57 protein-coding genes and 1 pseudogene (2 of these 58 cut by a window edge) are annotated in these 55,863 nt (G+C 72.4%); 23 read left to right on the plus strand and 35 right to left on the minus strand.

Annotated features, from left to right (window positions below; all coding sequences use genetic code 11):
• Positions 1–692: the 5' portion of a PHP domain-containing protein gene (locus tag OG867_RS09475; RefSeq protein WP_328902186.1), read on the minus strand. It extends 175 nt beyond the left edge of the window; only the first 692 of its 867 coding nucleotides appear in the window; its start codon is at positions 690–692; its stop codon lies beyond the left edge, outside the window.
• A 76-nt stretch (positions 693–768) separates the two neighbouring features.
• Positions 769–1,413, minus strand: coding sequence for a DUF6758 family protein (locus tag OG867_RS09480; protein WP_328902185.1), 645 nt, complete (start codon positions 1,411–1,413; stop codon positions 769–771).
• A 205-nt stretch (positions 1,414–1,618) separates the two neighbouring features.
• Between OG867_RS09480 and OG867_RS09485 the strand changes: the two genes are divergently transcribed.
• Complete coding sequence (locus tag OG867_RS09485; protein WP_406284256.1) at positions 1,619–2,866, plus strand: MFS transporter; 1,248 nt, start codon at positions 1,619–1,621, stop codon at positions 2,864–2,866.
• A gap of 5 nt (positions 2,867–2,871) precedes the next feature.
• On the opposite strand, the gene OG867_RS09490 is transcribed toward OG867_RS09485, so the two are convergent.
• Positions 2,872–3,456 (minus strand): suppressor of fused domain protein, encoded by a 585-nt coding sequence (locus OG867_RS09490; RefSeq protein WP_406284258.1) that lies wholly within the window; start codon positions 3,454–3,456, stop codon positions 2,872–2,874.
• A gap of 404 nt (positions 3,457–3,860) precedes the next feature.
• Here OG867_RS09490 and OG867_RS09495 point away from each other — a divergent pair, with 404 nt between their 5' ends.
• Together OG867_RS09495 and OG867_RS09500 are read left to right on the plus strand one after the other, a co-directional pair.
• Complete coding sequence (locus OG867_RS09495; RefSeq protein ID WP_328902182.1) at positions 3,861–4,982, plus strand: magnesium and cobalt transport protein CorA; 1,122 nt, start codon at positions 3,861–3,863, stop codon at positions 4,980–4,982.
• Between the two features lie 36 nt (positions 4,983–5,018).
• Positions 5,019–5,534: a hypothetical protein gene (locus tag OG867_RS09500; RefSeq protein WP_328902181.1), complete on the plus strand. Its 516-nt coding sequence runs from the start codon at positions 5,019–5,021 to the stop codon at positions 5,532–5,534.
• Positions 5,535–5,539: 5 nt separating this feature from the next.
• Here OG867_RS09500 and OG867_RS09505 read toward each other — a convergent pair whose 3' ends face one another.
• Positions 5,540–6,310: a hypothetical protein gene (locus tag OG867_RS09505; RefSeq protein WP_406284260.1), complete on the minus strand. Its 771-nt coding sequence runs from the start codon at positions 6,308–6,310 to the stop codon at positions 5,540–5,542.
• A gap of 205 nt (positions 6,311–6,515) precedes the next feature.
• On the opposite strand from OG867_RS09505, the gene OG867_RS09510 reads away from it, so the two are divergent.
• The 3 genes from OG867_RS09510 to OG867_RS09520 all read left to right on the plus strand — a co-directional run bounded on the left by OG867_RS09510 (position 6,516) and on the right by OG867_RS09520 (position 9,565).
• Positions 6,516–7,790 (plus strand): magnesium transporter MgtE N-terminal domain-containing protein, encoded by a 1,275-nt coding sequence (locus OG867_RS09510; protein WP_406284262.1) that lies wholly within the window; start codon positions 6,516–6,518, stop codon positions 7,788–7,790.
• Entirely contained in the window at positions 7,780–8,334 is a 555-nt protein-coding gene (locus OG867_RS09515) for a DUF1003 domain-containing protein (protein WP_406284264.1), read from the plus strand. Before OG867_RS09510 ends, OG867_RS09515 begins: the two co-directional genes overlap by 11 nt.
• A 97-nt stretch (positions 8,335–8,431) precedes the next feature.
• A complete protein-coding gene (locus OG867_RS09520; protein ID WP_328902177.1) occupies positions 8,432–9,565 on the plus strand; it encodes an Mrp/NBP35 family ATP-binding protein in 1,134 nt (377 codons plus the stop codon).
• 64 nt (positions 9,566–9,629) lie between these two features.
• Here OG867_RS09520 and OG867_RS09525 read toward each other — a convergent pair whose 3' ends face one another.
• The 5 genes from OG867_RS09525 to sigE form a co-directional block, all read right to left on the minus strand.
• A complete protein-coding gene (locus tag OG867_RS09525; RefSeq protein WP_328902176.1) occupies positions 9,630–10,286 on the minus strand; it encodes a hypothetical protein in 657 nt (218 codons plus the stop codon).
• Positions 10,287–10,402: 116 nt separating this feature from the next.
• Complete coding sequence (locus tag OG867_RS09530; RefSeq protein WP_406284266.1) at positions 10,403–10,879, minus strand: sec-independent translocase; 477 nt, start codon at positions 10,877–10,879, stop codon at positions 10,403–10,405.
• Between the two features lie 99 nt (positions 10,880–10,978).
• Positions 10,979–12,661, minus strand: a complete 1,683-nt coding sequence (locus OG867_RS09535) for a trypsin-like peptidase domain-containing protein (protein WP_406284268.1) — start codon at positions 12,659–12,661, stop codon at positions 10,979–10,981.
• Positions 12,662–12,784: 123 nt separating this feature from the next.
• On the minus strand, positions 12,785–13,768 hold the full coding sequence (locus tag OG867_RS09540; RefSeq protein WP_406284270.1) for an anti-sigma factor family protein: 984 nt from the start codon (positions 13,766–13,768) through the stop codon (positions 12,785–12,787).
• A complete protein-coding gene (gene sigE, locus OG867_RS09545) occupies positions 13,765–14,532 on the minus strand; it encodes an RNA polymerase sigma factor SigE (protein WP_198956988.1) in 768 nt (255 codons plus the stop codon). The genes OG867_RS09540 and sigE overlap by 4 nt, the downstream gene beginning before the upstream one ends.
• Positions 14,533–14,709: 177 nt before the next feature.
• Here sigE and OG867_RS09550 point away from each other — a divergent pair, with 177 nt between their 5' ends.
• Positions 14,710–15,375: an O-methyltransferase gene (locus tag OG867_RS09550; RefSeq protein WP_328902172.1), complete on the plus strand. Its 666-nt coding sequence runs from the start codon at positions 14,710–14,712 to the stop codon at positions 15,373–15,375.
• Between the two features lie 106 nt (positions 15,376–15,481).
• Here the strand turns inward: OG867_RS09550 and OG867_RS09555 are convergent, their stop codons facing one another.
• The gene (locus tag OG867_RS09555) at positions 15,482–15,649 is read right to left on the minus strand and encodes a DUF3117 domain-containing protein (RefSeq protein WP_018105485.1); all 168 of its coding nucleotides are present in this window, start codon (positions 15,647–15,649) and stop codon (positions 15,482–15,484) included.
• Positions 15,650–15,964: 315 nt separating this feature from the next.
• Between OG867_RS09555 and OG867_RS09560 the strand changes: the two genes are divergently transcribed.
• Positions 15,965–16,777: an enoyl-CoA hydratase-related protein gene (locus tag OG867_RS09560; RefSeq protein WP_328902171.1), complete on the plus strand. Its 813-nt coding sequence runs from the start codon at positions 15,965–15,967 to the stop codon at positions 16,775–16,777.
• A gap of 3 nt (positions 16,778–16,780) precedes the next feature.
• Here the strand turns inward: OG867_RS09560 and OG867_RS09565 are convergent, their stop codons facing one another.
• Both OG867_RS09565 and OG867_RS09570 read right to left on the minus strand, forming a co-directional pair.
• Complete coding sequence (locus OG867_RS09565; RefSeq protein ID WP_328902170.1) at positions 16,781–17,368, minus strand: DNA-3-methyladenine glycosylase I; 588 nt, start codon at positions 17,366–17,368, stop codon at positions 16,781–16,783.
• On the minus strand, positions 17,365–17,790 hold the full coding sequence (locus OG867_RS09570; protein WP_328902169.1) for a DivIVA domain-containing protein: 426 nt from the start codon (positions 17,788–17,790) through the stop codon (positions 17,365–17,367). Before OG867_RS09570 ends, OG867_RS09565 begins: the two co-directional genes overlap by 4 nt.
• 132 nt (positions 17,791–17,922) lie before the next feature.
• Between OG867_RS09570 and folP the strand changes: the two genes are divergently transcribed.
• A complete protein-coding gene (gene folP, locus OG867_RS09575) occupies positions 17,923–18,783 on the plus strand; it encodes a dihydropteroate synthase (RefSeq protein ID WP_406290860.1) in 861 nt (286 codons plus the stop codon).
• Between the two features lie 133 nt (positions 18,784–18,916).
• Here folP and OG867_RS09580 read toward each other — a convergent pair whose 3' ends face one another.
• Positions 18,917–19,702 carry a TIGR00730 family Rossman fold protein gene (locus OG867_RS09580; RefSeq protein ID WP_328902168.1) on the minus strand — a complete coding sequence of 262 codons (786 nt, stop codon included), beginning with the start codon at positions 19,700–19,702 and terminating at the stop codon, positions 18,917–18,919.
• A 109-nt stretch (positions 19,703–19,811) separates the two neighbouring features.
• The gene (gene dapE / locus OG867_RS09585) at positions 19,812–20,891 is read right to left on the minus strand and encodes a succinyl-diaminopimelate desuccinylase (RefSeq protein ID WP_406284274.1); all 1,080 of its coding nucleotides are present in this window, start codon (positions 20,889–20,891) and stop codon (positions 19,812–19,814) included.
• A 95-nt stretch (positions 20,892–20,986) separates the two neighbouring features.
• On the opposite strand from dapE, the gene OG867_RS09590 reads away from it, so the two are divergent.
• Positions 20,987–21,850: a hypothetical protein gene (locus tag OG867_RS09590; RefSeq protein WP_406290862.1), complete on the plus strand. Its 864-nt coding sequence runs from the start codon at positions 20,987–20,989 to the stop codon at positions 21,848–21,850.
• A 314-nt stretch (positions 21,851–22,164) separates the two neighbouring features.
• A complete protein-coding gene (locus OG867_RS09595; RefSeq protein ID WP_328902166.1) occupies positions 22,165–22,596 on the plus strand; it encodes an ATP-binding protein in 432 nt (143 codons plus the stop codon).
• A gap of 66 nt (positions 22,597–22,662) precedes the next feature.
• Here the strand turns inward: OG867_RS09595 and dapC are convergent, their stop codons facing one another.
• Both dapC and fdxA read right to left on the minus strand, forming a co-directional pair.
• A complete protein-coding gene (dapC, locus tag OG867_RS09600; RefSeq protein WP_328902165.1) occupies positions 22,663–23,757 on the minus strand; it encodes a succinyldiaminopimelate transaminase in 1,095 nt (364 codons plus the stop codon).
• Between the two features lie 117 nt (positions 23,758–23,874).
• The gene (gene fdxA / locus OG867_RS09605; protein WP_018105475.1) at positions 23,875–24,195 is read right to left on the minus strand and encodes a ferredoxin; all 321 of its coding nucleotides are present in this window, start codon (positions 24,193–24,195) and stop codon (positions 23,875–23,877) included.
• Between the two features lie 117 nt (positions 24,196–24,312).
• Between fdxA and OG867_RS09610 the strand changes: the two genes are divergently transcribed.
• From OG867_RS09610 to thrS, 5 genes and pseudogenes are all read left to right on the plus strand, one after another.
• Positions 24,313–25,311 carry a GNAT family N-acetyltransferase gene (locus tag OG867_RS09610; RefSeq protein ID WP_406284277.1) on the plus strand — a complete coding sequence of 333 codons (999 nt, stop codon included), beginning with the start codon at positions 24,313–24,315 and terminating at the stop codon, positions 25,309–25,311.
• A gap of 3 nt (positions 25,312–25,314) precedes the next feature.
• Positions 25,315–26,154, plus strand: coding sequence for a transglutaminase-like domain-containing protein (locus tag OG867_RS09615; protein ID WP_328902163.1), 840 nt, complete (start codon positions 25,315–25,317; stop codon positions 26,152–26,154).
• A 231-nt stretch (positions 26,155–26,385) separates the two neighbouring features.
• Positions 26,386–27,168, plus strand: coding sequence for a hypothetical protein (locus OG867_RS09620; protein ID WP_406284279.1), 783 nt, complete (start codon positions 26,386–26,388; stop codon positions 27,166–27,168).
• A 121-nt stretch (positions 27,169–27,289) separates the two neighbouring features.
• Positions 27,290–27,985, plus strand: a complete 696-nt coding sequence (locus OG867_RS09625; RefSeq protein WP_328902161.1) for a class F sortase — start codon at positions 27,290–27,292, stop codon at positions 27,983–27,985.
• A 208-nt stretch (positions 27,986–28,193) separates the two neighbouring features.
• A pseudogene (thrS, locus tag OG867_RS09630) lies at positions 28,194–29,426 on the plus strand (threonine--tRNA ligase); the annotation flags it as partial.
• A gap of 10 nt (positions 29,427–29,436) precedes the next feature.
• Here the strand turns inward: thrS and OG867_RS09635 are convergent.
• Entirely contained in the window at positions 29,437–30,672 is a 1,236-nt protein-coding gene (locus OG867_RS09635) for an MFS transporter (RefSeq protein WP_406290864.1), read from the minus strand.
• 96 nt (positions 30,673–30,768) lie between these two features.
• Here OG867_RS09635 and OG867_RS09640 point away from each other — a divergent pair, with 96 nt between their 5' ends.
• Positions 30,769–31,347, plus strand: coding sequence for a sugar O-acetyltransferase (locus OG867_RS09640; RefSeq protein WP_406284282.1), 579 nt, complete (start codon positions 30,769–30,771; stop codon positions 31,345–31,347).
• A gap of 14 nt (positions 31,348–31,361) precedes the next feature.
• The gene (locus tag OG867_RS09645; protein WP_328902158.1) at positions 31,362–31,904 is read left to right on the plus strand and encodes a TetR family transcriptional regulator; all 543 of its coding nucleotides are present in this window, start codon (positions 31,362–31,364) and stop codon (positions 31,902–31,904) included.
• Between the two features lie 60 nt (positions 31,905–31,964).
• Here the strand turns inward: OG867_RS09645 and OG867_RS09650 are convergent, their stop codons facing one another.
• Positions 31,965–32,597, minus strand: a complete 633-nt coding sequence (locus tag OG867_RS09650; protein WP_406284285.1) for a class I SAM-dependent DNA methyltransferase — start codon at positions 32,595–32,597, stop codon at positions 31,965–31,967.
• Positions 32,598–32,895: 298 nt separating this feature from the next.
• Between OG867_RS09650 and OG867_RS09655 the strand changes: the two genes are divergently transcribed.
• Positions 32,896–34,710, plus strand: a complete 1,815-nt coding sequence (locus OG867_RS09655) for a coagulation factor 5/8 type domain-containing protein (RefSeq protein WP_406284287.1) — start codon at positions 32,896–32,898, stop codon at positions 34,708–34,710.
• An 87-nt stretch (positions 34,711–34,797) separates the two neighbouring features.
• Here the strand turns inward: OG867_RS09655 and OG867_RS09660 are convergent, their stop codons facing one another.
• Positions 34,798–35,322: a TetR/AcrR family transcriptional regulator gene (locus OG867_RS09660; protein WP_406290866.1), complete on the minus strand. Its 525-nt coding sequence runs from the start codon at positions 35,320–35,322 to the stop codon at positions 34,798–34,800.
• Positions 35,323–35,492: 170 nt separating this feature from the next.
• Between OG867_RS09660 and OG867_RS09665 the strand changes: the two genes are divergently transcribed.
• Entirely contained in the window at positions 35,493–36,422 is a 930-nt protein-coding gene (locus OG867_RS09665; protein ID WP_406284289.1) for an SDR family oxidoreductase, read from the plus strand.
• Between the two features lie 18 nt (positions 36,423–36,440).
• On the opposite strand, the gene OG867_RS09670 is transcribed toward OG867_RS09665, so the two are convergent.
• On the minus strand, positions 36,441–37,289 hold the full coding sequence (locus OG867_RS09670; RefSeq protein WP_328902153.1) for an ABC transporter permease subunit: 849 nt from the start codon (positions 37,287–37,289) through the stop codon (positions 36,441–36,443).
• Positions 37,286–38,194, minus strand: coding sequence for an ABC transporter ATP-binding protein (locus tag OG867_RS09675; protein WP_406284291.1), 909 nt, complete (start codon positions 38,192–38,194; stop codon positions 37,286–37,288). Before OG867_RS09675 ends, OG867_RS09670 begins: the two co-directional genes overlap by 4 nt.
• Before the next feature lie 133 nt (positions 38,195–38,327).
• Here OG867_RS09675 and OG867_RS09680 point away from each other — a divergent pair, with 133 nt between their 5' ends.
• Positions 38,328–39,641 carry a sensor histidine kinase gene (locus OG867_RS09680; RefSeq protein WP_406284293.1) on the plus strand — a complete coding sequence of 438 codons (1,314 nt, stop codon included), beginning with the start codon at positions 38,328–38,330 and terminating at the stop codon, positions 39,639–39,641.
• Positions 39,638–40,405 (plus strand): response regulator transcription factor, encoded by a 768-nt coding sequence (locus OG867_RS09685; RefSeq protein ID WP_328902150.1) that lies wholly within the window; start codon positions 39,638–39,640, stop codon positions 40,403–40,405. Before OG867_RS09680 ends, OG867_RS09685 begins: the two co-directional genes overlap by 4 nt.
• Before the next feature lie 40 nt (positions 40,406–40,445).
• Here the strand turns inward: OG867_RS09685 and OG867_RS09690 are convergent, their stop codons facing one another.
• The 8 genes from OG867_RS09690 to OG867_RS09725 all read right to left on the minus strand — a co-directional run bounded on the left by OG867_RS09690 (position 40,446) and on the right by OG867_RS09725 (position 48,035).
• Positions 40,446–41,057, minus strand: a complete 612-nt coding sequence (locus OG867_RS09690; protein ID WP_406284296.1) for a response regulator transcription factor — start codon at positions 41,055–41,057, stop codon at positions 40,446–40,448.
• Positions 41,054–42,232: a sensor histidine kinase gene (locus tag OG867_RS09695; RefSeq protein ID WP_406284298.1), complete on the minus strand. Its 1,179-nt coding sequence runs from the start codon at positions 42,230–42,232 to the stop codon at positions 41,054–41,056. Before OG867_RS09695 ends, OG867_RS09690 begins: the two co-directional genes overlap by 4 nt.
• Entirely contained in the window at positions 42,229–42,984 is a 756-nt protein-coding gene (locus tag OG867_RS09700; RefSeq protein ID WP_406284300.1) for an ABC transporter permease, read from the minus strand. The genes OG867_RS09695 and OG867_RS09700 overlap by 4 nt, the downstream gene beginning before the upstream one ends.
• A complete protein-coding gene (locus OG867_RS09705; protein WP_406284302.1) occupies positions 42,978–43,916 on the minus strand; it encodes an ABC transporter ATP-binding protein in 939 nt (312 codons plus the stop codon). Before OG867_RS09705 ends, OG867_RS09700 begins: the two co-directional genes overlap by 7 nt.
• Before the next feature lie 206 nt (positions 43,917–44,122).
• Entirely contained in the window at positions 44,123–46,018 is a 1,896-nt protein-coding gene (locus tag OG867_RS09710) for a peptidoglycan binding domain-containing protein (RefSeq protein WP_406290868.1), read from the minus strand.
• Between the two features lie 419 nt (positions 46,019–46,437).
• Entirely contained in the window at positions 46,438–46,893 is a 456-nt protein-coding gene (locus tag OG867_RS09715; RefSeq protein WP_406284304.1) for a DUF6113 family protein, read from the minus strand.
• Entirely contained in the window at positions 46,890–47,789 is a 900-nt protein-coding gene (gene mshB, locus OG867_RS09720) for an N-acetyl-1-D-myo-inositol-2-amino-2-deoxy-alpha-D-glucopyranoside deacetylase (protein WP_328902145.1), read from the minus strand. Before mshB ends, OG867_RS09715 begins: the two co-directional genes overlap by 4 nt.
• A 51-nt stretch (positions 47,790–47,840) precedes the next feature.
• Positions 47,841–48,035, minus strand: coding sequence for a hypothetical protein (locus OG867_RS09725; protein WP_018100847.1), 195 nt, complete (start codon positions 48,033–48,035; stop codon positions 47,841–47,843).
• Between the two features lie 210 nt (positions 48,036–48,245).
• On the opposite strand from OG867_RS09725, the gene OG867_RS09730 reads away from it, so the two are divergent.
• Complete coding sequence (locus tag OG867_RS09730; RefSeq protein WP_406290870.1) at positions 48,246–50,339, plus strand: prolyl oligopeptidase family serine peptidase; 2,094 nt, start codon at positions 48,246–48,248, stop codon at positions 50,337–50,339.
• Between the two features lie 20 nt (positions 50,340–50,359).
• Here the strand turns inward: OG867_RS09730 and OG867_RS09735 are convergent, their stop codons facing one another.
• The 6 genes from OG867_RS09735 to OG867_RS09760 form a co-directional block, all read right to left on the minus strand.
• The gene (locus OG867_RS09735; RefSeq protein ID WP_328902143.1) at positions 50,360–51,412 is read right to left on the minus strand and encodes a hypothetical protein; all 1,053 of its coding nucleotides are present in this window, start codon (positions 51,410–51,412) and stop codon (positions 50,360–50,362) included.
• Positions 51,413–51,593: 181 nt separating this feature from the next.
• Complete coding sequence (locus tag OG867_RS09740) at positions 51,594–52,871, minus strand: ABC transporter ATP-binding protein (RefSeq protein ID WP_406284306.1); 1,278 nt, start codon at positions 52,869–52,871, stop codon at positions 51,594–51,596.
• The gene (locus tag OG867_RS09745) at positions 52,861–53,838 is read right to left on the minus strand and encodes an ABC transporter ATP-binding protein (RefSeq protein WP_328902141.1); all 978 of its coding nucleotides are present in this window, start codon (positions 53,836–53,838) and stop codon (positions 52,861–52,863) included. Before OG867_RS09745 ends, OG867_RS09740 begins: the two co-directional genes overlap by 11 nt.
• Positions 53,839–53,851: 13 nt before the next feature.
• Entirely contained in the window at positions 53,852–54,826 is a 975-nt protein-coding gene (locus tag OG867_RS09750) for an ABC transporter permease (RefSeq protein WP_328902140.1), read from the minus strand.
• Positions 54,819–55,742: an ABC transporter permease gene (locus OG867_RS09755; RefSeq protein WP_328902139.1), complete on the minus strand. Its 924-nt coding sequence runs from the start codon at positions 55,740–55,742 to the stop codon at positions 54,819–54,821. The genes OG867_RS09750 and OG867_RS09755 overlap by 8 nt, the downstream gene beginning before the upstream one ends.
• A 99-nt stretch (positions 55,743–55,841) precedes the next feature.
• Positions 55,842–55,863 carry the 3' portion of an ABC transporter substrate-binding protein gene (locus tag OG867_RS09760; protein ID WP_406284309.1) on the minus strand. 1,610 nt of this gene lie beyond the right edge of the window, so 22 of the gene's 1,632 nt are visible here — the last part of the coding sequence; its start codon lies off the right edge, out of view; its stop codon occupies positions 55,842–55,844.

Raw genomic sequence — 55,863 nt, forward strand, 5'->3', positions numbered from 1 at the left:
CGCAGCCGGGTCCTGGTGGGCTCGTCGTGGTCCATGTGGTCGACCTCGATGCCGTCGAGCCCCGCGGCGGCCAGCTCGGCGATCCGCGCCTCGGGCACCGTACGCCCCCGCTTGACGGCGGCCGGGTGGGCGAAGACGGTGACGCCGCCCGCGGCCTTGACCAGCCGGATCGCGTCGAAGGGGTCCAGCTCGTGCTTCCCCGCGTACGCGCGCCCGCCGTCGCCGAGCCAGGCGGGTGCGAAGGCGTCGGACACCGTCGGGACGACGCCCAGCTCCACGAGGGCGGTGGCGACGTGCGGCCGGCCGACCGAGCCGTCTCCGGCGATCCGGGCGACCTGCTCCCAGGTGACGGGGACGCCCAGCCCCTGGAGCTTGCGGACCATGGCCTGGGCGCGCGGCACCCGGTCGTCGCGGACCAGCTCGCGCTCGCGGGCGAACGCGGGCTCGTCCGGGTCGAAGAGGTACGCCAGCATGTGCAGGCCCACGCCGTCGAGGCGGCAGGACAGCTCGGCGCCCGTGACGAGGGCGAGCCCTTCGGGGAGCGCGGCGACGGCCTCGGCGTGGCCGCGCACGGTGTCGTGGTCGGTGAGGGCGATGACGTCGAGGCCCGCGGCGGCGGCGTTGCGCACCAGCTCGGCGGGGGTGTCCGTGCCGTCCGAAGCGGTGGAGTGGGTGTGCAGATCGATGCGCACGACGCGTACTCCAGTGCTCGCGGCCGGACGGGGGACACCCCAGGATAACCGGCGCGCGCGCTTGGTCCGGCCGTCGTCAGCGGCCCGTCAGCAGGCGGGGGGTGAGGGCGCCGCAGGGCACCAGGTCCACCTCTCCCCCGGCGTCGCGCAGATCGGTGAGCACCAGCTCGTCGTACATGAGCAGCCCGGACTGCTCGGGCCACACGATGGCCCACAGCCACAGTCCGCGCGCCTCGCCCGCGAAGACGGCGCGGTCGGCGGGGGCGTGCCTGACGTGCCAGAGGGGGGTGGGGCGTCCGGCGGCGAGCACCTTGGAGTCCGGGGGGCCGTCCACGCGCAGCAAGGGCCCGGGGTCCGGGCCGTCGATGCCCGCGTACCGCGCGCCGAGCCCGACGCCCAGCTCCTCGGCGACGAGCAGCAGCTCACCCATGCCGCCGAGCGGTCCGGGTCCTGAGCAGGCGACGGCGGTGGCGCGTCCGCCGGTGCGGTCGTCCCCGGCGCAGGCGACGCCGGTGAACAGCCAGCCGACGGGGAGCGGCCAGGGCATCCACACGGGGACCTGAGCGCGGTGCACCACGACGCCGAGCGCCTCGACACTCGGCGGGACGACCGGCTGGAGCGGGTGCACGCCGCCGTGGTCGTCGCACTGCCAGGTGTCGGCGAAGAGCCCGGGCGCCCTGACCCGGCCTCCGCACTTCGGGCAACTTGGTTCGCCCCTCATACCGTCCCACGGTCCTCTCCGGCCCTCGCCGCGTCAAGGACGATCACCCTCGCGCGCCGCGCACCCAGACCCCTCTACCCCGCGCGCCGTCCGGCCACCGGGCGGCCATCGGAGAATTTAGATGTAACTTGCATTCATTAGCTTCTCTAACTTATTCTGTGCATAACGCATCGATCCAGTGGAGCCAGTGGAGAGGAAGAGGCCCATGCCGTCAGAGGCAGTACCGGGAGAGGATCCGTTCAACCAGGAGCCGGTCAGCATCCTGCGCCAGCCGAAGGCCGTCTGGGCCACGGCGGGCGCATCCGTCGTCGCGTTCATGGGCATCGGCCTGGTGGACCCGATCCTGCCGTCCATCGCCAAGGGCCTGGAGGCGACGCCGAGCCAGGTGTCGCTGCTCTTCACCTCGTACTTCCTGATCACCGCCGTCGCGATGCTCGTGACCGGCTTCGTCTCCAGCCGCATCGGCGGCCGCAAGACGCTGCTGGCGGGGCTGGCACTCGTGGTGGTCTTCGCGGCGCTCTCCGGCACCTCGTCGTCCGTCGGCGAGCTGGTCGGCTTCCGGGCCGGCTGGGGCCTGGGCAACGCGCTGTTCGTCTCGACCGCGCTCGCGGTGATCGTCGGCGCGGCGGCCGGTGGCAGCTCGGCGGCGATCCTGCTGTACGAGTCGGCGCTCGGCCTCGGCATGGCGTGCGGGCCGCTGCTCGGCGCCCTGCTCGGGGACGCCAGCTGGCGCTACCCGTTCTTCGGGACGGCCGCGCTGATGGCGATCGGCTTCGTCTGCATCACGGCGTTCCTGAAGGAGCAGCCGAGGCCCGCCCGCAAGACCTCGCTGCTCGACCCGGTCAAGGCGCTCGGCCACGGCGGGCTCGCCTCCGTCGCGGCGTCCGCGTTCTTCTACAACTACGCGTTCTTCACGATCCTGGCGTTCACCCCGTTCGTGCTGAACATGTCGCCGTACAAGTCCGGTGCCGTCTTCTTCGCCTGGGGCCTGCTGCTCGCGGTCTTCTCGGTGCTCGTCGCGCCCCGGCTCCAGCAGCGGTTCGGCTCGCTCAAGGTGCTCGGCGCCTCACTGGTGCTGCTCGCCGCCGACCTGGTGGTCCTCGGTTACGGAAGCCATACCACGGCCGTCGTCTGCACCATCGTGTCCGGCGCCATGATCGGCATGAACAACACCGTGTACACGGAGCTGGCGCTGGGGGTCTCGGACGCGCCGCGCCCGGTGGCCAGCGCGGGCTACAACTTCGTCCGCTGGTTCGCCGCCGCCGCGGCGCCCTACCTGGCCCCGAAGATCGAGGAGTGGAGCAACATCCACATCCCGTTCGTGGTCGCCGCCGTCGCCTCGGTGCTCGGTGCGATCGTGGTCTGGGTACGGCGCTCCGCGCTGACCCACGAGGCGGAGGAGCTGGAGCCGAAGCACGCCACGGAGGACGGGGTCACAGCCTTCGCCAACTGACGCCGTCAGTCCAGGGTGACGGAACGCCGCAGGGGATCGCGCAGGTCGGTCCCCTGCGACAGCCATTTCTCCTGGAGCTCCTGCGCACCCCGGACCCGTTTCCAGGCGGCCTCGTTCTGCGTCATCGGCAGCAACGGCAGAAAGCGCACCGGCTCAAGCGGCCCGCCCAGCTCCAGATCCTCGACCAGCCCCCCGCTCTCCGCGACGAGCACCGAGGTGAACGGCGCGCCCGGCCACAGCGGTTCGCCGACGTCCAGCGAGGCGCCGGGCGCCACGACCAGGCCCTCCACCTGGGGCGCGGCGGCGAGCACCGCGAGCTTGCGCAGCACCTGGTCGGTGTCGGCCAGGCCGCCCCGTACCGACAGGACCAGTTCGGCGCGCGGGCCCTTCAGCGGGTCGGCCACGACCGCCGTCGGGTCGGACATCGGCTGGCCGGACATGCCGAGCGTGGCGTACCGCACGATGTCGCCGTCGATGAACCGGAGCACCTCGATCCGGTCCGTCCCGAGAAACGTCACTGCCGCACGTGCGTCCGGTTCACCCAGGGCCGTCCGCAGACGCGCCTCGACCAGAGCAAGAATTTCTGCCATGCCGCGAGCATAGGTCGCGTATGGAACGGGCAAAGTAAGGGATTGGCCCTCTACCGGCTGCTAGCCTGGGGTGTCGGCCCGGGACAGCACGCTGAAGCGTCGCTCTCAAGTCCCGGCGCTACGTCATCCCCCACGGGGGACCGGCAGGAGGAGGTGGGGTTGCGGTGGATCCGAGTCGATCGTGCAGTACCAACCGCTCTTCCACCGGACGCCCCTCCGTGTGATCTGACACCCGGTCGGGCCCTGGCATGTCGCATGACGGAAGAACACATCTTTTTGCCTGTCTGTAGCGAACGCCGTCATCGTGCCGCCGCGGTGCCGCCCGCTTTGCGGATGTGAGTCCACGTCCCCATTCCGGGCTGTTCCACGCCCCCCGACGACGGCCCTCCGTGAAGGAGCCAGCCATGTCGATGATCCGTGACCTGCGCGCCGTCGTGCGCCCCTCCCTGCGCAAGAGCGCACCCCTGCACAACAGCTACGACGCCACCCGCGACCCCTCCGCGTCCAGCGCGGTGGTCGACTGCGCGGTCTACCGGGACGGCCGCCGGCTCGCCGAGACGGACGGCACCTGCCGCACCGCCCGCGAGGCGATGCTCCGGGTCCGGGAGAAGGGCGGCTTCGCCTGGATCGGGCTGCACGAGCCGACCGAGGCGGAATTCGCGGGCATCGCCCGGGAGTTCGGGCTGCACCCGCTGGCCGTGGAGGACGCGGTCCACGCCCACCAGCGCCCGAAGCTGGAGCGCTACGACGACACGCTGTTCACCGTCTTCAAGACCATCCACTACGTCGAGCACGCCGAACTGACCGCGACCAGCGAGGTCGTGGAGACCGGCGAGGTGATGTGCTTCACCGGCCGGGACTTCGTCATCACCGTCCGGCACGGCGGCCACGGCTCGCTGCGCGCGCTGCGCCACCGCCTGGAGGACGACCCCGAGCTGCTCGCCAAGGGCCCCTCCGCCGTGCTGCACTCCATCGCCGACCATGTGGTCGACGGCTACATCGCGGTGGCGGGCGCCGTGCAGGACGACATCGACGAGGTGGAGATCGAGGTTTTCTCCACCCCGGACAAGGGAAGCGCACGCGGCTCGGACGCCGGACGGATCTACCAGCTCAAGCGCGAGGTACTGGAGTTCAAGCGGGCCGTCTCCCCGCTGCTGCGCCCGATGCAGCTGCTGAGCGAACGGCCCATGCGGCTGATCGACCCCGACATCCAGAAGTACTTCCGGGACGTCGCCGACCACCTGGTGCGGGTCCAGGAAGAGGTCATCGGCTTCGACGAGCTGCTGAACTCCATCCTCCAGGCCAACCTGGCGCAGGCGACCGTCGCGCAGAACGAGGACATGCGCAAGATCACGTCCTGGGCGGCCATCATCGCCGTGCCGACGATGATCTGCGGGGTCTACGGCATGAACTTCGACCACATGCCGGAGCTGCGCTGGACGTACGGCTATCCGATGGTGCTGGGCTTCATCGGCGTGGTCTGCTTCTCCATCCACCGCATGCTCAAGCGCAACGGATGGCTCTGAGCCCTTCCCCGTACGCCGACGTTCTAAGCTCTGCCCATGACTGCTGCTGACACGCTGCTCGGGCCCGCCCTCGTCGAGGAGGCCACGAAGAAGTCGGGCCTCGTCTGGGTGCGCTCCACCGGCGCGGCGCGGGCCCTGTGGCACGTATGGCACGAGGGGGCCGCCCTCCTCGTCGGCGACGGCCCCGGCGAGCAGCCGCTCCCGGCCGGGCTCACCGAGGGCGCCACCGCCGAGGTGACCGTCCGCAGCAAGGACAAGGGCGGCCGCCTCGTCGCCTGGTCCGCCTCGGTCACCGTGCTCGCCCCGCACTCCGAGGAGTGGGAGGCCGCCGTCGCCGAGCTGAAGGGCAAGCGGCTGAACGCGCCGGACGCGGAGCGGATGACGGACCGCTGGGCGCGCGAGTGCCGGGTCGTCCGGCTCACGCCCCTCGACGCACGCACCGAGCTGCCCGAGACCTCCGGGGCGGCGGCGCCGCTGCCGACGACGGCGACGACCCGGCTGCCGGTCCCGGCGGGCCTGCCGCGCCTGCTGAAGCGCTCACTGCGCAAGTAGCGGCGCTACGACGACGTCTTCGGGAGCTGCTTGCCGTAGTCGACGGTCTCGTCCTTCGGCGGGGCCTTCAGCGAGAAGTCCTTGCCCCAGTCGGCGAGCGTGATCACACCCCCGCCGCCGCCCCGGGCGAAGCGCAGCGGATACGGCTTGCCCTCCAGCGACACGTCGAGCGCGCCGCCCGCGCCCGCGCCGCCCATGATCCGCACCGTGCGCACCCCGGCGACCTTGTCGCGGTCGCCCTTGGTGAGCTCGCCGTGCAGCGTGAGCATCCCGTCGAGCAGCACCTTCTTGTCGGTGAAGCCGCTCAGCTGCTTGTACGTGGGGTCGCCCTCGGGGACCTTGACGTACTTGCCCTCCAGCTTGCCGGCCGCCGCCGTGCCGTCCTTGCCGGTGTCCGCCTTGCCCTCCTCGTCGTGGCTCCAGAAGCCGGCGTCGGCCTTGAGGTAGAGCTCGTCACCGATCCGCAGCAGCGTGAAGGTGCTGCTCCTCGAGGTGACGGAGCCCGCGCCGCCCTGGTCCTTGAGCCGCATGTCGATCTTGTACGTGCCGCCCTTGCTGACCAGCGTCCCGGCGAGCCGCACCGCGTCGGCGGAGTCCGTCGCGGTCTGCGCCTTCTTCTCGATCTCCGGCGCGGAGAGCTTGCCGACGCCGTTGGTCCCCTCGTCCGGATCCTCGCTCCCGCAGGCGGTCAGCGCCGCGGTCAGCCCCGCGCAGAGCGCGACGGCGAGGGATGCGTTCCGGCGGCGGGCCCGTACGGCCGGGGCGGAAGAGGTCACAGGCGCACTGCCTCTCGTATCCATGGTGGGGGGTGGCAGACGGCAGCGTACCCGGGTGGCCTACGCCATCGGACCCGGAGCCGTACGGACGGCCAGCCGGGGCGGTCCGCGTGCGCACGGGCTAGCCTGATCACGTCATCACAGCGCGATAACTGTCGGAAGCGGGCGGCCGGGGGCCGTCCGGAGGCGAATGAGGAGGTGCGGGATGACACCGGTGACGCCCCGGGTGTTCGTCTCGCACCTGTCCGGTGTGCCGGTCTTCGACCCCAACGGCGACCAGGTGGGGCGCGTCCGCGACCTGGTCGCGATGCTGCGCGTCGGCGGCCGTCCGCCCCGGCTGCTCGGCATGGTGGTCGAGGTGGTGAGCCGGCGGCGGATCTTCCTGCCGATGACCCGGGTGACGGGCGTGGAGTCGGGGCAGGTGATCACCACGGGCGTGGTCAACATGCGGCGCTTCGAGCAGCGGCCAACCGAACGCCTGGTGCTCGGCGAGTTCCTCGACCGCCGGGTGCGTCTGGTGGAGACGGACGAGGAGGTCACCGTCCTGGACGTGGCCATCCAGCAGCTGCCCGCCCGCCGGGACTGGGAGATCGACAAGTACTTCGTCCGCAAGGGCCGGGGCGGGGCGCTGCGCCGCAAGGGCGAGACGCTGACCGTCGAGTGGTCGGCGGTGAAGGGTTTCTCGCTGGAGGAGCACGGGCAGGGCGCCGAGTCCCTGGTGGCCACCTTCGAGAAGCTGCGCCCCGCCGACGTCGCGAACGCGCTGCACCACCTGACCCCGAAGCGCCGGGCGGAGGTCGCGGCGGCGCTGGACGACGACCGGCTCGCCGACGTCCTGGAGGAGCTGCCCGAGGACGACCAGGTGGAGATCATCGGCAAGCTCCAGGAGGAGCGCGCGGCGGACGTCCTGGAGGCGATGGACCCGGACGACGCGGCCGACCTGCTCTCCGAGCTGCCCGAGGAGGACAAGGAACGGCTGCTGACGCTGATGCGCCCGGGCGACGCGGCCGACGTACGGCGGCTGATGTCGTACGAGGAGCGCACCGCGGGCGGCCTCATGACGACGGAGCCGGTCATCCTGCGCCCGGACGCCACGGTGGCCGACGCGCTCGCCCGCGTACGCCAGGCGGACCTGTCCCCGGCTCTCGCCGCGCAGGTGTACGTGTGCCGGTCGCCGGACGAGACGCCGACGGGCAAGTACCTGGGCACCGTGCACTTCCAGCGGCTGCTGCGGGACCCGCCGTTCACCCTGGTCAGCTCGCTGGTGGACAGCGATCTGGTGCCGCTGACGCCGGACACCCCGCTGCCGGTGGTGACCAGCTATCTGGCGGCGTACAACCTGGTGTCGGTGCCGGTGGTGGACGAGAGCGGTTCGCTGCTGGGCGCGGTGACCGTGGACGACGTGCTGGACCACCTGCTGCCGGAGGACTGGCGGGAGACGGACTTCCTCGGCCGCGAGGGGGTGCTCCGTGACCGGTGACGACCGCGCCCGCGCGTCGAACGGCTCGACGGCGCTGACCCGTACCCCGAGGAACCGCCTCGACCAGCCGAAGGCGCCGCGCCGGCGGCTGCTCCCGGAGTACGACCCCGAGGCGTTCGGCCGGTTCTCGGAGCGCATCGCGCGCTTCCTGGGCACGGGCCGGTTCATCGTCTGGATGACGCTGATCATCATCGTGTGGGTGGCGTGGAACATCTTCGCGCCCGAGCACCTGAAGTTCGACCAGTACCCGTTCATCTTCCTGACCCTGATGCTGTCGCTCCAGGCGTCGTACGCGGCTCCGCTGATCCTGCTCGCGCAGAACAGGCAGGACGACCGGGACCGGGTCACGCACGAGCAGGACCGCAAGCAGAACGAGCGCTCCATCGCCGACACCGAGTACCTGACCAGGGAGATCGCGGCGCTGCGGATGGGCCTCGGCGAGGTCGCCACCCGGGACTGGATCCGGTCCGAGCTGGAGGACCTGGTGAAGGACCTGGACGACCGCCGGGCCCTGCTGTCGGCCGAGAGTGACGAAGACCGCTGACGGGGCTACCCGCGCGTAAGGTACGGCGCCGTACCGCCCTCCCGTCGCCCACCACCACCCTTGCAGGAAGCGCTGCGCGCACCCGTACTATCGATGTATGGCTACGGAAGACGCGGTGCTTGAGGCACTGGCGACAGTGAACGACCCCGAGATCCACCGCCCGATCACCGAGCTGGGCATGGTGAAATCGGTCGACATCGATCCTGACGGTGTGGTCGCTGTCACGGTGTACCTCACCGTCTCCGGCTGTCCGATGCGCGAGACGATCACCCGGAACGTGACCGACGCGGTGGCCCTCGTCGAGGGCGTGTCGCGGGTCGACGTCACCCTCGACGTGATGAGCGACGAGCAGCGCAAGGACCTCGCGACGTCGCTGCGCGGCGGCACGGCGGAGCGCGAGGTGCCGTTCGCGAAGCCCGGCTCGCTGACCCGGGTGTACGCGGTCGCCTCCGGCAAGGGCGGCGTCGGCAAGTCCTCGGTGACGGTGAACCTGGCCGCGGCGATGGCCGCGGACGGGCTCAAGGTCGGTGTCGTGGACGCGGACATCTACGGTCACAGCGTGCCCCGGATGCTCGGCGTGGACGGCCGTCCGACCCAGGTCGAGAACATGATCATGCCGCCGTCCTCGCACGGCGTGAAGGTCATCTCCATCGGCATGTTCACCCCGGGCAACGCCCCGGTGGTCTGGCGCGGCCCGATGCTGCACCGCGCGCTCCAGCAGTTCCTGGCCGACGTCTTCTGGGGCGACCTGGACGTCCTGCTGCTCGACCTGCCGCCGGGCACCGGTGACATCGCGATCTCGGTCGCGCAGCTCGTGCCGAACGCGGAGATCCTGGTCGTCACGACCCCGCAGCAGGCCGCCGCGGAGGTGGCCGAGCGGGCCGGTTCGATCGCCGTGCAGACCCACCAGAAGATCGTCGGCGTCGTGGAGAACATGTCCGGCATGCCGTGCCCGCACTGCGACGAGATGGTCGACGTCTTCGGCTCGGGCGGCGGTGCGAAGGTCGCCGAGGGGCTGACGAAGACGGTCGGCGCCGAGGTGCCGGTGCTGGGCGCGATCCCGATCGACGTACGGCTGCGCGAGGGCGGCGACGAGGGCAAGCCCGTCGTGCTGTCCGACCCCGACTCCCCCGCCGGCAAGGCGCTGCGCACCATCGCCGGCAAGCTGAGCGGCCGTCAGCGCGGCCTGTCCGGCATGTCGCTGGGCATCACCCCGCGCAACAAGTTCTGACCCGCGTACGGACACGGGGAAGGCCGGGACCCGAAAGTCCCGGCCTTCCCCGTTGTCGTATGCGTTACGCGTACGCCTGGATGTCCTTGACCACCGAGAAGCCCAGCCCGTACGCGCTCATCCCGCGCCCGTAGGCGCCGATGTGCACCCCGCCGGGCGCGGAGCCGGCGAGCACCCAGCCGAACTCGGACTCGCGGTAGTGGAACGGGACCGGGACGCCGTCGACCGGCAGGGACAGCGCCGACCAGGCGGGGCCCTCCAGATCATCGGCGAGCTCGAACGCGGTCTCCGTCTGCTGGTCCAGCCAGTCGTCGCGCAGGGTGTGGTCGAGCTGCGGCGGCCAGGTGCAGGACAGCAGCCCGGAACCGGCCAGCCAGGCCGCCGAGGACACCGTGGTCGCCTCCAGGACCCCGGTGCCGTCACCACTGCGCCGTACGGGGCTGCTGGCGACCGTCACCACGACCGCGAACCGCTGCTTGTCGGTGCCCGCGTCGGCCCGGACCAACGGCTCGTCGCCGTGCCCGATGGAGCCGTGCTGCACCTCGCCGTCGGCGGCGGTGCCCAGCGGCAGCAGCCGGCGCGGACCGGTGAACGCCTCGTCCAGCGCGTACCAGGGGAACGGGGCCTTCAGATAGCCGTCGACCACCATGAGCCGGGCCGCCGGGACCGCCTCCACCGTCTCCGGCGCGTCCTGTGCGCCCACCCGACTCGTCGTCTCCATCAGCCCGGCCGCCTCCTCGATCCGTGGGTCCGGAGCGGCCCGCCCCCCGCGGGCGTCTCACAACCGGACAGATGGAGAATAGCCATACCGTCGGGACGACCTGGGATTGGCAGCCCTCAGGTGGCGTCCGCGTCGAACGGCGGTGGGGTGTCCTTCGGCGGCTGCTCGCCCTTCTTGAGCAGGTCCGGAGCGCCCTTCGAGCCGTTCGCGGCCGTGACCGAGGCACCGCCCGACACGCCGGTCTTCGCCTCGACGGACGCGGTGCCGCGCCCGTTCACCACGTCGGTGACGTCGGTGATCTCCTTGCGCAGGTCGAAGCTCTCGCGGATCTCCTTCAGCCCCAGGTCGTCATTGCCGTCCATGAGCTGCTTGCGGACGAACGTCTTGGGGTTGAGGTCCTCGAACTCGAAGTCCTTGAACTCCGGGCCCAGCTCCGTGCGGATGTCCTCCTTGGCGCTCTCCGAGAACTCACGGATCTTGCGGATGAAGCGGGAGGCGTCCTGGATGACCTTGGGCAGCTTCTCCGGACCGAAGACGAGCACGCCGAGAATCGCGAGCGTCAGCAGCTCAAGTGAACCTATGTCGTTGAACACCTTGCGGCTCCTCGTCTTCTCCGCGACCAGCTCGGATGAGGTCCGGACATCGAACACGGTACCCGGCGAATCTGTCCGGACGGTAGCTTCCCGTGGCGGTCACGTGCCGGTTGCCGAGCCCAGCGTCAAAGTTATGGACAGGTCTTTACCGCCACGGGTCACGGTCAGCTTGAGGTCGTCCCCGGGCCGGTGCGAGCGGATCTTGACGATGAGCTCCTCGCCGCTGTGCACCCGCGCCCCGTCCACCTCGGTGATGACGTCGTCCGCCTCGATGCCGGCCTTTTCGGCCGGGCCGCCCGCCGTGACCGGCGAGGAACCCTGCGCGCTCCCGCCGACCTTGGCGCCGTCGCCGGTGTACTTCATGTCGAGGGTGACGCCGATCACCGGGTGGGTCGCCTTGCCGGTGTTGATCAGCTGCTCGGCGACGAGCTTGCCCTGGTTGATCGGGATGGCGAAGCCGAGGCCGATGGAGCCGGCCTGCGCGCCCTCGCCGGCCGAGCCGCTGTCGGCGGCGCGGATGGCGCTGTTGATGCCGATGACATGGGCGTCGGTGTCCACCAGCGGGCCGCCGGAGTTGCCCGGGTTGATCGGGGCGTCGGTCTGGAGCGCGTTGACGTAGCTGACGTCGCTGCCGTCGCCCTTCTCGCCGCCCGCGGTGATCGGGCGGTCCTTGGCGCTGATGATCCCGGAGGTGACGGTGTTGGACAGGTCGAACGGCGCGCCGATGGCCACGACCGGGTCGCCCACGTGGACGTTGTCGGAGTTGCCCAGCGGGAGCGGCTTCAGCCCGGAGACGCCGCTGACCTTCACGACGGCCAGGTCGTAGCCGCTGTCCTTGCCGACGACCTCGGCGGTCGCGGTCTCTCCCCCGCTGAAGGTGACGGTGATCTCGCCGGAAGAACCGGCCGGGGCGACCACGTGGTTGTTGGTGAGGATGTGGCCCCGGTCGTCGAGGACGAAGCCGGTGCCGGTGCCGGACTCGGTGGCGCCGCTGACGTGCAGGGTGACCACGCTGGGCAGGGCACTGGCCGCGATGCCGGCCACGCTGTCGGGGGCGCGGCCGCCACCGTCCCGCTCGTCCTGGGGCAGTTCGACACTGGTGAGACCGCCGTTGCGTTCTATGTACGCGCCTATGCCGCCGCCTATGCCGCCCGCGACCAGGGCGAGGAGCAGCGCGCCGATCAGCATCCCGCCGCGCCGGTTCTTGCGCCGGCCGTCCGGGAGCGGGGGGCCCGGCTGGGTGACGAGCGGCTGCCGGGGCGCGCCCCAGGGGTCGTAGCTCTGCCACTGCGGGGCGGGCGGGTGCGAGTCCTGCGAAGCCGGCGGGGGTGCGACGGAGATCCCCGCGCCGTTCGTCCCCGCGTACGGCGGGGGCACGGGCGTGCCGTGCGCGGGCGTCGGCCGCTGTACCGGGGGAGCGGGCGCCCAGGGACCGGGGCCGCCGTAGGGCGGGGTGCCGTACGGGTCCGGCTCGTGCAGCGGCTGGGGCGCGGGGGTGTCGTGGGGTGCTTCGAGCACCGCGGGCGCCTCGGGGGCGCCGGGCGCCACGGCTGTGTCGTGGGCTTCGGGGGCACTTGGTGTCCCGGCGGACTCGTGGGCCTCGGGTGCCCCGGGCGTTGCCGGGGGCACGCTCGCCGTGGGCGCCTCAGCCGACACGGGCGCCAGGGCCGACCCAGCCGGCTGGGCAGGCGCGGTTTCCGGGGCCTCGCCGGCCGTGGCCGGCCCCGGCGTGGGCCGGCTCCACCACTTCGCCCTGGGCTCGGTCGGCTTCCCGTCGTCCATGTTCTCCCCGCAACTGCCGCAACCGGCCCTCCGCACGCCCCCGAAGGGGCGTCCCTCCCGAAAATCCTGCCGGAATTCAACCAGGTTTGGGCCGGGGCCGCGCATCCCGTACGGGGTGCGGGATCAGCGACGGGGCGAGAGCGGCAGTCCGTGGTCGGCGGAAGCCGGCTTCGCGGCGGCGGAGGTGGACGGCGGGGAGGGCTGCGGGGTGGCGGCGGGCGGGGCCGGGTCGAGCCCGCCGCCCAGGGTGCGGCCCAGCAGCGAGCCGGCCCCGCCGGGGCGTATCGCGGACATGCCGGAGCGGAGGCTCAGCCCGTACGGATTGCCGGAGAGGCGGCCGGTGCCCAGCAGCGTCGGAGTGGCGAACCCGGCCGACACGGTGTTCACCGCGAGGGAGGCCGAGCGGTCCGCCTGGCCGGACAGGGCGCGCGCGCCCTGTCCCGTCCCGTTCCGCCGGGCGGCCAGGATGGAGCCGCCGGTCCGGGCGTCGCCGCCCGCCGGGGTCACGCTGTTGCCCGAGCCGGAGGCGCGGGTCGGCGTCTCGCCGGTGCTCGTCGGGAGGGCCCCGCCGAGCGCGATGGCGGCCAGCGAGACGGCGCTGGCGGCGGCGAAGGCGAACCTGCGGCCCCGCCACGGCGAGCGGTCGCCCTCGCGCCCCACCTCGTGGATACGGAAGCCCGAACCGGCCGAGGGCAGCGCCGTGGCCCCGCCGTGGGCCGCGGGGAGGTAGCCGAAGCCGCCCAGGGGGCCGGGGTCGGTGGTGAGGTCCGCCCGGCCGCCCGGCGGGCGCGTCCCAGGGAAGAGTCCGTCACCGAACCGCCCGGAGGCACCCTCGGGTCTTCCCTGCCGGTCGTCGTCACCCCCGGGCGGTCCGCCCGGAAGCCCTTGGAGGCGGGCCAGGAAGCCTTCGGAGGGCGAGGGCGGGGCGGCCTGCGCGAACACGTTCTTCAGGCGGCGCTGGGCGGACGCCTCGGCCGCGCACCTGGCGCAGGTCGCGAGATGGGCGAGCACCCGGTCGCGGGCATCGTGTTTGAGCTCGCCGTCCACGAGCGCGGCGAGGCGGTCCCCCAGGTGTTGTTCCGCAGGGGTCGGATCCGTTTGGCTCACGCCGTGCCGCCCTCCCCGGTCAGGAGGGCACCGGCGCCCGCGAGGGAGCGCTGCTCGGCGCGCGCCTCGGGCGAGCGGTGGCGCAGCGCCTTGCGCAGGTGGGAGCGCCCACGGTGGATACGACTGCGCACCGTGCCCAGCTTCACGCCGAGCGTCGCCGCGATCTCCTCGTACGAAAGGCCCTCGATGTCGCAGAGGACGACGGCGGCCCTGAATTCGGGCGCGAGGGTGTCCAGCGCCTGCTGGACGTCGGCGTCGAAGTGGGTGTCGTTGAAGACCTGCTGGGGCGAGGGCTCACGGCTGGGCAGCCGCTCGGCGGCGTCGTCCCCGAGGGAGTCGAAGCGGATGCGCTGCTTGCGGCGGACCATGTCCAGGAAGAGGTTGGTCGTGATGCGGTGCAGCCAGCCCTCGAAGGTGCCGGGCGTGTAGGTCGACAGCGAACGGAAGACGCGGACGAAGACCTCCTGCGTGAGGTCTTCCGCGTCGTGCTGGTTTCCCGTCAGCCGGTAGGCGAGGCGGTAGACGCGGCCGCTGTGCGTGCTGACGATCTCTTCCCATGTGGGCGGGGTCCACGCCTGGGATTCCGCATCGGAGGCGAAGGTCGCGGTCGGTGCGGAGTCTTTGGAAGAACGGTCAGCAATGTCGGTCACGGATTTCGGCTCACCCGCCGACCTGAGAAAGCGCCGCAGCACTCCTCCCCGATCCACAGGCGCAGCCGCACCTCCCCTATCGGCTCTGGTGGTGTCCAGTGGAGCCCCTACCATAACCACCTCGCCCGTTAGCTCCGGATAAGCCTTTTTCCAGCTGGGGCCGGGGAAATCCCCGGAAGCTCACCCGTGCCACGGACCCGATCGGCGGGCCTGGTCACCGGGCTTCTCCCCACCTTTGGACAACGCCCGGTCCCATCTGCGGGTTCCCGGGTCCAGCGGATACAGTCACCGTTGCGCCAACTAAGGGGACAGGAGAGGGTCATTACCGCCAACCGGCAGACGAGCTGGGCGTTCGCCGACGCCTTTGTCGCCGAGGACGAAGCACTGCGCTGGGCCCGGGACCGGGCCCGCGATGCAGGGCTCCGCTCGGTCTCGCCAGGCACCGGGGCCGCCCTGCGCCTGCTCGCTGCCACCACGGACGCCAAGGCCGTCGCGGAAATCGGTACCGGCACCGGCGTGTCCGGCATCTATCTGCTGCACGGGATGCGGCCGGACGGGGTGCTGACCACGGTCGACCCGGAGCCCGAGCGCCAGCAGTTCGCCCGGGAGGCGTTCCGGGCGGCGGGCTTCGCGGCCAACCGGTCCCGCTTCATCCCCGGACGCGCCCTCGATGTACTCCCCCGGCTCGCGGACGGCGGCTACGACCTCGTGTTCTGCGACGGCGACCGGATGGAGAGCCTCGACTGTCTCGCTGAATCGTTGCGCCTGCTGCGACCTGGTGGTCTCGTCTGCTTCGAGGGCGTCTTCGCGGACGGCCGTACGGTCGACTCGGCCGCCCAGCCGGCGGAGGTGCTGCGCGTACGGGAGCTGCTGCGGGCGGTCCGCGAGAGCCAGGAGCTGATGGCGACGCTGCTGCCGGTGGGCGACGGTCTGCTCTGCGCGGTCCGGCGCGGCTGAGGCGTACGCGCGGCCGCCCCGCCGTACGAAGTCGCCCGGCTCCGGACGCACCGCTGCCCCGGCACGGAAAGCATGCCGGGGCAGCGGTGAAGTTATGAGCGTCTGCTCAGCCGACGACCTGCTTGAGGGCATCGCCGAGGGCATCGGCCTCGTCCGGCGTCAGCTCCACGACAAGCCGACCGCCGCCTTCGAGCGGAACTCGCATGACGATGCCCCGCCCCTCCTTTGTCACCTCGAGCGGGCCGTCGCCCGTCCGCGGCTTCATGGCCGCCATGCTCGTTCCCCTTCCTGAAACCAGCTCATCGCAACCGGCGGCCCCATGACAGGCGCTGCCTCACCGGCATCGAACACAATGCTTCCACGCCATTATCCCGCATCACAGACCCCGATGACCAACATCGCTCTGCATCTCTTGGGCAACGCGCTCACTCAAAACCACCCAATTCGGGGACCTCACTGGGATACTCCGGCCCCTTGAGCCCCTCCACGGGGCGGAAATGTTTGACGCAGGTCACATGTCCGCCTCCGGCGAAGTCGGCCATGCTTGCCTGGACACGCAGGTCAACGACACTCAAAGGGGACTCCTCTCATGGCCGATCACGACGACGTGGTGCGGTACGACATCAGCGACGGGCTCGCGACGATCACGATCAACCGCCCGGATGCGATGAACGCCATGAACACCGCCGCCAAGGTCGCACTTCGTGACGCGCTGCGGTCCGCCGCCGCCGATACCGGCGTCCGGGCGGTCCTGCTCACGGCGGCCGGGGAGCGCGCCTTCTGTGTCGGGCAGGACCTCAAGGAGCACCTGTCCAAGCTGGCCGAGACCGAGGCGGCGGGCGGGGGCAATCCGCTCAGCACCGTGCAGGAGCACTACAACCCCATCGTGCGGGCGCTCACGGAGATGCCGAAGCCGGTCGTGGCCGGGATCAACGGCTCCGCCGCGGGCGCGGGCTTCGGCTTCGCGCTCGCCTGCGACTACCGGGTGGCCGCCGACACGGCCTCCTTCAACACCTCGTTCGCCGGGGTCGCCCTCACCGCCGACTCGGGCGTCTCCTGGACGCTGCCCCGGCTCATCGGCCAGAGCCGCGCGGCCGACCTGCTGCTCTTCCCGCGCTCCATCTCCGCGCGCGACGCCCATGAGCTGGGCATCGTCAACAGGCTGGTGCCCGCCGCCGAGCTGGCCGCCGAGGCGGCCGCCGTGGCCCGCGCCCTGGCCGACGGGCCGACCGTCGCCTACGCGGCCCTCAAGGAGTCGCTCGCCTTCGGCGCGGGCCACAGCCTGGCCGAGGCCCTGGAGAAGGAGGACGAGCTCCAGACCCGGGCGGGGGTGTCTGAGGACCACGGGATCGCGGTGCGGGCGTTCCTCGCGAAGGAGAAGCCGAAGTATCTGGGGCGGTAGGCGCTACGCCGGGGTGGGGCGGGAGACGCAGTCGGCGAGGTGGTCGTCCACCAGGCCGCACGCCTGCATCAGGGCGTAGGCCGTGGTCGGTCCGATGAACCGCAGCCCCCGCTTCTTCAGCTCCTTGGCCAGGGCCGTGGACTCGGGGGTGACCGCCGGTACGTCCCCGAGGGTCCTCGGGGCCGGGCGGCTCAGCGGGTCGGGGGCGTACGACCAGATCAGCTCGTCCAGCTCACCGGCGCCCCAGCCGGCCAGCACCCGGGCGTTGGCCATGGTCGCGTCGACCTTCGCGCGGTTGCGGATGATCCCCTCGTCGGCCAGCAGCCGCTCCCGGTCCGCCTCGGTGAACTCCGCGACCGCCGGGATGCTGAAGCCCGCGAAGGCGCCGCGGAAGCCCTCGCGGCGGCGCAGGATCGTCAGCCAGGACAGACCCGACTGGAACGCCTCCAGGCACAGCCGCTCGAACAGGGCGTCGTCGCCGTGGACCGGGCGGCCCCACTCCGTGTCGTGGTACCAGAGGTAGTCCTCGGTGGACAGGCCCCAGGGGCAGCGCAGTCCGCCGTCCGCCGCCGCCACGGCTCCGCCGGTCATCGTCCGGGCTCCTCGTCGTCGTGGGCCGGCCGTTCGTCCGCCGGGGCGGCGGTCTCGGGCGACTGCCAGGGGCGGGGCGGCGCGTCGTGCCCCTCCTTGAGCAGGTCGGGGCCGCCCGTCCTGGTCGCCTGCGCACCGGCGAGGGCCGACTCCAGCTCCGCGATCCGCGCGTCCCGCTCGGCGAGCTCGGCGCCGAGCCGGCCCAGCGCGTCGTCCACCTCCGCCATCCGGTAGCCCCGGAGGCCGACGGGGAGCCGCAGCGCCTCGACGTCCGCCCGGCCGACCGGGCGCGAGGCGGGCAGCGGGTCCGTCAGCTGCTCGGGCGCCACGTCCTGGAGGACGGCGCTCCTGCCTCCACCGACCACCGCGAGGGTGACCGCGGCAACCACCACCACCATCGCCAGCAGCAAGAACCAGAACACGCGTATCTCCCCGGGAGCGGAATTCGTCCGGGTCCGATCGTGCCATGCGGCACTGACAGTTAGTGTCGGCTGTTGGCCTCGGCGGATGACGCGGGGCCGGATTCACAGGAAGGGACACGGATGGCAAGCGGTGTGCTCCGGCTGGGGCGGCGTGAATTCGGGGCGCACGAGCAGGTGATCATGGCGATCGTGAACCGCACCCCGGACTCCTTCTACGACCGGGGCGCCACCTTCCGGGACGAGCCGGCGCTCGCCCGGGTCGAGCGGGCCGTGGCCGACGGCGCGGCGATCATCGACATCGGCGGCGTCAAGGCCGGTCCCGGCGACGAGGTCACCGCCGAGGAGGAGGCCCGCCGCACGGTCGGGTTCGTCGCCGAGGTGCGCCGCCGCCACCCGGACGTGGTGATCAGCGTCGACACCTGGCGCCACGAGGTCGGGGAGGCGGTCTGCGAGGCGGGGGCGGATCTGCTGAACGACGCGTGGGGCGGGGTGGACCCGAAGCTCGCGGAGGTCGCCGCGCGGTACGGGGCGGGGCTGGTGTGCACCCACGCGGGCGGGGCGGAGCCCCGGACCCGGCCGCACCGGGTGGGGTACGAGGACGTGATGGCCGACATCCTGCGGGTGACCGTGGGGCTGGCCGAGCGGGCCGTCTCCCTGGGCGTCCGGCCCGACGGGATCATGATCGACCCCGGTCACGACTTCGGGAAGAACACCCGGCACTCGCTGGAAGCGACGCGCCGGCTCCCGGAGATGGCGGAGACGGGGTGGCCGGTGCTGGTCTCGCTCTCCAACAAGGACTTCGTGGGCGAGACGCTGGACCGGCCGGTGAAGGAACGGCTGCTGGGGACGCTGGCGACGACCGCGGTGTCCGCGTGGCTGGGGGCGCGGGTGTACCGGGTGCACGAGGTGGCCGAGACGCGGGATGTCCTCGACATGGTGGCGTCCCTCGCGGGGTGGCGCCCGCCGGCTGTCGCGCGGCGGGGCTTGGCGTAGGGGTGGGGTTTCCGGGGCTCCGCCCCGGACCCCGCGCCTCAAACGCCGGCGGGGCTGGAAGTGGCCGCGCGGCCAGATCAAGCCCCTCCGGCGATTGAGGAGCGGGGGTACGGGGGCAGCGCCCCCGCAACGCTCAGCGGCCGACTTCCTTGGTCACCAGCGCCACCGCCTCGTCCACGTCATCCGTGACGTGGAACAGCAACAGGTCCCGCTCCGACGCCTTGCCCTGGGCCACCACCGTGTCGCGGAGCCAGTCCACCAGGCCGCCCCAGTAGGCCGTGCCGAAGAGGACGATCGGGAAACGGGTGACCTTGCCCGTCTGGACCAGGGTCAGGGCCTCGAAGAGTTCGTCCAGGGTGCCCAGGCCGCCGGGCAGGACGACGAAGCCCTGGGCGTACTTGACGAACATCGTCTTGCGGACGAAGAAGTAGCGGAAGTTGACGCCGATGTCGACGTGCGGGTTCAGCCCGGACTCGAAGGGCAGCTCGATGCCGAGGCCGACCGAGATGCCGCTCGCCTCGCGCGCCCCCCGGTTCGCCGCCTCCATCGCACCCGGGCCGCCCCCGGTGATGACCGCGAAGCCCGCGTCGACCAGCGCCCTGCCGATCCGTACACCCGCCTCGTATTCCGGCGTACCGGCGGGCGTCCGGGCCGAGCCGAAGACGCTGATGGCGCTCGGCAGTTCGGCGAGCGCGCCGAAGCCCTCCACGAACTCCGACTGGATGCGCATCACCCGCCACGGGTCGGTGTGCACCCACTCGGAGTCGTCCTCGGAGTCCAGCAGCCGCTGATCGGTCGTGCCGGGCTGCACCTGGTCCCTGCGGCGCAGTACGGGACCGAGGCGCTGCTCCTCGGGCCGTACCGCGCCCTCGGGAATCTCCGCACCCTCGGGAATGCGCGCGTCCTCGCGGTTGCCCATGACCTGCTCCCTCCGCCGACGTCGGGGGCGCCCTGCGACGCCTCCGTCTCCCGCCAGCGTAGATCGCCACGGGTCACGTACAGGGGAATCCGGGAGGTCAGGTCGCGGGTCAGGCGGTGAGCCAGGAGCGCAGGCGCTCCTCGCAGTGGGTGATGCGCTCCACCTTGACGTGCTCGTCGCGCTTGTGGGCGAGGACCGGATCGCCGGGACCGTAGTTGACCGCGGGGACGCCGAGGGGGCCGAAGCGGGCCACGTCCGTCCAGCCGAACTTGGGACGGGCGACGCCGCCGACCGCGTCCATGAACGCCTTGGCCGCCGGGTGGGAAAGGCCGGGCATCGCCGCGCCGGAGTGGTCGTCCACCGTGAACTCCGCGACGCCGCAGTCCGCGAAGACCTCGCGGACGTGGGCCAGGGCCTCCTCCTGGCCGAGGTCGGGGGCGTAGCGGTAGTTGACGACGACCGTGCAGGCGTCGGGGATGACGTTGTTGGCGACGCCACCCTCGATGCGTACGGCGTTCAGACCCTCGTGGTACTCCAGGCCGTCGATCACCGGCCGCCGGGGCTCGTACGCGGCGAGGCGGGCGAGGACCGGGGCGGCGGCGTGGATGGCGTTGGACCCCATCCAGCTGCGCGCGGAGTGCGCCCGCTCGCCCGCCAGGTGGAGGAAGACGCGCAGGGTGCCCTGGCAGCCGCCCTCGACCTCGCCGTTCGAGCCCTCCAGCAGGATGGCGAAGTCGCCCTTCAGCCAGTCCGGGTGGGCGTCGGCGATGCGGCCGAGGCCGTTGAGGTGGGCGGCGACCTCCTCCTGGTCGTAGAAGACGAAGGTGAGGTCGCGGTTGGGCTCGGGCACGGTGGCGGCGATGCGCAGCTGGACGGCGACGCCGGACTTCATGTCGGAGGTGCCGCAGCCCCAGAGCAGTCCGTCCGCGTCGAGCCGGGAGGGCACGTTGTCGGCGATCGGCACGGTGTCGATGTGCCCGGCCAGGATCACGCGTTCGGAACGGCCGAGATCCGTCCTGGCCACGACGTTGTTCCCGTACCGCTCGACGGTCAGGTGCGGCAGTGCGCGCAGCGCCGATTCGATGGCGTCGGCGAGCTCCTTCTCGTCCCCGCTCACCGAGGGAAAGTCCACGAGCGCGGCGGTGAGGGCGGGCCCGTCAAGGGTGAGGTCAAGCATGCTTTCGGCCATGGCTACGAGCCTAGCGTCTGTCGTACGGTGGCCCCGTGACCAGGACCGATTCCGCTGTTCCCCGGCGTCCCGGCCGCAGTCGTCGACTGCGGATCGTGGCGGCCGTCGGTGTGCTCGCGGCGGTGGCCGGTTATCTGACGGTTCAGTACGTTTCGGGTGGGCGCGGATCCGATCAGTGCACGGTGCGGTCGGCGGACGGTTCGTACCGGCTCACGCCCGAGCAGGCCGCGAACGCCGCGACGATCTCCGCCGTCGGCACCCGGCGCGGGATGCCGGAGCGCGCGGTCACCATCGCGCTGGCCACGGCGTTGCAGGAGTCCGCGCTGCACAACCTCGACCACGGCGACCGGGACTCGCTCGGGCTGTTCCAGCAGCGGCCCTCGCAGGGCTGGGGCACCGAGCGGCAGATCATGGACCCGGTGTACGCGGCCGGGAAGTTCTACGAGCACCTGGCCAAGGTGCCGGGCTATTCGCGGCTGCCGCTGACCGAGGCCGCGCAGCGCGTCCAGCGCAGCGGTTTCCCGCAGGCGTACGCGAAGCACGAGCCGGACGCGGCGCTGCTGGCCGCCGCGCTGACCGGCCGCACACCGGCCGCGCTGGACTGCGAACCGCCGCGGACCACCGCCGGGACGGGCGACGCGACAAAGGTGCGGGCGGCCCTGGTGAGCGCGTTCGGCAAGGGCGTCCTTCCCACCGGCACCGGCACGTCGGGCCCCTCGGCCTCGGGCGCGCTCACGGTCCCGGTGCGGGCGGACCGCCGCGCCGACCGGGACGGCGTACCGCAGCGGGGCTGGGAGCTGGCGCACTGGGCGGTGGCCCAGTCGGAGGCGCTGGGCATCGACGAGGTCGCGTACGGGGGCCGGGTGTGGGCGGCCGGATCGGGCTGGCGCACGGAACGCGAGGCGTCGAGGCGCCGGACGGCCGACACGGACGAGGTACGGCTCCGCCTGGTGAGCTGAGAGCGCTCAGGGCCGCCCGCGCACGCGTGCGGGCCGTCGCCCGGACGGGGGTACCGTCGTGCGCCCCCGGCGCCCCCCTGAAGGCCCGTCGGGGGCCGGTCGCGCGCCTCCCGTGAGCCTTGCGGCACAAGGGGAGTGACGGTTCGCCGGGGGACGACGGAGCGCACTGTTTGCCCGGGTTCCTCCGCTGAGGATTATCCGACGCATTGCTCAGTCTTTACGTCACCGCACCGCAACCTCACCCGCCCCCACGACGGTTGTCATGGCGTCCGGCTCACGGACAGCCCGAATTCCTCTCCCGTCGAAGGAGCATCATGTCCCTCCCCCTGACCCGTCGGATCGCCCGTACCGCGCTGCTGATCGCGGCGGGTGCGGCCCCCGTGGTCGGTGCGGCCGGTGCCGCGGGTGCCGCGGAGCTCCCGCAGGCCCCGGACCTCGGCGGTCTCACCAGCGTCGAGGGTGCCGGTCTCGGCAAGACGGTCGAAGGCGCCGCCAAGCCGGCCTCGGGTGCGGCGAACGAGACCGGCGGCAAGCTCGTCGGCACCGCACTGCCGGTGGCGGGCAAGACGCTCACCGACGTCGGCGGCAAGGCCGCCCCCGCCGCGAAGAAGGTCTCCGGCACGACCAAGAGCGCGACCAAGGGCAAGGGCACGACCAAGGGCGCCGACGTCACCGGCTCCCTCTCCGACGCGGCCAAGGGCGGTCTGCCCACCGACGCGCTCACCCAGGGCCTGCCGCTCGGCTGACGCCCGCCCCACGCGTGAGGGCCCCGGGAGCGCGCTCCCGGGGCCCTCACGTACGTACGCCGGTGGTCAGCCGAGGCGCTTGACCGCCGCCGCCACGCGCTCGTCCGTGGCCGTGAACGCCACGCGGACGAAGCGGTCGCCGGCCGGTCCGTAGAAGTCACCGGGCGCGACCAGGATGCCCAGCTCCGCCAGGTACGCCACGGTGTCCCAGCAGGGTTCGTCACGGGTGGCCCAGAGGTAGAGGCTCGCCTCGCTGTGCTCGATGCGGAAGCCGTGGGCCTCCAGGGCCGTGCGCAGGGCGGCGCGCCGGTCCGCGTACCGGACCCGCTGCTCGGCGACGTGCGTGTCGTCGCCGAGCGCGGCGACGGTCGCGGCCTGGACGGGCGCGGGCGTCATCATGCCGCCGTGCTTGCGGATCAGCAGCAGCTCGCTCAGCACGGCCGCGTCGCCCGCGATGAACGCGGCGCGGTAGCCCGCGAGGTTGGACCGCTTCGACAGCGAGTGGACGGCGACGATGCCCTCGTACGTACCACCGCACACGTCCGGGTGGAGCACCGAGACCGGCTCCGCTTCCCAGCCGAGCTCCAGGTAGCACTCGTCGCTGAAGACCAGTACGCCGTGCTCGCGCGCCCAGGCGACGATGCGGATCAGCTCGTCCTTGGCGAGGACGCGGCCGGTCGGGTTGGACGGGGAGTTGAGCCAGAGGAGCTTCAGGCCGGCCGGGTCGAGCGCGGTCGGGTCGTCGTAGGCCACCGGCTCCGCGCCGCAGAGCCGGGCGCCGACCTCGTACGTCGGGTAGGCGAGGCGCGGGTAGGCGACCTTGTCGCCGGGGCCCAGGCCCAGTTGGGTCGGCAGCCAGGCCACCAGCTCCTTGGAGCCGACGACGGGCAGCACGTTCTCATGGGCGACCGACACCGCGCCGAGCCGCCGCTCCACCCAGCCGGTGAGCGCGTCGCGCAGCGCGGCGGTCCCCCACACCGTCGGATAGCCGGGGCTGTCCGCGGCCGCGACGAGCGCCTGCCGGATCAGCTCGGGCACCGGGTCGACGGGGGTGCCGACGGACAGGTCCACGATCCCGTCCGGGTGGGCCTCGGCCGTCGACTTGTAGGGCGCCAGCTTGTCCCAGGGGAAGACCGGGAGGCGGGAGGAGACTGCGGACACGGCTCTCTGCTTTCTCGTACGGAGTTCACGCGGGCGGCCCGGCGGGCGCGGGAAACACCACGGTCCCGCACGGCGGCGAGCCGTACGGGACCGGGCGGCGCACGTGCCGGGGCGCTGTTACTGGTTCTGCGGCGGCAGCGCGGCGATGAACGCGTGGTCGCGCTCGATCAGACCAAGCTTGGAGGCACCACCCGGCGAACCGAGGTCGTCGAAGAACTCGACGTTCGCCTTGTAGTAGTCCTTCCACTCGTCCGGGGTGTCGTCCTCGTAGAAGATCGCTTCCACCGGGCAGACCGGCTCGCAGGCTCCACAGTCGACGCACTCGTCCGGGTGGATGTACAAGGACCGCTGGCCCTCGTAGATGCAGTCGACGGGGCACTCTTCGATGCAGGCCTTGTCCTTGACGTCGACACAAGGCTGCGCGATGACGTAGGTCACGCTGTCGTTCCTCCTCGGTAGGGCGTTGGCTCTCGCGCGGGAGCGCGGCGTCGTCGATGCCCGCACCTAGTATCTCCGTTCGCGGGCACGATCCGAACAGGAGGGGCGGACAGAGCTGTGGAATTCACCATCGGCGGACGGCTGGAGGTCCGAATTGCACCGGCTGACGTGGGCAAACGGGTATCAGTCCGGCGTCTGGGCGGAGACGGCTCCGAGGGGCCGAAATTCACCGACACGGTCGGCGTTCTCACATCATGGAACGACGGCGTGCTGTGCATCACACTCAAGGGCGGCGTGTCGGTGCGCATCGCGGAGTCCTCTCTCGTGGCGGGCAAGGTCGTGCCCGCTGCCCCGGCCCGGCGGCGCGGCCCCGCCGCCTCCTTCGCCGAACTCGCCCGGGTGACCGCGCGCGCCTGGCAGCCCGTGGAGAGCGAACCGCTTGGCGACTGGCTGCTGCGCGCCTCCGCCGGGTTCACCCGCCGCGCCAACTCGGTGCTGCCGCTCGGCGACCCGGGCGTGCCGCTCGGCGTGGCACTCGGACGCGTCCGCGAGTGGTACGCGGACCGGGGGCTGCCCGCGTACGTACAGACCGCGACCGGTGCCGAGGGCGCGCAGGAGGAACTGTGCGCGGCTCTGGAGGAGCACGGCTGGCGGCGCGAGGTGACGGCGGAGGTGCGGATCGCGGCGCTCGCCCCGGTCGGCGACCTGCCGGCCGAGGTGTCCCGGGTCCGGCTGGACCGTACGGCCGGTGCGGCGTGGCTCGCCCGCTACCAGCGCGTCGGGAAGCCGGGGCCGGAGGTGACGGCGGTGCTGCACGGCGGCCCCTCGGTGTGGTTCGCGACCGTGCCCGGCGAGGACGGCGGGGCGCCCGCCGCGATCGGGCGGTGCGTGGTGGACGGGCGGTGGGCCGGCTTCATGGCCGTCGAGGTGGCCCCGGAGCACCGCCGCCGGGGCCTGGCGACCGCCGTGATGACCGCGCTGGCCCGGCAGGCGATGGACGAGGGCGCGTCCGCCGCCTGGCTCCAGGTGGAGGCGGACAACGAGGGCGCCCGCGCGCTGTACGACGGGATGGGCTTCGCGACGCACCACCGCTACCACCACTTCCGGCCGGTGTGACCGGTGGCGCCCGAGAGGAACGACCGCGAGGAGCTGCGCCGCCGGTTCGCGGAGGAGGCCCGGGCCGAGCGGCCCGACCTGGCGCTGCTGTGCCTGCTGGTGGCGGCGGAGGCGGATCCGGAGCTGGACGCGCACGGCATGGACGAGGCCCAGATCGAGCTGGACCGGCTCGCCGGGCTGCTCCCGTACGGGCTGCGCGGGGCCCACGCCTGGGCGTCGGCACTGGCCGAACTGCTCGGTGAGCGGTGCGGGTTCGAGGGGGCGGCGGCGGACTACCAGCGGCTGGAGTCGTCCCTGCTGCACGAGGTGCTGCGGCGGCGGCGCGGACTGCCGATCCTGCTGTCGGTGGTGTGGATCGAGGTCGCCCGGCGGGCGGGCGCCCCGGTGTACGGGGTGGCTCTGCCGGGTCATTTCGTGGTCGGCTTCGGCGACCCGGCGGAACGGGTGCTCGCCGATCCGTTCGCCGGGGGGCGGCCGCTGGCGGACCAGGACGCGGAGCTGCTGGTGACGAGCGCGACCGGGGAGCGGTGGGAGCCGTCGTCGCTGGAGCCCGCGCGGCCGCTGGAGGTCGTGCTGCGGGTCCTGAACAACATCCGGGCCTGGGCCGCGGCCCGCCCGGAGCACACGGCCGTGGCGCTGTGGGCGGCCGAGCTGTCGCTGCTGCTGCCGTCGCATCCGGCCAGGCTGCGCTACGAGCACGCCCAGCTGCTGGTGCGCGCGGGCGAGTTCCTGCGCGGGGCGGCCGAGATGGAGGAGTACGCGCAGGTCGTGGAGGAGGTCGAGCCTGCCGTGGCGGAGGCGGTCCGCAGCAGTGCGCGGGCGGCGCGGGCGCTCCTGAACTGACGGAGCGGGAGGTGTGGCGCGGCGCCCAAACCTCCGGGGGGCGCGGCATGCCGTCCAACGGGTGATTATCCGTTCTTCGCCACTCGATGGGCCCACGCCGTAGCCCCAATGCGGCGCTCTCCGATGGCGCGCTCCCGGGTTCGGGCTGACGGTGGATCACGTAGCCACTGCGTCACCAGGAGTCGACACGTCGTCACTCCTCGCAGGGGCGACGAAAGGAAATGTGTACAGATGCGCTCTGCCCGCACGCTGTTCGCTTCGGCCGCCGTCACGGCGGTCCTCACCATCACCTCTCCCTCGGCCTACGCGATGACCGTCGCCGCCGACCAGGACCACGGCTCCTCGTCCTCCTCCGACCACGACGAGCACGGCAAGTCCGACGACGGCTGGAAGAAGGACAAGCCGCACGGCGGCATGCACACCGGCGGCGGTGCGCTGTCGATGACCGTCGCCAAGGAGTGGCAGCCGGACAACGACGAGGGCGGCAAGTACAGCAAGGACGACGAGGACAAGCCGCACGGCGGCGTCCACACCGGTGGCGGCGCCCTCGCCAAGTCGGTCGCCGAGGGTTGGGAGCCCGGTGACGAGGGCGGCAAGTACAGCAAGGACGACGAGGACAAGCCGCACGGCGGCGTCCACACGGGCGGCGGCGCGCTGGCGAACACCCTCGCCAAGGAGTGGCAGCCCGACAACGACGAGGGCGGCAAGTACAGCAAGGACGACGAGGACAAGCCGCACGGCGGCGTCCACACCGGTGGCGGCGCCCTCGCCAACACGGTCGCCAAGGAGTGGCAGCCCGGCAACGACGAGAGCGACAAGTCCGGCTCCGCGTCGAAGTCCGAGGACGAGGGCTGGAAGAAGGACAAGCCCAGCGGCGGCATGCACACCGGTGGCGGCGCGATGGCGATGACCGGCAGCGGTCTGGCCGCCGGTTCGCTGCTGCTGCTCGGTGGCGCCGGAGTGGCCGCGTACCGGCTCCGCCGCCGCCAGGCGTCCGGCGGTGCGATGGCCTGACCGGCCCGCGGGCCCCTGTCGTCGCGGTCGCCGTCCCTCCGGGACCGGCGGCCGCGGCGCCCGCGTTTTCCCCGGTCCTCCCACTCGTACCGCCCCCGTACGGACGAAAGGCACCTTCTCCATGGCCGCCCCGCAGACCACCGAAGCCCCCTCCCCCGGGGCCGCGTCCCGCACCGGCTCGCTCGGCCGGGCCCTGATCTGGCCCCTCGCGACGGCCGGTCTCGGCATGACCCTGATCTACCACTCCATCGGTTCGCCGGCCGACGACAAGGCGCCCGCCCCGCCCCCGGCCGCCGCCGCGTCCCCGTCGGCCGCGGCCTCGGCGGACTCCACCCCGAGCGAGACGCCCTCGCTGCCGCGCTCGGTGCCGACGCGGCTGCGCATCCCGACGATCGCGGTGGACGCGCCGTTCACCCCGCTCTCCATCGGCTCTTCGGGCCGGCTCGACGCGCCACCGCCGAACGACAAGAACCTGGTCGGCTGGTTCAAGGACGGTGCGACTCCCGGCGAACGGGGGGCGTCGATCGTGGCGGGCCACGTCGACACCACGACCGGCCCGGCCGTCTTCCTCCAGCTGCAGTTCCTGAAACCCGGCGCGACCGTCGACATCACCCGCGCCGACGGAACGGTGGCCTCGTTCTCCGTCGACACCGTGGAGACGTTCAAGAAGGCCGACTTCCCCGACAAGAAGGTGTACGCCGACACCCCGGACGCGCAGCTGCGGCTGATCACCTGCGGCGGCAACTACGACCGGAAGGCCAAGGACTACGAGGACAACGTCGTGGTCTTCGCGCACCTGGACTCGGTGAAGGGGTGAGCGGCGGCCTTCCCCCGCGTACGGGCGGGAAAACCGGGTGCGGGCGGGCGCGGGGCGTAGTTAGCATCGGAGCCATGCAGCGTGCCGCCATGAACACGACGACGCCGGAGAGTGTCCCGGCGCGCTGACTGCTGACCAGCCGACAAGCCCCGGGGCGAGTGCCCCGGGGCTTTCGCGTGGGGTCGCTCGCCTCTTCCCACGCGAGGAGACCGCCATGCACGACCACCGCAAACTCGGCCGCGAGCTCGAACTGTTCGACACCGATCCGCTGATCGGCGCGGGACTCCCCTACTGGCTGCCGGACGGGGCGGAGCTGCGGCACACCCTGGAGGAGTACATCCGCGGCGCCGAGCGCCGGGCGGGCTACCGCCATGTGTACTCGCCGGTGCTGGGCAAAAGGGAGCTGTACGAACGCTCGGGGCACTGGGCGCACTACAGCGACGACATGTTCCCGCCGATGGACCTGGGCGAGGAACAGCAGCTGGTGCTGCGGCCCAGCCTGTGCCCGCACCACGCGGTGATCTACCGCTCCCGGGCGCACAGCTACCGCGAACTGCCGCTGCGGATGGCGGAGCTGGGCGGGATGTACCGCGCGGAGCTGTCCGGGGTGCTCGGCGGGCTGACCCGGGTGCGCTCCATCCAGCTGAACGACGCGCACATCTTCTGCACCGTCGAGCAGGTCGCCGACGAGGCGCGCGGGGCGCTGGACATGATCCTCCGGGCATACGAGGCACTGGGCATCCGCGCGGCCCGCTTCCGGCTCTCGCTGCCGGGGCCGGGCGGCAAGTACGTCGCCGCCCCGGAGCTGTGGCGGCGCTCGACCGCGCTGCTGACCGAGGTGCTGGAGGCGTCCGGGCTGCCGTACGAGGCGGCGGAGGGCGAGGCCGCGTTCTACGGGCCGAAGATCGACGTCCAGGTCGAGGACGCGGCGGGCCGCGAGTTCACCCTGTCCACCGTGCAGGCCGACTTCCACCAGCCGGAGCGCTTCGACCTCCACTACACCGGGGCCGACGGGGCGAAGCACCGCCCGGTCATGGTGCACCGCTCCATCATCGGCAGCGTCGAGCGGGCCGTGGCCCACCTCATCGAGCAGCACGGCGGCGCCTTCCCGGCCTGGCTCGCCCCGAAACAGCTGGCGGTCCTGCCGGTGTCCGACGCCGAACTCCCGGACGCGGAGGAGCTGGCCGGGCGGTGCGCCGGGCTGGGGCTGCGCGCGGAGGTCAGCGGCCGGGAGCGCGGCAGCCTGGGCGCCCGCATCCGCGAGGCCCGGCTGGTGCCGTACCAGGTGGTGATCGGCGCGGCGGAGGCGGCCGACGGGCTCGTCGCACTCCGCCTGCGTGACGGCCGCCGGCTCGCCCCCGTGCCGGCCGGGGAGGCGCTGTCCCGGATCGCCGCGCTGACCGCCGCTCACAGCACCGCGCTGTGGGACGAGGAGGCGTAGGGCCGCCTCCTCAGGGCGCGACCGGCGCCGCCTCCGTCCCGGCCGCGTCGCTCTCGCGGCCGGGGCCCAGCGCCCCGGCCAGCAGGGCCGCCACGGCCACCAGCGCGAGCACCACGGTCATCGTGAGGCGCAGGCCGATGTGGTCGGCGAGGAAGCCGAGGGCGGGCGGGCCGACCAGGAAGGCGCCGTAGCCCGCCGTGGAGACCGCGGCCACCCGTGCGGCGGCGTCCGTCGGGTGGTCGCCCGCGGCGGACACCGTGACCGGGAAGCCGAGCGAGGCGCCGAGCCCCCACAGCACCGTGGCGGCGCCGGCCATCAGGGGGCTCGGGGCGACGATGACCACCGCCAGGCCCAGCGCGGCGGTCAGGCCGCTGATCCGGACGACCAGTGCCCGGCCGAACCGCTCCAGGAAGGGGCCGCCGGCGAGCCGGCCCAGGGTCATGGAGGCAGCGAAGACCAGGAAGGTCAGCGAGCCCGCGGTGGGGCTCACGTCGTACCCGTCGACCATGAGCAGCGGCAGCCAGTCGTTGGCCGCGCCCTCCGCGAAGGCCATCGCCAGCACGATCACGCCGATGAGGACGAGCTGCCGGTCGCGCCATACGTGCAGTTGTCCGCGCAGACCGCCCGGCACGGAGTCGGCGGCGGGCGCGTCGTCCTTGCCGGTGCCGGGCGGAATGGCGAGGACCGACCGCGTACCGGCCGCCGCTATCAGGACCGCGACGAGTGTCAGATGCCAGCCGACGGGGAACGCGGCCGCCGTCAGCGCCATGCCGAGGAGCGCCCCGACGACAGTGCCCAGGCTGAAGCAGCCGTGCAGCACCGGCAGGACGGGCCGGCCGATGGCGCTCTCGACGGCGGCGCCCTCGATGTTGAACGCCACCTCGCTCATCCCCATCCCGCCGCCGAACAGGGCCAGTCCCCCGAAGACCACGGCGGCGAGCGAGAGGGCGGTGCCGGCCGCGACGACCAGCATCCCGGCGACGATCAGGGCGACCCCGCCGAGGATCGTCGTCCGGCCCCCGTGGCGCCGCACCAGCGGCCCGGACGCCATGACACCGGCCATGGAACCGGTGGAGAGCCCGAACAGCACCAGGCCCATCGCGCCCGTGGACACGTCGAGCCCGTCCCGGACGGCCGGGGTGCGCGCGACCCAGGAGGCCATGCCCGTACCGGCGGCGAGCATGAAGAGGAACAGTGCGGCACGCCAGCGGCGTGTGGCGGCATCCATACAGCGGGGCCTCGTCAGACGGTGGGAAAGGGTGGCGGTGGGAAGAGCGGCGGTCGAAAAGGTGGCGTGCGCCACGAGCGTACGATCGTACGCCTGGAGTGTACGCTCGTACCCATGACGGACTACTTCGCGGGCGATCCGCGTACGAACCACGAGCGGATGCTCGCCGGAGACCTGTACATCGCGGACGACCCGCAGATCGTCGAGGCCCAGAAGCGGGCCGTGCGGCTGGCCGCCCGCTATCTCGCCGCCTACACCGAGGACCCGGACGCGGCGCAGCCGGTCGTCGCCGAGCTCCTCGGCGGTCTCGGCGCGGGGGCGCACATCCGGCCACCGCTGTACGTCGACTACGGCTCGTACATCACGGTCGGCGAGGACACGTTCGTCAACTACAACCTCACCGCGCTGGACGTCGCGCCGATCACCATCGGCCGCGACTGCCAGATCGGGCCGAACGTCCAACTGCTCACGCCCACGCATCCGGTGGAGCCGGAGCCCCGCCGCGACAAGCTGGAGGCGGCGCGGCCCATCACGATCGGCGACAATGTCTGGCTCGGCGGCGGGGCGATCGTGCTGGCCGGGGTGACCATCGGGGACAACAGCGTCATCGGCGCGGGTGCCGTCGTCACCAAGGACATCCCCGCCAACGTGGTCGCCGTGGGCAATCCGGCCCGGGTGATCCGTTCGATCTAGACGAGGGACAGAGCGTGGCGACCGGACAGAACGACCCCGAGCGGCGGGAGCGCATCATCACCGCCGCGCTCGACCTGATCGCGGCCGAGGGGGTCGCGGGGACCTCGCACCGCAAGGTCGCCGCGCGCGCGGGGGTGCCCCTCGGCTCGATGACGTACCACTTCGCCGGCATGGACGAGCTGCTGCGGGAGGCGTTCACCCGCTTCTCCAGCGGTATCGTCGCCGTCTTCGAGGAGCGGCTCGGCGCCGCCACCACGCAGGACGAGGCCCGGGAGGCGGTCGCCGATCTGGTCCACCACCTGTCCGGCGGCAACCAGCGCGAACTGGTCCTCACGCACGAGCTGTACACCCTCGCCGCCCGCAAGCCCGCCTACCGCGAGCTGACCCGCGAGTGGATGCGCCGCAGCCGGGTCGCCCTGGAGTGGCACTTCGACCCGGCGACAGCACGTCAGCTCGACGCGCTCATCGAGGGCCTTTCCATCCACCGCGCGCTGGAAACCGAACCGCACGACCGCGCCCTGACCGTCGAGGCCATCGCCCGCATCACGCGCACCTGACGCGTGCCCACAGCTCCTGGCCGGCACCCCACCTGACCAAGGTGCCGGTCAGGTCACCTCTCACGCACCGGCCGCCCGGGCCAGCACGCACACCTGGGGCCACCTCGCGCCCGGGGTGGTCAGCCGGGCGGTGATGGTGAACCCGGCCTCTTCCAGTTGTCGGACAACCCGGTCGGTGGACAGCAGGTGGATGGCGTACGCGAATCCGCCGGCACGCTTCTCCGAGGTGTAGGGCTCCCCGTTCCCGGCGTGGAACCCCAGCAGCAGCCGGCCACCGGGGGCCAGGACGCGGCGGAACTCCGCGAAGAGGGCCGGGAGCAGGTCGGGCGGCGTGTGCAGGATGGACCACCAGGCGACGATCCCGCCGAGGCCGCCGTCCGGCGGTCCCAGCGCGTCCATCGTTCCGGTCTCGAAGCGCAGGTCCGGGTGGCGGCGCCGGGCGATGTCCACCATGCGCGGCGACACGTCCACCCCGTGGACGCTCAGCCCGAGGCCGGCCAGATGGGCCGTCACATGGCCAGGACCGCAGCCGAGATCGGCCACCGGGAGTCCGCCGTCCGCGCGGACCTCCTCCGCGAACGCGCCGATCAGCGCGCGCCCCGGCACGTCCTCGGCGAAGAGACCGGGGACGCGGGCGGCGTAGTCCTCGGCGACGGTGTCGTAATAGGCGCGGGTCGCGTCGAGTTCGGTCATCCGTACGACCCTAAGGGGTGGTTGCGCCGACCGGGGCCGGGCACCCCGTGCTCCCGGGCGGTCACCGCCAGTTCCTGAACGCAAGAGCACGCCGAACTGGCCACAGAGCGGGTCAATTGCCGTGCCACAGACATTATTTGTTGCGCACGACGCGGTTCGGGCAAGGCTTCCGACGCACACCTCTTGACGTGTCCCGGGTAACAGCGGAACCATCAACACCCACCGGAGAGCGCTCTCTGAGTGTTTCACCGGACCGTTCGTCGCGTCACCCGCACCAAGACCCAGGAGACGTACGTCCATGCACCTTCCCCCCACGGAAGCCCCCACCACACCCCCCACATCCACCTCCACCGCACCAACCCGCCGCAAGCGCCGGGGCAGGGCCTTCGGGTTCGCCGCGTTCGCCGTGTCGCTGCTCATGGCCGTCCCCACGGCGCAGACCGCCTTCGGGCAGGACGCGCAGGCCATCGAGGGCGGTGGCGATCTCGGGCCCAACGTCATGGTGTTCGACCCGTCGACGCCGGACATCCAGGCCAAGGTCGACGAGGTCTTCAAGAAGCAGGAGTCGGCGCAGTTCGGCGACGGCCGCTACGCGCTGATGTTCAAGCCGGGCACGTACGACAACATCAACGCGCAGATCGGCTTCTACACGTCGATCGCCGGTCTCGGGCTGAACCCCGACGACACCACGTTCAACGGTGATGTCACCGTGGACGCGGGCTGGTTCAACGGCAACGCCACGCAGAACTTCTGGCGTTCGGCGGAGAACCTGGCGCTGAACCCGGTCAGCGGCACCGACCGCTGGGCTGTCTCGCAGGCCGCGCCGTTCCGCCGGATGCACGTCAAGGGCGGCCTGAACCTCGCCCCCGACGGTTACGGCTGGGCGAGCGGCGGGTACATCGCCGACAGCAAGATCGACGGGCAGGTCGGCCCGTACTCGCAGCAGCAGTGGTACACCCGCGACAGTTCCATCGGCAGCTGGGGCAACGGCGTCTGGAACATGACGTTCTCCGGCGTCGAGGGCGCTCCGGCGCAGAGCTTCCCCGAGCCGCCGTACACCACACTCGAGAACACCCCGGTCTCCCGCGAGAAGCCGTTCCTCTACCTGGACGGCGACGACTACAAGGCGTTCGTCCCGGCCAAGCGCACCAACGCGCGCGGCGTTTCCTGGGGCAACGGCACCCCGCAGGGCGAGTCCATCCCGCTCGACCAGTTCTACGTGGTGAAGCCGGGCGCGAGCGCGGAGACGATCAACGCGGCGGTGGCTCAGGGCCTGCACCTGCTGTTCACGCCGGGGATCTACCACGTCGACCAGACGATCAACATCGACCGCGCCAACACGGTCGTGCTGGGCCTCGGTCTGGCGACGATCATCCCGGACAACGGGGTCACCGCCCTCAAGGTCGGTGACGTGGACGGCGTGAAGCTGGCCGGGCTGCTCATCGACGCCGGCACCACCAACAGCGACAGCCTGGTCGAGGTCGGCCCCGAGGGTGCGTCCGCGAACCACGCGGACAATCCGACCAGCGTCCAGGACGTGTTCGTCCGGGTCGGCGGCGCGGGCGCCGGCAAGGCGACCACGGGCATGGTGATCAACAGCAACGACACGATCATCGACCACACCTGGCTGTGGCGCGCCGACCACGGCGAGGGCATCGGCTGGGAGACCAACCGCTCCGACTACGGCCTCCAGGTCAACGGCGACAACGTCCTGGCCACCGGACTCTTCGTGGAGCACTTCAACAAGTACGACGTCCGCTGGTCCGGCGAGAACGGCAAGACGATCTTCTTCCAGAACGAGAAGGCGTACGACGCCCCCAACCAGGACGCCGTCCAGAACGGTGACGTCAAGGGCTTCGCGGCCTACAAGGTGGACGACTCGGTCAACACGCACGAGGGCTGGGGGCTCGGCAGCTACTGCTACTTCAACGTCGACCCGAGCATCCGTCAGGACCACGGCTTCGAGGCCCCGGTGAAGGCCGGCGTGAAGTTCCACGACCTGATCGTCGTCTCGCTCGGCGGCCAGGGCCAGTACAACCACGTCATCAACGACACGGGTTCGCCGACCTCGGGTACGGATACCGTCCCGTCGCAGGTGGTGTCGTTCCCGTAGATTGCCGGCAGGTACGGGACTCCGGTCGCCGGAGTTCTCCGCGAGGGCGCCCGCCCCGTCACTTCCGACGGGGCGGGCGCCCTCGTGTCAGGGGCGGCCGCCCGCCATCAGGGATTCGAGTCCGGCGAGACCCTCCAGGACGAACGCGCCCAGGCCGCGCACCCCGAGGGTGTCGATCCAGCGCTCGAAGGCGACCTTGAAGACGGCGATGCCCGCCTCGGCCGCCAGACTCGCCGCCGGTTCGCTCACGCCGCGTTCCCGCAGGGCCTCCCCCATCGCCGCGGCGAGAGAGGCGAGCTTGACCAGCTCGCGTTCCTGGAGCTCCGCGTTGGCCGTGATGATCCGCTGCCGCTGCCGGGCCTGGAGATGCCGCTCGTCCAGCACGGCCGCGGCCGCCTGGAGCGCCGCCGCCACCGCGTCGATCGGGGGCGCGGACGGAGGAGCCTCCGCGAGGCCGCTCACCATGCGTTCCCGGAGCAGGGCGGAGCCCGCGAACAGCACCTCGCGCTTGTCCGCGTAGTGCCGGAAGAACGTGCGTTCCGTGAGCCCGGCCCGCTTGGCGATCTCGGTCACGGTCGTCTGCTCGTAACCCCGCTCGGCGTAGAGCTCCATGGCGGCCTGCTCCAGCCTGCCGCGTGCGTTCGGCTCCCATCGACCCATACGGCGAGTGTATGGGATGACAGTCACTGACATCAGGAGTAGGGTGATGGCAGTCGCTGACATCGGGGGTCCGGCAGCGTTCCCGCCGCCCGGAGCGTCAGCCTGTTCCAGGAGGTTTCCTCATGCGTGTATTCATCACCGGCGCGTCCGGCTGGATCGGTTCCGCGGTCGTCCCCGAGCTCATCGGGGCAGGTCACCAGGTCGTCGGGCTCGCCCGTTCGGACGCCTCGGCCGAGGCGCTGGCCACCGCCGGGGCCGAGGTGCGGCGCGGATCGCTGGACGACCTGGACGTGCTGCGCGAGGCCGCCGCCGACGCGGACGGGGTACTCCACCTCGCGTTCAAGCACGACATCGCGTTCTCCGGGGACTTCCAGGGCGCCACCGAGGCGGACCGGAAGGCCATCGACGCCTTCGGGGACGCGCTCTCCGACTCCGGCAAGCCCTTCGTCATCGCCTCCGGGCTCCTCGGTCTGGCCCCCGGCCGGATCGCGTCCGAGGAGGACGGGCGGAGCGCCGCCCCGGACGCGCCCGCCGGAGGCCCGGGCGGCCGCCAGGACAACGCGCGGGCGACGATCGCGCTCGCCTCCCGCGACGTCCGCTCGTCCGTCGTCCGGCTGCCCCCGACGGTCCACGGCGACGGGGACCAGGGCTTCGTGGCCTCGCTCGTCGCCACCGCCCGCGCCAGGGGTGTCTCCGGATACGTCGGCGACGGCTCCCAGCGCTGGCCGGCCGCCCACCGCGAGGACGCCGCGCACCTGTTCCGGCTGGCCCTGGAGCAGGCCCCCGCCGGCTCCACCCTGCACGCGGCGGCCGAGGAGGGTGTCGTACTGCGGTCCGTCGCCGAGACCATCGGCCGCCACCTCGGCGTCCCCACGGCCTCCGTCGCCCCCGCGGACGCGGCCGGCCACTTCGGCTGGCTGGCCGGCATGGTGAGCCTCGACTCGCCCGCCTCCAGCGCCCTGACCCGCGAACGGTTCGGCTGGAAGCCCACCGGGCCCGGGCTCATCGAGGATCTGGACCAGGGGCACTACTTCGGCGCGCCGGGCGCGTAACGCGTAACCCCGCCGCCCTCACTGATCGCGGCGGTGCACCGCGCACACCGCCACGGCCCCGGCGGCCAGCGCCCACAGGACGTAGACGGTCCAGGCGCCCGCCTCCGACCACGGGAAGAGCTCGGGCGGGGGCTGCGGAAGGGCGCCGCCCGTCAGACGCTCCCAGGCGCTGAACGGCAGGGTGTGCCGGAGCACCGCCGTCAGGTGGCGGCGGTCGCTGAGGGTCATCGGGAGCAGGAGCAGCACCACCACGCACGCCACGATCGACGTCCCCGTGTGCCGGATCACCGTGCCGAGCGCGAGACCCGCGAGCGCGGCGACCGGCGCGAGCAGCGCGGAGGCGGCGAGGACCTGGAGCGTTCCGGGGTCGCCGAGGGCCACGGACGCGCCGCGTCCGGACAGGATCGCCCGGGTCGAGGCGAAGGAGGCGGCGGCGACGAGCACGCCGAAGGCCGTGGTGACGGCGGCGAGTACGAGGATCTTGGCGGCCAGCACCGAGCGCCGGGCGGGTACGGCGGTGAACGTCGTGCGCAGGAGCCCGGTCCCGTACTCGCCGGTGACCGACACGGCGCCGATCGCGGCCAGCGCCAGGACCAGCACCAGGGCGGAGTTGTCGGTGAAGGCGTCGCCCAGCGCCAGGCGGTGGCTGACGAAGAACTCCTGGCTGCCCTTGTCGTACTGGTACCAGTACTTGTAGTGGTCGTAGGCCGTACCGGCGTTGAACGCGACGACGGCCAGCGCACTGAGCGCGTACAGCCAGGGTGTCGAGCGCAGCGACCACGTCTTCAGCCACTCGGCGGCGATCAGGTCGGTGAAACGCGCGCGGGCCTCGACGCGCGTGACGGGGGTGGCGGTCGCCGTGGTCATCGGGGGTCTCCTGCCGGGTACTGGACGCTGTCCGCGGTGAGTTCCATGAACGCCTCCTCCAGCGAGGCGCCGAGGGTGGTCAGTTCGTGGAGCAGGACCCGGTGGCGCAGGGCGAATTCGCCCACGCGCTCGGCGGGGAGCCCGGTCACGGTGAGCCGGTCGCCGTCCCCGGCCACCGAGGCGCCCTCGGCGGTCAGCAGCGGCGTCAGGTCCGCCGCGTCCGGAGTGCGTACGGTGACGCTGAGGCGGGTGGAGCGGGCGGCGAACGCCCTCAGGCTCTCGGCGGCGATGAGCGCGCCGCGCCCGATGACGACGAGCCGGTCGGCGGTGTGCTCCATCTCGGTCATCAGGTGGCTGGAGACGAAGACGGTACGGCCTTCGGCGGCGAGCCGGCGGAAGAGTCCGCGCACCCACAGCACGCCCTCCGGGTCGAGGCCGTTGAGCGGTTCGTCGAAGAGCAGGACGGGCGGGTCGCCGAGCAGGGCCGTGGCGATGCCGAGGCGCTGGCGCATCCCGAGCGAGAAGCCGCCGACGCGGCGGCGGGCCGCTGCCGCGAGGCCCACCTCTTCGAGGATCCCGTCGACCCGGGCGCGCGGAATGCCGTTGCTCCGGGCCAGCACGGCGAGGTGGGCGCGGGCGGTGCGGCCGCCGTGGACGTCGCCCGCGTCGAGCAGGGCGCCGACGTGGCGCAGTCCGCGCGGGTGGTCGCGGAAGGGGCGGCCCCGGACGGTGGCCGTTCCGGCGGTCGGCTCGACCAGGCCGAGGAGCATGCGCAAGGTGGTGGTCTTCCCGGCCCCGTTGGGCCCGAGGAAGCCGGTAACCTCGCCCGGCCGGACGGTGAAGGTCAGGTCGTCCACGGCGGTGGCGCCGCCGTATCGCTTGGTCAGTCCGTTGACTTCGATCACGGGCCCCACCCTGCGGGCCGCGACCGGCCGGTGTCGTCGGGCCGTCGCTGACATCCGGACACGCCGGTCTGCACCCGTGGGTGTACAACCGTGGGCCGATGCGCGGGGGTTCGGCGCTGGTTACGCTCTGCACATGTCCAGCTCACCTGTCCTGCCCCTGCTCAAGCGCGTCCCGCCCGGCGCGTGGGTGGCTGCCGCCTGGTTCGGGGGCCTGGCGATGACCGTCCTCGTGCGGGTGCGGATGCCCGGCGAGTACGAGGCGTCCGTCATGCGGGGGGTCCTCTTCTACCGCTGGGACGGCCTGCTGACGCACCTGCTGTCCACGGCCCTGATGACGGCCGGGTGCCTGCGCCTCGACCGGCGCCCTCTGGGCGCCATGGCGGTACTGCTCGCCGCCTCGGCGCTGGCCACGATGCCACTCGGCGTCACGGCGATCCCCCTGGCGCAGTTCCTGGCCATCGATGTCGCCCTGTACTTCACGGCCGCGGCCCGCCCCCTGCGCACGGGCGTCCTCGCCCTCGTCATGTCGGTGACCGTCCTGGTCGCGTTCGTCGGTGGCCGGGCGCTCGCTGGGTGGCCCGCCGGTACGTCGGCGGAGCTGGCCGTCGCGCTGGTGGCGGTCGTCGCCTGGCTGGTGGGCCGCTCGGTGTACGAGAGCCACAGGCACGACGCGGACCTCACGGCCCGGGCCACGGACCGGGCACTCGTCGCCGAACGGCTGCGCATCGCCCGCGAGATGCACGACGTGGTGGCCCACAGCGTCGGCATCATCGCCCTCCAGGCGGGCGCGGCGGCCAGGGTCGTGCACACCCAGCCGGACGCCGCCCGCGAGGCGATGAGCGCGGTGGAGGCCGCGGGCCGGGAGACGCTGTCGGGGCTGCGCCGGATGCTCGGCGCGCTCCGGGAGACCGGACCCGGCCAGGACGCGGCGGGGCGCGAGGACGCGCCGCTGCGCCCCGCCGAGGGCCTGGCCGACATCGACCGGCTCGCCCGGGCCACGACCGCCGCCGGGGTCCGGGTCGAGGTGGACTGGCGGGGAGAACGGCGTTCGCTTCCGCCGGAGTTGGAGCTGTCGGTGTTCCGGATCGTCCAGGAGTCGGTGACCAACGTGGTGCGCCATGCGGGGACCGACGCCTGCCGGGTCCGCGTCGAGTACGGCGAGGAGGAGCTGACCGTCGAGATCACGGACCGGGGGCGGGGCGCGGATCGTGGTGGGGGCCGCGACACGGGGCGCGGCGCGGCCCCCGGGTTCGGCCTGGTCGGGATGCGGGAGCGGGTGGCCCTGCTGCACGGCGAGTTCACCGCCGCCCCGGCCCCGGGCGGAGGCTTCCGGGTCACGGCCCGTCTGCCGGTGCCCGTGCGGGAGCCCGTGCGGGAGGCGATACCGCCGCGGCCGGAGCCTGAGCCGGTGCGGGAGCCTGAGCCGGCGCGGGGAGCGGCGATATGACCGGCGGCGGGCAGCCCGGGGCGCCCGTCGACGCGCCCGTCGACGCGCCTGTCGACGCCGCCCAGGACGTGGCCGGTGCGGAGGACGGCGGGGCGCCCGTCCCTCCCCCGGTCCGTGTCGTGCTCGCGGACGATCAGCCGCTGGTGCGGACCGCGCTGCGCATGGTCATGGCGGACACCCCGGACATCGAGGTGGTCGGTGAGGCGGGGACGGGCGAGGAGGCGGTCCGGCTGGTGGCGCGGCTGGCCCCCGATGTCGTGGTGATGGACATCCGGATGCCCGGCATGGACGGCATCGAGGCCACCGGGCGCATCACCGCACAGGGCGGGGAAGCCCATGTGGTGGTCCTGACGACCTTTGACGACGACGACTACGTGTACGGGGCGCTGCGCGCCGGGGCGGCCGGGTTCCTGGTCAAGGACATGGCGCTGGACGACATCCTGGCGGCGGTGCGGGTGGTGGCCTCCGGCGACGCCCTGATCGCGCCGAGCGTCACCCGGCGGCTGATCAAGGAGTTCGCGGCCCGGCCCTCGCCCTCCGCACCGGCCCCGGCGCCGCTGACCGCGATCACCGACCGGGAGCGGGAGGTGCTGGTGCTGGTCGGCGGCGGGCTCTCGAACGCGGAGATCGCCGAGCGCCTGGTCATCAGCGTCGCCACGGCGAAGACCTATCTCACCCGCCTGCTCGCCAAGCTGGGGGCGCGGGACCGGGTGCAGCTGGTCATCATCGCGTACGAGGCGGGGCTGGTGTCCTCGGGGCGGTGACGCCGGTCGCGGCGGCGGGCGCCGTCGCCCGGACCGGCGCCTACAGCCAGCCCTTCTCGCGTGCCATGCGGACCGCCTCGGCGCGGTTGCGGGCGGCCAGCTTCTGGATCGCCATGGAGAGGTAGTTGCGGACGGTGCCCTGGGAGAGGTGGAGGGAGGCGGCGATCTCCGCGTTGGTCGAGCCGTCCGCCGCGGTGCGCAGGACCTCGCGTTCGCGGTCGGTCAGCGGGTTCGCGCCGTCGGCGAGGGCGGCGGCGGCGAGGCCGGGGTCGATGACACGTTCGCCGGCGAGCACCTTGCGTACCACTTCCGCGAGCTGGGACGCGGGGGCGTCCTTGACCAGGAAGGCATCGGCGCCCGACTCCATGGCACGGCGCAGATAGCCGGGCCGGCCGAACGTCGTGACGACCACGACCTTCACGTCCGGCAGGGCCTCGCGGAGCCGGGCCGTCGCCTCGATTCCGGTCATGCCGGGCATCTCGATGTCCAGGAGGGCCACGTCGATGGAGTGTTCCCGGGCCGCCGCCAGGACCTCGTCGCCGCGGGCGACCTGGGCGACCACCTCGATGTCCGGTTCCAGGCCGAGGAGCGCCGCCAGGGCCTCGCGCACCATGGACTGGTCCTCCGCGAGGAGAAGTCTGATCATGCTCATTCCGCGGATCCTAGGCCGGATTCGAACGGAATGCTGAGGACCATGGTGAAGCCTTTGCCCGAACGGGATTGGGTGGCCCGGGTGGTGAGGGTGCCGTCCACCGAGGCCAGGCGTTCGGTGAGGCCGGTGAGGCCGTTGCCGGGCGTGGTTCCGGCGCCGCCCCGGCCGTCGTCGGCGACGGTGAGTTCGAGCACCCGCCCGTCCAGCGTCTGGCGGGGCGTCAGGGTCACCGTGCAGCGGCGCGCACCGCTGTGGCGTACGACATTGGTGACCGCCTCCCGCAGCCCCCAGGCGAGCACCTCCTCCGCCTTCTCGGTCAGCCCCTCGGGGACGTCGGCCGGGATGTCGGCGCCGACTCCGGCGGCGGCCAGCGCGGTGCGGGCCCCGGCCAGTTCGCCGGGAAGGGTGGGCCGGCGGTACCCGGTGACGGCACTGCGTACGTCCACCAGGGCCTGGCGGCTGACCTGTTCGATGTCCGCGACCTGGGCGGCCGCCAGCTCGGGCCGGTCGGGAAGCATCCGGCCGGCCAGCTCGCTCTTGAGGGTGATCAGCGAGAGGGAGTGGCCGAGCAGGTCGTGCAGGTCGCGGGCGAGGCGCAGGCGCTCCTCGTTGGCGGCGAGCTGCGCGACGGTGGCCCGGGCCTGGCGCAGCTCGATCGTGGTGCGGACCAGCTGCCGTACGCCCGTCATCGCGAACCCGCCCAGCAGGGCCGGGAAGACCAGGGCGGTGATGATCTCGCGCGCGTCCTCCAGGGTCGCCCCGACGCCGACCAGGACGGCGGTGACGACGGGGATCAGCCAGCGCGCGGTCCGCATCGGCAGCGTGGCCCCGACCGACACCGCCACGTACACGAAGAGGACCAGCCACGGCGTGCCGAGCGTCAGCGACATCAGCACCGCGACCGCCCCGAGGAAGGCGATCGACGCCCGCACCCGGAAGGGGTCGAGCGCCTTCGACGTGTGCCGGAAGACCAGGACCAGGTAGGCGCCGACGAAGACCAGCAGCCCGAGGACGCCGAGCGCGGTCGCCCACGGGGTGTGGTTGCCGTCGGCGAGGTCCTTGACCGGCGCGCTCATGAAGGCGAGCCAGATCCCGATCCACAGCAGCTTGACCCCGGCCTGCCGGGCGGTCGCGGGCGGCCGCCCGAGACCCACCGACGTCTCGTCGTCGTTCACGCCTTCAGGGTGTCCTTCCGGTAGAGCCATGCCGCGCCGCCGGCGAAGAGCAGGAAGTAGACGCAGAGGACGGCGACGTCCTTGGCGTGGGGCGCGCCGCCCATTTCGACGGCCTGGCCGAGTGCAGCGTACGCGTGTGTGGGAAGCCACTCGGAGATGTTCTGGAGCCACTGCGGGAAGGTCGCGCTGGGCATCCAGAGGCCGCCGAGGATGGAGAGGCCGAAGTAGATGATCATCGTGACCGGGCGGACCGCGTCCCCGCTGGTGATGTAGCCGATGGCGACGCCGAGCGCGGCGAAGACCAGGGAGCCGGCCCAGATGACGCCGGTCAGCGCGAACCACTGCCAGAGGTCGAAGCGGACGTGTTTGACCGAGGCTGCGACGAGGAAGACCACGACGATGCACGGCAGGGTGACCATGGCGGCGCTGGCGATCTTCGCCAGGACGTAGCCCCGGCCGGGCAGCGCGGTCAGCCGCAGTTGACGCACCCAGCCCTTCTCGCGCTCCTTGGCGATGCGCTCGCTGTTGCCCATGAGGACGGCGGTCAGCGCGCCGAAGGAGGCCATGGAGACCATGAAGAAGGACTGGAGGGTCAGATCGGTGTGCGGGATCTTGTCGGTGTCGTTCTGGGTGCCGGAGATCAGCAGGTAGATCACCGACGGGTAGATGACCGAGAAGAACATGAACTTCTTGTTCCGCAGCGTGCGGGTGACTTCGAGCCGGATCAGGGCCCCGGAAAAGAGATTCAGCATGAGGTCTTGGCCTCCTCGGCCTCGGTGATGGCGACGAATGCCTGCTCCAGGCCGAGTCCGGCGACTTCCAGCTCGCGCGGGTAGAGGCCGAGGCCGTAGACCGCGTGGACGGTCGCGTCGGCGTTGTGGGACTGGATGCGCACCCGCCGGCCGTTGATGTCCAGCGAGGCGAGGAACGGCAGTGCGCGCAGGGCGGTCCGGTCGATCGCGCCCTCCAGCTCGAAGGAGATCCGGCGGGCCCCGGCCTTCGCCTTGATCTCGGCGGCGGTGCCGTCGGCGAGGAGGCGGCCCTTGTGCAGGACCAGGACGCGGTCGGCGATCGCGTCGGCCTCTTCCAGGTAGTGGGTGGCGAACAGGACGGTACGGCCCTGCTCGGCCTGCTCGCGCATGGTGGCCCAGAACGCCTGGCGGGCAGTGACGTCCATGCCGGTCGTCGGCTCGTCGAGGACGATGAGGTCGTTGGCTCCGGCGGTGGCGAGCGCGAACCGTACGCGCTGCTCCTGGCCGCCGGAGAGCTTGTTGACCATCCGGCCGGCGATCGACGCGATGCCCGCCCGGGCCAGCACCTCGCCGACCGGGTGGGGGCGCGGGTGCAGGTCGCAGGCGAGCCGGACCAGTTCCTCGACGGTGACGTCCTCCATCAGGCCGCCGCTCTGGAGCATGGCGCCGACCCGGCCGGCCTTGATGGCCTCCTGCGGCGTGGTGCCGAAGAGGCTGACCGTGCCGGAGTCGGCGGTGCGCAGGCCGAGGAGGAGGTCGAGGGTGGAGGACTTGCCGGCTCCGTTGGGGCCGAGGAGCGCCACGGTCTCGCCGGGATGCAGGTCCAGGGTGAGCCCGTCGACGGCGCGTACGTCCCCGTAGACCTTGCTGACCTGGTCGAAGCTGACCACCGCGGTCCTCGTCGCGGTCGCTCCGGTGGCTGTCGTTGTCATGCGTCCAGCCTGGCGGACCGGGGGTGCGTGCGGCAGGGTCAGCGGTCGTGGATCCGGAATGACAGATGTCATGTGCCGGGGATGACGGGTGTACGGGGGCTGGGTGCGGGGACGCCGCCGCGTCGGCCGGGTCCGGTGTCGCTCGTTTACGCCGCCGCCCCCGGCCGGGGTCCGGTCGGGGGCGGGTGGGCTGTGGTGCGGGCGGGTCAGCCGTTGCCGTCGAGGTCGATGGTGACCGTGCGCTCGGCGGGGGTCTTCCCCGTCAGCGCGCCCTTCATGGCGTAGGCCACGTCGTCCGCGCTGAGCTGGTGCTTCTTGCCGTCGCCCTTGGTGATCATGACGCCGTCGAAGACACCGGCGCAGAGCCGGTCGATCGCTTCCTTGTCGTAGACGTCGACCAGCTTCCCGTCGACCGCCTTCATCGACAGGATCTGCGGCAGCGACTTCGCCGGGCCGAACGGGATCTCCTTGCCACCGGCCCTGATGGTGATCAGGCCGGACATCGCGGGCTCCGCGAACTCCTTCATCGCCCGGTCGAGTTCGGCCTGGGTGATGGCGGGTTCCCGGGTGACGACGGGCAGTTCGACGGCCCTGGCGCTGCCGGTCTCGACCTGGGCGCGGTAGGCGTCCCGGACCGAGCCCATCGACTTGTTGACGTCGATCGCCTTGCCGGACTTGCCCGGTACGGCGACGGCCCTGCCGGGCTCGAACGTGATGGTGCCGTCCTTCACCGTGCCGGAGCCGCCGGCCAGGTCCTGGAGCGCGACGCCCAGCTTCTCCTCGTCCACCGGGAAGACCGGCTCGACGGTCCGCTCGCCGCCGAAGAGCGAGCCGATGACGGAGACCGGGTTGTAGTCGCTGCCGGCCGCGGCGCGCACGGTGGCCTGGCTGTCCAGGGAGAGCCCGGCCTTGTCCGGGGCGAGCTGCGCCTCCTTGCCGTCCACCGTCAGCTTGAGCGGGGTCGCGGCGCGCTTGGCGAGCGCGGAGTCCAGCTTCTCGACGCCGTCCTCCTTGGTGCCGCCGCCGATGTCGACGCCGAGGACCGTGGTGCCCTTGGGGACGTCGGAGTGGTTCATCAGGAGTCCGGCGCCGTAGGCGACACCGAGCAGGCAGACGACCGCCACACCGAGCAGGACCAGCTTCGAACGGCCCTTCTTGGCGGGCGCCGGCTTCGGGGCGGGCCGGGCCGCCGCGGGCGCGGCCGGCTTCGGCGCGACGCCGCCGGGTCCGCCGGGGCCGCCAGGTCCGCCGGGGCCGGTGCCCATCGGGTCGCCCGGGACGTTCCGCCCGCCGGGCACGACGGGGATGCCGCTGTTCAGCGTGTCACCCGCGACATTGCCGCCGGGGCCGCCCGGGGGCGGGGCGAACTGCGGGGTGAGGATGGCGGTGTCGTCGGACATGCGCGGCGGCACACCGCCCTGGCCGGGGCCGCCCGTGTTCAGCGGACCGGGGCCCGGCGGGAAGGGGCCGGGGCCGTCGAGGTTCGGGGTGAGCGGCGAACTGCCGGCGGCCGGGCCCGTGGTGGGGCCGGCCGGGCCGGGGGTGCGCACGCCCAGGTCGGGGGTGGAACGCGGACCGCCGGGGCCCTCCGGGAAGTCGCGCTGCGGCCCGTCCGAGAAGTACGGCAGGTCGGTACGGGGACCGGAGGGCGGGGAGACACGGCCGGGGCCACCGGGGCCGGTGGGGCCACCGGGGCGGGTCGGGGCGCCAGGGCCGCCCGGGGCGCCGGGACCGCCCGCACCGCCAACACCGCCAACACCGCCAGGCCCACCCGTAACACCAGCACCGCCAGGCACGCCAGCACCGCCAGGACCGCCGGGAGCACCCGGCCCACCCGCGCCACCTGGCGCCGGGAAGCCCGCGCCGTCCGTGTCGCCGGGGCCGCCGCCCGTCGGGGGCTTCGCGGCCGCCGAGGACTTGCGCGGGGCGAACCAGTCGCTGCCGCTCTTCTCCCTGGCCGGCTTCTCGGACTCCGCCGGGGCCGCGTCCTCGCCGGACTCCGCGGCCGGTGCCTGGGGCCTCTGCGGTGCGCCGCCCGGCGCGGAGGCGCCCGGACGCGCGGTCGAGCCGGTGCGCTCGCCCTCGCCCTCGGCGTCGCTCATGGGCGTACGCATGACAACAGGCGGGATGGGACGCGACCCCGGGATGTTGATCCGGATGCGCGTCGTCAGCGTCGTCTCGGTCCTCGGCTCATCGGGCCGGTCCGCACCGCCGGGTTCCTGGGTCCCTTCCGGGGCGTCCTGCGACGGGTGTGTCGACGGATACTGGCGGGATCCGTACGGCGGCGTACCCGAGGGGTACGCGGCTCCTCCGCGACCCTGGGGCCCGGAGGACGAACTGTCAGTTTCACGACTCAAAGCAGGTTCTCCCGATTGGCTCCGCCGCCCGTTCTTCCCCCGTGCCGCAGCCCGGGCGCGCGAACCACCATACTGGCCGCCGCCGGCACACACCCCGCCACCGGGGGAAACGACTGCGCACCCCCCGGACGGGCAGGGGGCATTACGGGATCGGACGGAGCACATTACTTGGCAGGTCGGCCGCTTTCGGCCCGCTGCCCGGACGATCGCGGCATGGTGGCACAGATCACAGCGATGGCCATTCCGCCCAGCATGAAGAACCCGAGGCCGAGCGCGTCACCGAAGACATAGTCCCCTTCGGGCCGCCCGCTGAGCAGAAAGACGACCGAAACCAGCCATCCCGCCGCCGGAGCCACGGCCCCGGGCTGGGTGCCCATGAGGGTGCGCCCGCCGTAGAAGAGGCCGGCCGCGGCCGCCAGGGCGAGCAGCAGCCCGCCGGGGAACCAGGCGGGCTGGACGAGCGTTCCGGCGATGCCCACGACGGCGCCGAGGACCGCGAGCCCGAACAGGGCGGCGATCCGGGCGGGGTTGAGGGGGGCGGCCAGACCACTGGCCGGATTGTCCCTCTTCTGCGCGTCCGTCCGGTCGCCGCCGGCCCGCGCCCTGCTGCTCCCGCTCACCGGTCCGCCCCCGGCACACCCGCGAAGAGGTCCCGTTCGCGTTCGCCCGCCGGAGCACCCGGCGTGCCGCTGACCAACTCGTAGTACTCCGTGGTGAACACGGGCTGCCCCAGGTCGTTCGACAGGGCGAAGTAGGGCCCCTGGACGGCGATCTGGGTGGTGTGCGCCCGCATCGCGGCGGTCTTCGCGTCCTCGTGCCCGGAGCCGTCGATCACGGTGGTGATCCGGTCGTCGTCCACCACACCCGGTACGTCGCCGATCTCGGCGATCCCCGGGAACGCGTCCGGGGCCCCGGCGCGCAGCGCGGCGAACCCCTCCTCGGCGACCGAGCGCGGCACCCGGTTCCAGTAGACCTTCGCGACGGCGTGCGGGGCGCCGGAGCCGGGCCGGTAAGCGGCGTCGGCGGCCAGCTCCGCGGCGCGGGTGGCGACGCGGTGGGCCTGGATGTGGTCGGGGTGTCCGTAGCCCCCGTCGGGGTCGTACGTCACCAGGACCTGGGGGCGCACCTCGCGGATGACGTCGGCGAGGTGCCCGGCGGCCTCGTCCACGTCGGCCGACCAGAAGGCACCGGGGCGGCGGTTCTGCTCGGCGCCCATCATTCCGGAGTCCCGGTAGCGGCCGGGGCCGCCGAGGAAGCGGTGGTCGGTGACGCCCAGCGCCTTCATGGCCGCCGCCAGTTCGCCGCCTCGGTACGGGCCCAGGGCGTCGTCGCGGTCGGCGGCGAGACGGGCGAGCGAGGGCGGGATGATCTCGCCCTCCTCGCCGAGCGTGCAGGTCACCAGCGTGACCAGGGCGCCCTCGGCCGCGTACCTGGCCATGGTGGCACCGTTGTTGATCGACTCGTCGTCCGGGTGCGCGTGCACCAGGAGAAGCCGCCGGGCGGGAAGGTCCGTCATGGGACCAGCCTACGAGCCCCCGGGACGGCCGCCCGCCGACGGGTGACCCGGTCAGAACTTGATGCCGCCGATCATGCCCGCCACGTTCGTCGTCAGCTCGGAGATGGTGGGTGCGATGGACGAGCTGGCGAGATAGAAACCGAGCAGCGCGCAGACGACCGCATGTCCTCCCTTCAGTCCGGACTTCCGGATCAGCAGGAAGACGATGATCGCCAGCAGCACCACCGCCGAAATCGAGAGCGCCACAGCGGTTCACCTCCATCGGTACGGTCGGGGACGGGCAGCACACGTGGAGCCAGCAGGTTCATACCCACCGAGCGCTACGGATCATAACTATCCGTGGCGCCGCATTGTTCGGGGCACAGCAGCACGAGGGGCGCACGGACGGGCGTGGGTCGATAGGTTCGGCGTATGACTTCGTCAGAGATCACGTTTCCGCTCCAGCAGGCCCGGACCATGAGATTCACCCTCGGGGCACCGCGTGCGTTCACGGTGTCACCCGACGGTGGACGTGTGGTCTACCTGCGCTCGGGTTCGGGTACGGACCGCTCGGGGCAGCTCTGGGTGCTGGACCTGGACGAGGGCTCCGGGCCGCGAGAACGCCTGGTGGCCGATCCGCGGGCGCTGCTGGGCGGTTCACAGGAGCGTCTGTCGGCGCAGGAGCGCGCCCGGCGGGAGCGCAGCCGCGAGGGCTCCTCGGGGATCGTGGGCTACGCGCTGGACGGAGCCGCCGGGTTGGCCGCGTTCGCGCTCTCGGGGAAGGTGTACGTCGCCGATCTGGGCGCGGGCACGGCGCGCGCGCTGCCCGTTCCCGGCCCGGTGATCGATCCGCGCCCCTCCCCGGACGGGCGACACGTCGCCTATGTGTCCAAGGGTGCCCTGCGCGTGGTCGGGGTGGACGGCGAGGCGGACCGGGCGCTCGCCGAGCCGGAGGACGCCCATGTCACGTACGGGCTCACGGAGTTCATCGGGGCCGAGGAGATGCACCGCTTCCAGGGCTTCTGGTGGTCGCCGGACTCGGACCGGCTGCTCGTGGCCCGGGTGGACGACAGCCCCGTGCAGCGGTGGTGGATCGCGGACCCCGCGCACCCCGGCCGCAAGCCGGCCGAAGTCGCCTACCCGGCCGCCGGAACGCCCAACGCGGAGGTGGGGCTCCATGTCGTGGGCCTGGACGGCGAGCGCACCGAAGTGGTGTGGGACCGGGCCCGGTTCCCGTATCTGGCGCGGGTGCACTGGTCCTCGTACGGGGCTCCGCTCCTCCTCGTCCAGGCCCGGGACCAGCAGAGCCAGCTGTATCTGGCGGTGGACCCGGAGACCGGGGCGACCCGGACCGTGCACGCGGACGAGGACCCGGTCTGGCTGGAGCTGTTCTCCGGGGTGCCCGCGTGGGCACCGGACGGGCGGCTCGTGCGGATCACGGACGAGGGCGGGGCGCGGCGGCTCGCGGTCGGCGACCGGACGCTGACCAGGAGCCGGCTGCACATCCGGTCGGTGCTGGACATCGGGGACTCCGACGTCCTGGTGTCGGCGTCGGCGGGCGAGACGGCGGCCGCGCCGGAGATCGGCGAGACCCATGTGTACCGGGTCAACGAGCTGGGCGTCGAGCGGGTCTCCGAGGGCGTCGGCGTGCACACGGCGGTCCGGTCGGGCCGGGTGACGGTGCTGGTCTCGGCGACGCCGGAGCGGTCCGGGTCGACGGCGCGGGTGCTGCGGGACGGCAAGGAGGTCGCCGTCGTGGAGAACCGTGCGGAGCGCCCGGTGCTGACCGCGCGGCCGGTGCTCACCGAAGGGGGCGCACGGCGGATTCCGTGCGCCGTGTTGCTCCCCACCGGGTACTCGGAGTCGGACGGTCCGCTTCCGGTCCTCATGGACCCGTACGGCGGGCCGCACGGCCGGCGGGTAGCGGCCGCCCACCATCCGCATCTCACCTCGCAGTGGTTCGCGGACCAGGGCTTCGCCGTGGTCGTCGCGGACGGGCGGGGGACGCCCGGCCGCTCACCGGCCTGGGAGAAGGCGGTCAAGGACAACCTGGCCCTCAGCCTGGACGACCAGGTGGAGGCCCTGCACGCGCTCGCGGAGCGCTTCCCGCTGGATCTCGGCCGGGTGGCCATCCGGGGCTGGTCGTTCGGCGGCTTCCTGGCCGGGCTGGCCGCGCTGCGGCGGCCCGACGTCTTCCACGCGGCGGTCGTCGGCGCCCCGGTGACCGACCAGCGGCTCTACGACACCCACTACACCGAGCGCTACCTCGGTGACCCGGCGCGGAACCCGGAGGTGTACGCGTACAACTCGCTGGTCACCGACGAGGGGCTGTCGCACGCGGCCGAGCAGGTGCGGCCCATGATGATCATCCACGGTCTCGCGGACGACAACGTGGTCGTCGCGCACAGCCTGCGGCTGTCCTCGGCGCTGCTCGCCGCCGGCCGGCCGCACGAGGTGCTGCCGCTGAGCGGGGTGACCCACATGACCCCGCAGGAGAAGGTGGCCGAGAACCTGCTGCTGCTCCAGGTGGACTTCCTGAAGCGGTCGCTGGGGCTCCAGGGGGCGTCCTAGCTACCAGCTGGGCGTCCTAGCTACCAGCCGGGCGGCGGCTGCGAGGGCGGCGGGGGCGGGCCGAAGCCGCCGCCCTGCGGATAGCCGTAGCCGGGCGGCTGCCCGGGGTGCGGGGGCGTGGCCGGTGTGGGGCCCCAGCCCGGGCCGGTGCCGGTCCAGGGGTCCTGGCCCGGGGCGCGGACCGGGCCCGGCACGGCGAGGGCGATGAGCGCGGCCACGGCGGCGAGTGCCTGGAAGACCGAGCTGAGCAGGCTGAGCCGGAGCTCGGTCGGCAGGTCGCCGAAGTGCTCCAGCATGTCGTAGTGCACGATCCGGACCACCCCGAACACCCCGCCGGGCAGCAGCACCGCCGCGGCCACCAGGCCGAACGGGCGGGCGTGCGGGGCGCGGGCCACGGCGCTGATCCCGGCGAACACGCAGAGCAGGGCGAGCATCACGGTGGCCCAGCCCGGTGGCGGACCGGTCAGATACTGCGCGATCCGGTCACCGCCCACGTACCAGTCGGGGAAGAACTCCGGGTCCCGGACGACCTGGCGGATCTCCCAGGCGATCAGCACGGCCCCGGCGGCGCACAGCGCCAGGAACGCCAGGACGCCCGCGCCGGGGCCGGGTCCGGTCGGCGTCCGCTCGTAGGAGTCGGCGGGCGGGCGGCGTCCCGCGGCGGCGGTGATGATCATTGCGGCGGCCGCGGCGACGGCGACGAAGGCGCAGATCAGAGCCCGTGAGCGCAGGTCGTCGGAGTACGCGGTCTCCATCCGGCGGCTGCCGATGGTCCAGAGTCCGGGGAGCCGCACGGTGAGGGTGACCACCCCGGCGACGACGAGCGCGGACGCGGCGGACGCGGCGCGGAGCGCGGCCACGGCGACGGCCACGTACACCACGAACAGGACGAGATCCGTGCCCGAGGTGGTGGGGACGGCCCGCATGCGGGTGTCGTACAACCCGGACCAGTACCGCCACAGTTGGCCGAAACCGATCGCGTCGACGTCCCGTATCAGCCAGCACGCGACGAGCACCGCGAGCACGGCGGACAGGACGGCTCCGGTGACTCTTGCTCCGCGGGTGAATATCACACCGGCGATACTTCCGTGCGTCCGCCCTCCGGACAAGAGGGCCTCCGCCGCCCGCCCGTACGGCGACCGGCCGGGGGGGCGTCACACCCCACCGGCCGGTTCCACGGCACCCGCACGGCCGTACGCTGTCGATGATGCCGCGTCCGTATATCGGGGACGTTGCCCGTGTGTTAACGCCGCGTCAGAGGGCCCGGCTGCTCCCGGACGGCGGGGGCGGGCCCTCGTCGCGGTCCGCCGGCCCGGGCTGCTCGGCGGCGTCCGTGGCCTCCGCCGCCTCCGTCGCCCGCGCGGCCGCCTCCTCCTGGCCGCCCTCCCCCGGCACCGCGTCGAGAGTGCCCTCCGGCGGGACCACCCGCTTCTCCTCCGCGAAGTGGCAGGCGGAGGCGTGCCGGGCCGGGGTGTCCACGTCCTGGAAGGCCGCCGGGACCGCCAGCAGGGGCACCTCCAGCTCGCACCGCTCCTGGGCCTTCCAGCAGCGGGTGCGAAAGCGGCAGCCGGAGGGCGGATTGGCGGGCGAGGGCACGTCGCCGTGCAGGATGATCCGCTCGCGGAACTCCCGCGCCGCGGGGTCCGGCACCGGAACGGCGGAGAGCAGCGCCTGCGTGTACGGGTGCGTGGGGTGTTCGTAGATCTCCGCGTCGGTGCCGATCTCCACGAACCGGCCCAGATACATCACGCCGACCCGGTCGGAGATGTGCCGCACGATGGAGAGGTCGTGCGCGATGAAGACGTAGCTCAGGTTGAACTCGGCCTGGAGCCGGTCCAGCAGGTTGACGACCTGCGCCTGGACGGAGACGTCGAGCGCGGAGACCGGTTCGTCGGCGACGATGATCTCCGGGTTGAGCGCGAGGCCGCGGGCGATGCCGATGCGCTGGCGCTGGCCGCCGGAGAACTGGTGCGGATAGCGGTTGATGTACTCCGGGTTGAGCCCGACGACGTCGAGCAGTTCCTGCACCTTGCGGAGCCGGCTGCCCTTCGGGGCGACCTCCGGGTGGATCTCGTACGGCTCCCCGATGATGTCGCCGACCGTCATGCGCGGGTTGAGCGAGGTGTACGGGTCCTGGAACACCATCTGGATGTTGCGGCGGACGGCCTTCAGCGCGCGGCCGGACAGCTTGGTGATGTCCTCGCCCTTGTACCGGATGGCACCCGCCGTCGGCTCCTCCAGGTGCACGAGCAGCCGGGCGACCGTCGACTTGCCACAGCCGGACTCCCCCACGACGCCCAGCGTCTCGCCGGCCCCGAGGTCGAAGGAGACCCCGTCGACGGCCTTGACCGCGCCGACCTGCTTCTTGATGAGGATGCCCTGGGTCAGCGGGTAGTGCTTGACGAGGTCGCGCACCTCCAGGATCGGTTCGCCGCCCGCGTACGCGCTCTCCTGGCGCGACTTGGACAGCAGGGTGCGCGCGGCCTCGCCCTCCTCGCGCGCTTCCTTGCGCCCCGAGTGGTCAGCGTGCATCGAGCGTCTCCTTCCAGAAGTGGCAGGCGCTCTGTCGGTGCTCGGCCACGTCGTACAGCGGCGGCACGTCGGTGCGGCAGACGTCCTGGGCCATCGGGCAGCGCGGGTTGAAGGCGCAGCCGGGCGGGATGTGCAGCAGGTTGGGCGGCAGGCCCTTGATCGCGTACAGCTCCTGGCCCTTCTGGTCCAGGCGCGGGATCGAGGCCAGCAGGCCCTTGGTGTACGGATGGGCGGGCGCCTTGTAGATGTCGTGCACGGGCGAGGTCTCCACGATGCGGCCCGCGTACATCACGGCGATCTTGTCGGCGACGTCCGCGACCACGCCGAGGTCGTGGGTGATGAGGATCAGGCCCATGTTCAGTTCGCGCTGGAGCTCCGCGAGGAGGTCCATCACCTGGGCCTGGACGGTGACGTCGAGGGCGGTGGTGGGCTCGTCGGCGATGATCAGGGAGGGCTCCAGGGCGAGCGCCATCGCGATCATGATGCGCTGGCGCATGCCGCCGGAGAACTGGTGCGGATAGTTGCCGACCCGCTCCCTGGCGGCCGGGATGCGGACCCGGTCCATCAGCTCGATGGCCTTGGCCTTCGCGTCCTTGCGGGACATCCCGCGGTGCACGACGTACATCTCGCCGAGCTGCTCGCCGACGGTCAGAACGGGGTTGAGGGAGGACAGCGCGTCCTGGAAGATCATGGCCATCTCCTGGCCGCGGATCTTCCGGCGCTCCTCCTTCTTCATTTTCAGCAGGTCGCGGCCCTTGAACAGGATCTCGCCCTGCGGGATCTTCCCCGGGGGCATGTCGAGGATGCCCATGACCGCCTGCGCGGTGACCGACTTGCCGGAGCCCGATTCGCCGAGCACCGCGAGCGTCTCGCCCTCGGCCACCGAGTAGTTGACCCCGTTGACGGCCTTCACGACCCCGTCCCGGGTGTGGAACTCCACGTGCAGATCGCGCACTTCGAGCAACATGGCAGCGGACTCCTCAGCGCAGCTTGGGGTCGAGGGCGTCGCGCACCGCGTCGCCGAGCATGATGAAGGCCAGCACCGTCACCGCCAGCGCGCCGGCGGGCCAGAGGAGCATGTGCGGGGCGTTGCGGATGTACTGGGACGCGGCGGAGATGTCGATGCCCCAGGAGACGGCGGGCGGCTTCAGGCCCACGCCGAGGAACGACAGGGTCGCCTCCAGCGAGATGTACGTGCCCAGCGCGATGGTCGCGACGACGATGACCGGGGCGACGGCGTTCGGCGCGATGTGGCGCAGCATCATCCGGCTGTTGGAGGCGCCGAGGGCCCGGGCGGCCTGCACGTAGTCGTTGTGCTTGGCGGTGATGACCGAGCCGCGGGCGATGCGGGCGATCTGCGGCCAGCCGAGCAGGACGATGAAGCCGATCACCGGCCAGACGGTGGAGCTGGTCACCACGGAGAGGAAGACCAGGCCGCCGAGGACGACGGGGATGCCGAAGAAGATGTCGGTCAGCCGGGACAGGAGCGCGTCCCACCAGCCGCCGAAGAACCCCGCGAGGCCGCCGAGGACGCTGCCGATCAGGGCGACGCCGACGGTGGAGCAGATGCCGACGGTGACGGAGTTGCGGGCGCCGTAGACGACGCGGGTGTAGACGTCGCAGCCCTGTCCGTCGTAGCCGAAGGGGTGGCCGGGCTGGGAGCTCTGCTGGGCCTTGCCGAGGTCGCAGTCGAGCGGGTCGCCGGAGGCGATGAGCTGCGGCCAGATCGAGATGACCACCAGGAACAGGATGATCAGCGCGGAGATGATGAAGACCGGGTTGCGGCGCAGGTCGCGCCAGGCGTCGGACCACAGGCTCTGCGGTTTGGTACCGGGACCGGTGCCGTCCGGGCCGCCGGGGGTCTTCTCCAGGCTGTCGCCCTCCGCCAGCGCGAGGTCCGTGGGCCCGCCGGCTCCGGCGGCCGAGATCGCCTCGTCCGGTGTCTGCTCAGGCATAGCGGATCCTCGGGTCGAGTACGGCGTAGAGGAGGTCGACGATCAGGTTGGCCGCCAGGAAGACCAGCACCAGGACGGTGACGAAGCCGACGACGGTCTGCGAGTTCTGACGCAGGATGCCCTGGTAGAGCTGGTAGCCGACGCCGTGGATGTTGAAGATCCGCTCGGTGACGATCGCCCCGCCCATCAGGGCGCCCACGTCCGTACCGATGAAGGTGACGACCGGGATCAGCGAGTTGCGCAGCAGGTGGCGGATGACCACGCGGCGCCGGGGCAGGCCCTTGGCGGTGGCGGTGCGGACGTAGTCGGCGCGGGTGTTCTCGGCGATCGAGGTCCGGGTGAGCCGCGTGACGTACGCCAGTGAGACGGAGGCGACCACCAGGCCCGGGATGATCAGCTCGTTCAGGGGGGCCTCGGGCGAGACGGACGGTTTGATGACGCCCCATTCGACGCCCAGGAGCAGCTGGAGCAGCAGACCGGTGACGAAGGTCGGGATGGAGATCACGATCAGCGTCAGGATGAGGACGGTGGTGTCGACCGGCCGGCCGCGGCGCAGCCCGGTGACGACGCCGAGGCTGATGCCGATGACGATCTCGAAGACGATCGCGACGAGCGTGAGGCGGATGGTGATGGGGAAGGCGGTGCCCATCAGCTCGGTGACGTCCTGCCCGTTGAACGCGGTGCCGAAGTCGCCGGTGAAGACGTTGCCCATGTAGGTGAGGTATTGCTGCCACACCGGCTTGTCGAGGCCGAATTCCGTGCGGAGTTGGGCGGCGGTCGCCGGGTCGCACTGGCGGTCGCCGCAGAGACCCGCGATGGGGTCGCCCATCACGTTCACCATCAGGAAGATCAACAGCGTGGTGCCGAAGAAGACCGGGATCATCTGCAGCAGCCGCCGGATCACATAACGTCCCATGAAGGGCTCCGGGGGTCGCGGGGACGGAGGCTCGGGAGTCGGGGGACGGGGAAGCCGGGCGACCGGTGCGTCACCGCACGGGCCACCCGGCCTCGTCCCTTACTTGACCTTGATCTGCTCG

Origin of the sequence: Streptomyces sp. NBC_00209 (assembly GCF_045206345.1) — a bacterium.
Lineage (GTDB): Bacteria > Actinomycetota > Actinomycetes > Streptomycetales > Streptomycetaceae > Streptomyces.

Coding starts and splice junctions, on each gene's coding strand:
- OG867_RS09480 (WP_328902185.1), bottom strand. CDS start 1,413: ATGAGGGGCGAACCAAGTTGCCCGAAGTGCGGAGGCCGGGTCAGGGCG.
- OG867_RS09485 (WP_406284256.1), top strand. CDS start 1,619: ATGCCGTCAGAGGCAGTACCGGGAGAGGATCCGTTCAACCAGGAGCCG.
- OG867_RS09490 (WP_406284258.1), bottom strand. CDS start 3,456: ATGGCAGAAATTCTTGCTCTGGTCGAGGCGCGTCTGCGGACGGCCCTG.
- OG867_RS09495 (WP_328902182.1), top strand. CDS start 3,861: ATGTCGATGATCCGTGACCTGCGCGCCGTCGTGCGCCCCTCCCTGCGC.
- OG867_RS09500 (WP_328902181.1), top strand. CDS start 5,019: ATGACTGCTGCTGACACGCTGCTCGGGCCCGCCCTCGTCGAGGAGGCC.
- OG867_RS09510 (WP_406284262.1), top strand. CDS start 6,516: ATGACACCGGTGACGCCCCGGGTGTTCGTCTCGCACCTGTCCGGTGTG.
- OG867_RS09520 (WP_328902177.1), top strand. CDS start 8,432: ATGGCTACGGAAGACGCGGTGCTTGAGGCACTGGCGACAGTGAACGAC.
- OG867_RS09525 (WP_328902176.1), bottom strand. CDS start 10,286: ATGGAGACGACGAGTCGGGTGGGCGCACAGGACGCGCCGGAGACGGTG.
- OG867_RS09535 (WP_406284268.1), bottom strand. CDS start 12,661: ATGGACGACGGGAAGCCGACCGAGCCCAGGGCGAAGTGGTGGAGCCGG.
- sigE (WP_198956988.1), bottom strand. CDS start 14,532: ATGGTAGGGGCTCCACTGGACACCACCAGAGCCGATAGGGGAGGTGCG.
- OG867_RS09555 (WP_018105485.1), bottom strand. CDS start 15,649: ATGGCGGCCATGAAGCCGCGGACGGGCGACGGCCCGCTCGAGGTGACA.
- OG867_RS09560 (WP_328902171.1), top strand. CDS start 15,965: ATGGCCGATCACGACGACGTGGTGCGGTACGACATCAGCGACGGGCTC.
- OG867_RS09565 (WP_328902170.1), bottom strand. CDS start 17,368: ATGACCGGCGGAGCCGTGGCGGCGGCGGACGGCGGACTGCGCTGCCCC.
- OG867_RS09580 (WP_328902168.1), bottom strand. CDS start 19,702: ATGGGCAACCGCGAGGACGCGCGCATTCCCGAGGGTGCGGAGATTCCC.
- dapE (WP_406284274.1), bottom strand. CDS start 20,891: ATGGCCGAAAGCATGCTTGACCTCACCCTTGACGGGCCCGCCCTCACC.
- OG867_RS09595 (WP_328902166.1), top strand. CDS start 22,165: ATGTCCCTCCCCCTGACCCGTCGGATCGCCCGTACCGCGCTGCTGATC.
- OG867_RS09620 (WP_406284279.1), top strand. CDS start 26,386: ATGCGCTCTGCCCGCACGCTGTTCGCTTCGGCCGCCGTCACGGCGGTC.
- OG867_RS09625 (WP_328902161.1), top strand. CDS start 27,290: ATGGCCGCCCCGCAGACCACCGAAGCCCCCTCCCCCGGGGCCGCGTCC.
- OG867_RS09640 (WP_406284282.1), top strand. CDS start 30,769: ATGACGGACTACTTCGCGGGCGATCCGCGTACGAACCACGAGCGGATG.
- OG867_RS09650 (WP_406284285.1), bottom strand. CDS start 32,597: ATGACCGAACTCGACGCGACCCGCGCCTATTACGACACCGTCGCCGAG.
- OG867_RS09655 (WP_406284287.1), top strand. CDS start 32,896: ATGCACCTTCCCCCCACGGAAGCCCCCACCACACCCCCCACATCCACC.
- OG867_RS09660 (WP_406290866.1), bottom strand. CDS start 35,322: ATGGAGCTCTACGCCGAGCGGGGTTACGAGCAGACGACCGTGACCGAG.
- OG867_RS09665 (WP_406284289.1), top strand. CDS start 35,493: ATGCGTGTATTCATCACCGGCGCGTCCGGCTGGATCGGTTCCGCGGTC.
- OG867_RS09670 (WP_328902153.1), bottom strand. CDS start 37,289: ATGACCACGGCGACCGCCACCCCCGTCACGCGCGTCGAGGCCCGCGCG.
- OG867_RS09680 (WP_406284293.1), top strand. CDS start 38,328: ATGTCCAGCTCACCTGTCCTGCCCCTGCTCAAGCGCGTCCCGCCCGGC.
- OG867_RS09685 (WP_328902150.1), top strand. CDS start 39,638: ATGACCGGCGGCGGGCAGCCCGGGGCGCCCGTCGACGCGCCCGTCGAC.
- OG867_RS09690 (WP_406284296.1), bottom strand. CDS start 41,057: ATGAGCATGATCAGACTTCTCCTCGCGGAGGACCAGTCCATGGTGCGC.
- OG867_RS09700 (WP_406284300.1), bottom strand. CDS start 42,984: ATGCTGAATCTCTTTTCCGGGGCCCTGATCCGGCTCGAAGTCACCCGC.
- OG867_RS09705 (WP_406284302.1), bottom strand. CDS start 43,916: ATGACAACGACAGCCACCGGAGCGACCGCGACGAGGACCGCGGTGGTC.
- OG867_RS09710 (WP_406290868.1), bottom strand. CDS start 46,018: ATGAGCGACGCCGAGGGCGAGGGCGAGCGCACCGGCTCGACCGCGCGT.
- mshB (WP_328902145.1), bottom strand. CDS start 47,789: ATGACGGACCTTCCCGCCCGGCGGCTTCTCCTGGTGCACGCGCACCCG.
- OG867_RS09730 (WP_406290870.1), top strand. CDS start 48,246: ATGAGATTCACCCTCGGGGCACCGCGTGCGTTCACGGTGTCACCCGAC.
- OG867_RS09740 (WP_406284306.1), bottom strand. CDS start 52,871: ATGCACGCTGACCACTCGGGGCGCAAGGAAGCGCGCGAGGAGGGCGAG.
- OG867_RS09745 (WP_328902141.1), bottom strand. CDS start 53,838: ATGTTGCTCGAAGTGCGCGATCTGCACGTGGAGTTCCACACCCGGGAC.
- OG867_RS09750 (WP_328902140.1), bottom strand. CDS start 54,826: ATGCCTGAGCAGACACCGGACGAGGCGATCTCGGCCGCCGGAGCCGGC.
- OG867_RS09755 (WP_328902139.1), bottom strand. CDS start 55,742: ATGGGACGTTATGTGATCCGGCGGCTGCTGCAGATGATCCCGGTCTTC.